The organism is Pantoea sp. Tr-811, from assembly GCF_011752535.1.
Taxonomy (GTDB): domain Bacteria; phylum Pseudomonadota; class Gammaproteobacteria; order Pseudomonadales; family Pseudomonadaceae; genus Aquipseudomonas.
Genome location: NZ_VWXJ01000019.1, coordinates 1 through 57,671 on the forward strand (window position 1 = coordinate 1; position 57,671 = coordinate 57,671).

At 64.1% G+C, this 57,671-nt stretch carries 51 protein-coding genes (1 of these 51 running past the window's edge); 9 read left to right on the forward strand and 42 right to left on the reverse strand.

Annotated features, from left to right (window positions below; genetic code table 11):
• Window positions 1-546 precede the first annotated feature (546 nt).
• The 38 genes from fliJ to F3J44_RS23785 all read right to left on the reverse strand — a co-directional run bounded on the left by fliJ (window position 547) and on the right by F3J44_RS23785 (window position 45,451).
• A complete protein-coding gene (gene fliJ, locus F3J44_RS23600; RefSeq protein ID WP_167060088.1) occupies window positions 547-999 on the reverse strand; it encodes a flagellar export protein FliJ in 453 nt (150 codons plus the stop codon).
• Between the two features lie 6 nt (window positions 1,000-1,005).
• Window positions 1,006-2,364 carry a flagellar protein export ATPase FliI gene (fliI, locus tag F3J44_RS23605; protein WP_167060086.1) on the reverse strand — a complete coding sequence of 453 codons (1,359 nt, stop codon included), beginning with the start codon at window positions 2,362-2,364 and terminating at the stop codon, window positions 1,006-1,008.
• Complete coding sequence (gene fliH, locus F3J44_RS23610; RefSeq protein WP_167276561.1) at window positions 2,354-3,118, reverse strand: flagellar assembly protein FliH; 765 nt, start codon at window positions 3,116-3,118, stop codon at window positions 2,354-2,356. The genes fliI and fliH overlap by 11 nt, the downstream gene beginning before the upstream one ends.
• A gap of 135 nt (window positions 3,119-3,253) precedes the next feature.
• Window positions 3,254-4,273 carry a flagellar motor switch protein FliG gene (gene fliG / locus F3J44_RS23615; RefSeq protein WP_167060081.1) on the reverse strand — a complete coding sequence of 340 codons (1,020 nt, stop codon included), beginning with the start codon at window positions 4,271-4,273 and terminating at the stop codon, window positions 3,254-3,256.
• Complete coding sequence (gene fliF / locus F3J44_RS23620) at window positions 4,266-6,047, reverse strand: flagellar basal-body MS-ring/collar protein FliF (protein ID WP_167060079.1); 1,782 nt, start codon at window positions 6,045-6,047, stop codon at window positions 4,266-4,268. The genes fliG and fliF overlap by 8 nt, the downstream gene beginning before the upstream one ends.
• Window positions 6,048-6,062: 15 nt before the next feature.
• Window positions 6,063-6,395: a flagellar hook-basal body complex protein FliE gene (gene fliE, locus F3J44_RS23625; protein ID WP_167060076.1), complete on the reverse strand. Its 333-nt coding sequence runs from the start codon at window positions 6,393-6,395 to the stop codon at window positions 6,063-6,065.
• Window positions 6,396-6,501: 106 nt separating this feature from the next.
• The gene (locus F3J44_RS23630) at window positions 6,502-7,878 is read right to left on the reverse strand and encodes a sigma-54 dependent transcriptional regulator (protein WP_167060074.1); all 1,377 of its coding nucleotides are present in this window, start codon (window positions 7,876-7,878) and stop codon (window positions 6,502-6,504) included.
• The gene (locus F3J44_RS23635) at window positions 7,878-9,095 is read right to left on the reverse strand and encodes a PAS domain-containing sensor histidine kinase (RefSeq protein WP_167276564.1); all 1,218 of its coding nucleotides are present in this window, start codon (window positions 9,093-9,095) and stop codon (window positions 7,878-7,880) included. Before F3J44_RS23635 ends, F3J44_RS23630 begins: the two co-directional genes overlap by 1 nt.
• Before the next feature lie 414 nt (window positions 9,096-9,509).
• A complete protein-coding gene (fleQ, locus tag F3J44_RS23640; RefSeq protein WP_167060069.1) occupies window positions 9,510-10,985 on the reverse strand; it encodes a transcriptional regulator FleQ in 1,476 nt (491 codons plus the stop codon).
• Between the two features lie 165 nt (window positions 10,986-11,150).
• Window positions 11,151-11,447: a flagellar protein FliT gene (locus F3J44_RS23645; RefSeq protein WP_167060068.1), complete on the reverse strand. Its 297-nt coding sequence runs from the start codon at window positions 11,445-11,447 to the stop codon at window positions 11,151-11,153.
• 14 nt (window positions 11,448-11,461) lie between these two features.
• On the reverse strand, window positions 11,462-11,857 hold the full coding sequence (gene fliS, locus F3J44_RS23650) for a flagellar export chaperone FliS (RefSeq protein ID WP_167060066.1): 396 nt from the start codon (window positions 11,855-11,857) through the stop codon (window positions 11,462-11,464).
• Between the two features lie 132 nt (window positions 11,858-11,989).
• Entirely contained in the window at window positions 11,990-13,402 is a 1,413-nt protein-coding gene (gene fliD, locus F3J44_RS23655) for a flagellar filament capping protein FliD (RefSeq protein WP_167060064.1), read from the reverse strand.
• A gap of 80 nt (window positions 13,403-13,482) precedes the next feature.
• The gene (locus tag F3J44_RS23660) at window positions 13,483-13,854 is read right to left on the reverse strand and encodes a flagellar protein FlaG (RefSeq protein WP_240158499.1); all 372 of its coding nucleotides are present in this window, start codon (window positions 13,852-13,854) and stop codon (window positions 13,483-13,485) included.
• Window positions 13,855-13,931: 77 nt separating this feature from the next.
• Complete coding sequence (locus F3J44_RS23665) at window positions 13,932-14,783, reverse strand: flagellin domain-containing protein (protein WP_167060058.1); 852 nt, start codon at window positions 14,781-14,783, stop codon at window positions 13,932-13,934.
• A 272-nt stretch (window positions 14,784-15,055) separates the two neighbouring features.
• Window positions 15,056-16,006, reverse strand: coding sequence for a ketoacyl-ACP synthase III (locus tag F3J44_RS23670; protein ID WP_167060055.1), 951 nt, complete (start codon window positions 16,004-16,006; stop codon window positions 15,056-15,058).
• A 207-nt stretch (window positions 16,007-16,213) separates the two neighbouring features.
• A complete protein-coding gene (gene rffA, locus F3J44_RS23675; RefSeq protein ID WP_167276567.1) occupies window positions 16,214-17,359 on the reverse strand; it encodes a dTDP-4-amino-4,6-dideoxygalactose transaminase in 1,146 nt (381 codons plus the stop codon).
• A gap of 48 nt (window positions 17,360-17,407) precedes the next feature.
• A complete protein-coding gene (locus tag F3J44_RS23680; RefSeq protein WP_167060048.1) occupies window positions 17,408-18,094 on the reverse strand; it encodes a metallophosphoesterase in 687 nt (228 codons plus the stop codon).
• Window positions 18,075-19,052, reverse strand: a complete 978-nt coding sequence (locus F3J44_RS23685; RefSeq protein ID WP_167276569.1) for an ATP-grasp domain-containing protein — start codon at window positions 19,050-19,052, stop codon at window positions 18,075-18,077. Before F3J44_RS23685 ends, F3J44_RS23680 begins: the two co-directional genes overlap by 20 nt.
• Window positions 19,049-19,897 (reverse strand): NAD(P)-dependent oxidoreductase, encoded by an 849-nt coding sequence (locus F3J44_RS23690; RefSeq protein ID WP_167276572.1) that lies wholly within the window; start codon window positions 19,895-19,897, stop codon window positions 19,049-19,051. Before F3J44_RS23690 ends, F3J44_RS23685 begins: the two co-directional genes overlap by 4 nt.
• Window positions 19,894-20,622, reverse strand: coding sequence for a class I SAM-dependent methyltransferase (locus F3J44_RS23695; protein WP_167276574.1), 729 nt, complete (start codon window positions 20,620-20,622; stop codon window positions 19,894-19,896). The genes F3J44_RS23690 and F3J44_RS23695 overlap by 4 nt, the downstream gene beginning before the upstream one ends.
• Window positions 20,623-20,690: 68 nt before the next feature.
• Window positions 20,691-24,236, reverse strand: a complete 3,546-nt coding sequence (locus F3J44_RS23700; RefSeq protein ID WP_167276577.1) for a glycosyltransferase — start codon at window positions 24,234-24,236, stop codon at window positions 20,691-20,693.
• Between the two features lie 51 nt (window positions 24,237-24,287).
• The gene (locus tag F3J44_RS23705) at window positions 24,288-24,989 is read right to left on the reverse strand and encodes a WbqC family protein (protein ID WP_167276580.1); all 702 of its coding nucleotides are present in this window, start codon (window positions 24,987-24,989) and stop codon (window positions 24,288-24,290) included.
• A gap of 116 nt (window positions 24,990-25,105) precedes the next feature.
• Window positions 25,106-27,844, reverse strand: coding sequence for a glycosyltransferase (locus F3J44_RS23710; protein ID WP_167276583.1), 2,739 nt, complete (start codon window positions 27,842-27,844; stop codon window positions 25,106-25,108).
• A gap of 52 nt (window positions 27,845-27,896) precedes the next feature.
• Complete coding sequence (locus F3J44_RS30420; RefSeq protein WP_167276585.1) at window positions 27,897-31,472, reverse strand: glycosyltransferase; 3,576 nt, start codon at window positions 31,470-31,472, stop codon at window positions 27,897-27,899.
• 145 nt (window positions 31,473-31,617) lie between these two features.
• Window positions 31,618-33,201, reverse strand: coding sequence for a flagellar hook-associated protein 3 (locus F3J44_RS23720; RefSeq protein ID WP_167276588.1), 1,584 nt, complete (start codon window positions 33,199-33,201; stop codon window positions 31,618-31,620).
• Between the two features lie 13 nt (window positions 33,202-33,214).
• Window positions 33,215-35,248 (reverse strand): flagellar hook-associated protein FlgK, encoded by a 2,034-nt coding sequence (gene flgK, locus F3J44_RS23725; protein WP_167276591.1) that lies wholly within the window; start codon window positions 35,246-35,248, stop codon window positions 33,215-33,217.
• Window positions 35,249-35,260: 12 nt separating this feature from the next.
• Window positions 35,261-36,424 carry a flagellar assembly peptidoglycan hydrolase FlgJ gene (flgJ, locus tag F3J44_RS23730; RefSeq protein ID WP_167060018.1) on the reverse strand — a complete coding sequence of 388 codons (1,164 nt, stop codon included), beginning with the start codon at window positions 36,422-36,424 and terminating at the stop codon, window positions 35,261-35,263.
• 11 nt (window positions 36,425-36,435) lie between these two features.
• A complete protein-coding gene (locus F3J44_RS23735) occupies window positions 36,436-37,545 on the reverse strand; it encodes a flagellar basal body P-ring protein FlgI (protein WP_167060015.1) in 1,110 nt (369 codons plus the stop codon).
• 12 nt (window positions 37,546-37,557) lie between these two features.
• Window positions 37,558-38,253 (reverse strand): flagellar basal body L-ring protein FlgH, encoded by a 696-nt coding sequence (gene flgH, locus F3J44_RS23740; protein ID WP_167060012.1) that lies wholly within the window; start codon window positions 38,251-38,253, stop codon window positions 37,558-37,560.
• Window positions 38,254-38,307: 54 nt separating this feature from the next.
• On the reverse strand, window positions 38,308-39,093 hold the full coding sequence (flgG, locus tag F3J44_RS23745; RefSeq protein WP_167060009.1) for a flagellar basal-body rod protein FlgG: 786 nt from the start codon (window positions 39,091-39,093) through the stop codon (window positions 38,308-38,310).
• 47 nt (window positions 39,094-39,140) lie between these two features.
• Entirely contained in the window at window positions 39,141-39,881 is a 741-nt protein-coding gene (locus F3J44_RS23750) for a flagellar basal body rod protein FlgF (protein ID WP_167060006.1), read from the reverse strand.
• A 192-nt stretch (window positions 39,882-40,073) separates the two neighbouring features.
• On the reverse strand, window positions 40,074-40,259 hold the full coding sequence (locus F3J44_RS23755) for a hypothetical protein (protein ID WP_167060003.1): 186 nt from the start codon (window positions 40,257-40,259) through the stop codon (window positions 40,074-40,076).
• 123 nt (window positions 40,260-40,382) lie between these two features.
• Window positions 40,383-41,729 carry a flagellar hook protein FlgE gene (gene flgE / locus F3J44_RS23760; RefSeq protein ID WP_167060000.1) on the reverse strand — a complete coding sequence of 449 codons (1,347 nt, stop codon included), beginning with the start codon at window positions 41,727-41,729 and terminating at the stop codon, window positions 40,383-40,385.
• Between the two features lie 27 nt (window positions 41,730-41,756).
• A complete protein-coding gene (gene flgD / locus F3J44_RS23765) occupies window positions 41,757-42,470 on the reverse strand; it encodes a flagellar hook assembly protein FlgD (protein ID WP_167276593.1) in 714 nt (237 codons plus the stop codon).
• Window positions 42,471-42,485: 15 nt separating this feature from the next.
• Window positions 42,486-42,929: a flagellar basal body rod protein FlgC gene (gene flgC, locus F3J44_RS23770; RefSeq protein WP_167059994.1), complete on the reverse strand. Its 444-nt coding sequence runs from the start codon at window positions 42,927-42,929 to the stop codon at window positions 42,486-42,488.
• A gap of 2 nt (window positions 42,930-42,931) precedes the next feature.
• Entirely contained in the window at window positions 42,932-43,339 is a 408-nt protein-coding gene (gene flgB / locus F3J44_RS23775; protein WP_167059991.1) for a flagellar basal body rod protein FlgB, read from the reverse strand.
• A gap of 315 nt (window positions 43,340-43,654) precedes the next feature.
• Window positions 43,655-44,482, reverse strand: coding sequence for a protein-glutamate O-methyltransferase CheR (gene cheR, locus F3J44_RS23780; protein WP_167276596.1), 828 nt, complete (start codon window positions 44,480-44,482; stop codon window positions 43,655-43,657).
• A 51-nt stretch (window positions 44,483-44,533) separates the two neighbouring features.
• Window positions 44,534-45,451 (reverse strand): chemotaxis protein CheV, encoded by a 918-nt coding sequence (locus F3J44_RS23785; protein WP_240158500.1) that lies wholly within the window; start codon window positions 45,449-45,451, stop codon window positions 44,534-44,536.
• Window positions 45,452-45,546: 95 nt separating this feature from the next.
• On the opposite strand from F3J44_RS23785, the gene flgA reads away from it, so the two are divergent.
• From flgA to F3J44_RS23805, 4 genes are all read left to right on the forward strand, one after another.
• On the forward strand, window positions 45,547-46,293 hold the full coding sequence (gene flgA / locus F3J44_RS23790) for a flagellar basal body P-ring formation chaperone FlgA (protein ID WP_205300120.1): 747 nt from the start codon (window positions 45,547-45,549) through the stop codon (window positions 46,291-46,293).
• Between the two features lie 149 nt (window positions 46,294-46,442).
• On the forward strand, window positions 46,443-46,757 hold the full coding sequence (gene flgM, locus F3J44_RS23795) for a flagellar biosynthesis anti-sigma factor FlgM (RefSeq protein WP_167059979.1): 315 nt from the start codon (window positions 46,443-46,445) through the stop codon (window positions 46,755-46,757).
• Window positions 46,758-46,806: 49 nt separating this feature from the next.
• A complete protein-coding gene (locus F3J44_RS23800) occupies window positions 46,807-47,274 on the forward strand; it encodes a flagella synthesis protein FlgN (RefSeq protein WP_167276602.1) in 468 nt (155 codons plus the stop codon).
• 80 nt (window positions 47,275-47,354) lie between these two features.
• Complete coding sequence (locus F3J44_RS23805; RefSeq protein WP_167276606.1) at window positions 47,355-48,098, forward strand: flagellar brake protein; 744 nt, start codon at window positions 47,355-47,357, stop codon at window positions 48,096-48,098.
• Between the two features lie 80 nt (window positions 48,099-48,178).
• Here F3J44_RS23805 and F3J44_RS23810 read toward each other — a convergent pair whose 3' ends face one another.
• Both F3J44_RS23810 and bkdR read right to left on the reverse strand, forming a co-directional pair.
• Window positions 48,179-49,522 (reverse strand): MFS transporter, encoded by a 1,344-nt coding sequence (locus F3J44_RS23810; protein WP_167276609.1) that lies wholly within the window; start codon window positions 49,520-49,522, stop codon window positions 48,179-48,181.
• A 138-nt stretch (window positions 49,523-49,660) separates the two neighbouring features.
• Window positions 49,661-50,143 (reverse strand): Bkd operon transcriptional regulator BkdR, encoded by a 483-nt coding sequence (gene bkdR, locus F3J44_RS23815; protein WP_167059967.1) that lies wholly within the window; start codon window positions 50,141-50,143, stop codon window positions 49,661-49,663.
• Window positions 50,144-50,340: 197 nt separating this feature from the next.
• Here bkdR and F3J44_RS23820 point away from each other — a divergent pair, with 197 nt between their 5' ends.
• Genes F3J44_RS23820 through lpdA form a run of 4 tightly spaced genes read left to right on the forward strand, consistent with a single transcriptional unit; the run spans window position 50,341 to window position 55,278 of the window.
• Window positions 50,341-51,573: a 3-methyl-2-oxobutanoate dehydrogenase (2-methylpropanoyl-transferring) subunit alpha gene (locus F3J44_RS23820; RefSeq protein ID WP_167059964.1), complete on the forward strand. Its 1,233-nt coding sequence runs from the start codon at window positions 50,341-50,343 to the stop codon at window positions 51,571-51,573.
• Between the two features lies 1 nt (window position 51,574).
• Entirely contained in the window at window positions 51,575-52,633 is a 1,059-nt protein-coding gene (locus tag F3J44_RS23825) for an alpha-ketoacid dehydrogenase subunit beta (RefSeq protein ID WP_167059960.1), read from the forward strand.
• Window positions 52,634-53,896 (forward strand): dihydrolipoamide acetyltransferase family protein, encoded by a 1,263-nt coding sequence (locus F3J44_RS23830; protein ID WP_167276613.1) that lies wholly within the window; start codon window positions 52,634-52,636, stop codon window positions 53,894-53,896. It begins immediately after the preceding gene.
• A gap of 2 nt (window positions 53,897-53,898) precedes the next feature.
• Window positions 53,899-55,278 carry a dihydrolipoyl dehydrogenase gene (gene lpdA, locus F3J44_RS23835; RefSeq protein ID WP_167276615.1) on the forward strand — a complete coding sequence of 460 codons (1,380 nt, stop codon included), beginning with the start codon at window positions 53,899-53,901 and terminating at the stop codon, window positions 55,276-55,278.
• Between the two features lie 94 nt (window positions 55,279-55,372).
• Here lpdA and F3J44_RS23840 read toward each other — a convergent pair whose 3' ends face one another.
• A complete protein-coding gene (locus F3J44_RS23840; protein ID WP_167276618.1) occupies window positions 55,373-56,371 on the reverse strand; it encodes a sensor domain-containing diguanylate cyclase in 999 nt (332 codons plus the stop codon).
• Window positions 56,372-56,585: 214 nt separating this feature from the next.
• Here F3J44_RS23840 and F3J44_RS23845 point away from each other — a divergent pair, with 214 nt between their 5' ends.
• A complete protein-coding gene (locus F3J44_RS23845; RefSeq protein WP_167059948.1) occupies window positions 56,586-57,158 on the forward strand; it encodes a hypothetical protein in 573 nt (190 codons plus the stop codon).
• A gap of 34 nt (window positions 57,159-57,192) precedes the next feature.
• Here F3J44_RS23845 and F3J44_RS23850 read toward each other — a convergent pair whose 3' ends face one another.
• Window positions 57,193-57,671, reverse strand: partial view of a LysR family transcriptional regulator gene (locus F3J44_RS23850; RefSeq protein ID WP_167059945.1) — the 3' portion only. The gene runs 400 nt beyond the window's last position; the window shows 479 of its 879 coding nt (coding positions 401-879); its start codon lies beyond the right edge, outside the window; the stop codon is at window positions 57,193-57,195.

Genomic DNA, 57,671 nt, shown 5'->3' on the forward strand with positions numbered 1-57,671 from the left:
GTAGGAGCGAGCGCAGCTCGCGATGGGGCGCGCAGCGGCCCCAGCGTTGCAGCTTCGCGGCACATGATGTTGGGGCTGCTTTGCAGCCCTTCGCGAGCTGCGCTCGCTCCTACCAGGTTCATCGTCCGTGCTTGAAAATGCGATCTGCAAACACCGGCGCAGCCTTGGCCCGCTGCTCAGACACCCATCTGCAGGCCGACGCCGCCCCGGTAGGAGCGAGCGCAGCTCGCGATGGGGCGCGCAGCGGCCCCTGCGTTGCAGCTTCGCAGCACATGATGACGGGGCTGCTTTGCAGCCCTTCGCGAGCTGCGCTCGCTCCTACCAGGTTCATCGTCCGTGCTTGAAAATGCGATCTGCAAACACCGGCGCAGCCTTGGCCCGCTGCTCAGACACCCATCTGCAGGCCGACGCCGCCCCGGTAGGAGCGAGCGCAGCTCGCGATGGGGCGCGCAGCGGCCCCAGCGTTGCAGCTTCGCGGCACATGATGCTGGGGCTGCTTTGCAGCCCTTCGCGAGCTGCGCTCGCTCCTACCAAGTGCACTGTCAACTAGAGATGGGTTTGCCGCGGCAAACGCTGCGACAACTCATCGAGCAAGCGCTGCTCACGCTTGTCCTCAAGGCGCCGGGCCTCTTCGATGTAGCGCTGCACCAGCTTGCGCAGGCCTTCAACTCGGGCATAGGCCTGCTGCCAGGTGCCACGGGCGTTATTGAGGTTGTTCTGGTGCCAGGTCAGGCTCTGGCGCTGCTGGGTCATGGCCGTTTCCAGCTGGGCCAGAAAGCGCTGGTAGTTCAGCAGCCAACTGCCATTGACGCCCTGCCCGCCACGGTTCAGCCACTGCGCCTGGTAACCTTCACGGAAGCTTTCCAGCTCGGCCAGCTTGGCCTGGGCCTGGGCCACCTGCTGCTGGAAATGCCCCACGCGCTGGGCGGCCTTGCGCTCGGCCTCCTCGGCCATGTCCACCACCGGCGCCAGGCGCGCAGCACGGCTGGGCATGCTCATGGCCTATCAGCCCTGGCCTGGCGGCGTGAAGATCGCCCCCAGCTCGCTGCGGCTCTGGCCCATGCCGACATTCTCATCCAATCCCTGGCGCAGGAAATCCACCAGCTTGGGCTGCAGGGCAATGGCCAGGTCGGTTTCCGGGTCGCCGCCTGCTACATAGGCGCCAACGCTGATCAGGTCGCGGCTTTGTGACAGCCGCGACCACAGCTGCTTGAACTTCTGCGCCTGGCGCAGGTGGTCCGGGTCGACCACCTGGGGCATCACCCGGCTGATCGAGGCCTCGATATCGATGGCCGGGTAATGGCCTTCCTCGGCCAGCCGGCGCGAAAGCACGAAGTGGCCGTCCAGCACGCCCCGCGCAGAGTCGGCAATCGGGTCCTGCTGGTCGTCGCCCTCGGACAGCACGGTATAGAACGCGGTAATCGAACCCCCGCCCGGCTCGCCGTTGCCGGCACGCTCCACCAGCTTGGGCAGCTTGGCGAACACCGACGGCGGATAGCCACGGGTGGCCGGCGGCTCACCAATGGCCAGGGCGATTTCCCGCTGGGCCTGGGCAAAGCGGGTAAGCGAGTCCATCAGCAACAGGACGTTCTTGCCCTTATCGCGGAAATACTCGGCGATACGTGTGCAGTACATGGCCGCACGCAGGCGCATCAGCGGCGCATCGTCAGCCGGGGACGCCACCACCACCGAACGCTTGAGGCCTTCTTCGCCCAGGATATGCTCGATGAACTCCTTCACCTCGCGGCCCCGTTCGCCAATCAGCCCCACCACGATGATCTCGGCTTCGGTAAAGCGGGTCATCATGCCCAGCAGCACCGACTTACCCACGCCGGTGCCGGCGAACAGCCCCAGGCGCTGGCCACGGCCGACCGTGAGCAGGCCGTTGATGCTGCGAATGCCCACGTCCAGCGGCTTGCTGATGGGGTCACGGTTGAGCGGGTTGATGATCGGGCCGTCCATCGGCACCCAGTCTTCGGCGCGCATGCCGCCCTTGCCATCCAGGGCGCGGCCGGCGCCATCGAGCACCCGGCCCAGCATGCTCATGCCCATGGGCAGGCGGCCACTGTCGTCCAGCGGCACCACGCGGGCGCCCGGGGCGATGCCGGCAATGCTGCCAACCGGCATCAGGAATACCTTGTTGCCGGCAAAGCCCATGACCTCGGCTTCGACCTGCACCGGGTGATAGCTGTCGTCGTTGATGACCAGGCAACGCCCACCAACCGCGGCGCGCAGGCCCTCGGCTTCAAGGGTGAGGCCGACCATGCGCAGCAGGCGGCCTTCGACCACCGGCTGCACGGGCAACGCAATGGCCTCGGCGTAACCGCCCAGGCGCTTGCCGAAGCTGGTACGTTCAAGGCGCATCTTGGCTTTCCAGTTCCACCGCCAGGTCCGGCGCCGCCGGGTGCAGGGCCTGGTCGTGCAGCTGGTCGAACAGCTGGGCGACGGCCTTCTCGATGCGCGTTTCCATGGTGGCGTCGATGCGGCTGTGCAAGGTTTCGATACGGCAGCCGCCGGGCAGCAGGGCTTCGTCTTCGAGCAGCTTCCAGTTTTCCTCATGGCGTTCGCGCAAGGCCTTGGCCAGCTCGAAGTCCTGCGGGTTGAGGTGGATGCGGATATTGTCGGCGCCCATCGGCAGCAGCTTCAGCGCCTCGCGCAGCACCTGGGTGATCTGGCTGGAGTCGCTGCGCAGTTCGCGGCCAATGACCTGGCGGGCCATGTGCGCCACCAGGTGGACCACGGTCCTTTCGATCTGCGTGTCCTGCTCGGCAATCGGGTCGAGCAGGTGCCCCATCAGCTGTTCGAGGCTGGCCAGCTTGGCCGCCAGCGCCTGCTCGGCCTCCTGGCGCACTTTCAGCTGGGTGCTGTGGAAACCCTCGCGCTCGCCGGTGGCGAAGCCTTCGTTGTAGGCCTCCTGGCGGATGGCTTCGAGTTCTTCCAGGGTCAGCGGCTGGACTTCCTCCAGCGGCACTTCCTCGACTTCTTCTTCGACGACTTCAGGCTCCGGCTCAGGTTCTGGCTCAGGCGCTGGGTCGAAGCTGGGCAGCGTCCAGATGTCGACGCCCTCGAGGTCGCGGGCACGGATCAGGTCGCTGGGGTGGGATTCTTTGGTGGGCATGTTCTCAGCTACTCATCTTCTGCCCCTGTAGGAGCGGGCTTGTCCCGCGAAGCAGGCACCGCAGTGGTTGCCACCGGCGCTGCCGATGTTCGCGGGGCAAGCCCGCTCCTACTGGAAGTTATGCCGCATGCAGGATCAGATCATTTCCTCGGCACCCTTGCCGCCGAGCACGATCTCGCCGGCCTCGGCCATGCGCCGGGCGATGGTGAGGATTTCCTTCTGCGCCGTTTCCACGTCGCTGACGCGCACCGGGCCCTTGGCCTCCAGGTCGTCGCGCAGCAGCTCGGAAGCACGCTTGGACATGTTCTTGAAGATCTTGTCCTTGACCCGCTCGTCGGCGCCCTTGAGCGACACCACCAGCACGTCGGACGACACTTCGCGCAGCAGCGCCTGGATACCACGGTCGTCGACGTCGGCCAGGTTATTGAAGACGAACATCAAGTCTTCGATCTGCTCCGACAGGTCGCTGTCGACCTCGCGGATCGCGTCCATCAGGGCGCCTTCCACCGAGCTGTCGAGGAAGTTCATGATGTCGGCGGCGCGCTTGATGCCGCCCAAGGTGGTGCGCGCGGCATTGGAGTTGCCCGAGAACTGCTTCTCGAGAATCTGGTTCAGCTCCTTGAGCGCCGCCGGTTGCACGGTGTTCAGCGACGACACGCGCAGGACGATGTCCAGGCGCACCTTGTGGTCGAAGTTGCTCAGCACCTCACCGGCCTGGTCGGGGTCCAGGTAGGCGACCACGATGGCCTGGATTTGCGGGTGCTCGTAGCGGATGACATCGGCCACGGCGCGCGGCTCCATCCACTTGAGGCTGTCCAGGCCGCTGGTGTTGCCACCGAGCAGAATGCGGTCGACCAGGCCGTTGGCCTTGTCCTCGCCCAGGGCCTGGTTGAGCATCTTGCGGATGTAGGCGTCGGACCCCACACCGAGGCTGGTCTGGTCGCCGACGATCTCGACGAACTCGCTCATCACCTGCTCGACCTGCTCGCGGTGCACGTTGCCCATCTGCGCCATGGCCACGCCAACCCGTTGCACTTCCTTCGGGCCCATGTGGCGCAGCACTTGCGCAGCATCGGTTTCACCGAGCGACAGCAGCAGGATCGCGGCTTTGTCGACACGGCTGAGCTTGGCGGTAATGGCTCGATTGTCACTCATCGGCGTTGATCCACTCTTTGACGACCTGGGCTACGCGGCCCGGGTCTTCGGCCACCAGGCCCTTGATTGCGTTGAGCTGTGCTTCGTAGCCCTCGGTGGGGCTTGGCAACAGAATGCTTGACGGGCCACCGAGGCTGACACGGTCGTTGGCCAGTTCGCCATCCAGACCGATCATCCCGCCCAGTTCCATGTCGCTATCCGCGCCGGCAGCCTGCTTGCCACCGCCGGTGATGTTGTTCAGCACCGGGCGCAGTACACCAAACACCAGCACCAGGATGAACACCACGCCCAGCACCTGCTTGACGATGTCCCAGAACCACGGCTGCTGGTAGAAGGCGATATCGCCGATCTCTTCGCCACGCTCGGCGGAGAACGGCACGTTGATCACCGTCACGCTGTCGCCACGGCTGGCATCGAAGCCGACCGCGTCCTGCACCAGGCGGGTAAAGCGCGCCAGGTCTTCGGCGCCCCACGGGGCACGGGTGGTTTCGCCCTTGGCGTCGACCTTCACCTGGTCGTCGACCACCACCGCCACCGACAGGCGGGTCAGGCGACCCTGCTGCTGGCGGGTGTGGCTGATGGAACGGTCCAGCTCGAAGTTCTTGGTGGATTGCTGACGCTTGTCGGCCGGGTATGGCGCAAGCATCGGCTGGCCGGTGGCCGGGTCCATGATCTGCTGGCCGTTGGCATCGACCAGCGGTTGCCCCGGCTGGATGGCCGCGGCAGGCGCGGCGGCGCCACCGGTGGTTTGCGGCGCGGAAGCGGCGCCCGGCGGCTGGTTGCTCAACGCACCCGGCACGCCCTGTGGGCCCGAGCTGCTGGAGCGTTGTTCATTGACCGACTGCTCGCTGCGCAGCGCCGGTTGGTCTGGGTTGAACTGCTCGGAGGTCGACTCGACTGCGCTGAAATCAAGGTCGGCGGAGACTTCGGCCTTGTAGCGGTCATTGCCCAGCACCGGCTGCAGAATGTTGTGCACGCGCTGGGTCAGCAGGCTTTCCATGCGGCGGCTATAGTCGAACTGCTTGCCGGCCATGGTCAGGGCGTTGTCTTGCAGCTGGTCGGAGAGCAGGTTGCCCTTCTGGTCGACCACGGTGACCTGCGACTTGTCCAGTTCCGGCACACTGGTGGCGACCAGGTTGACGATGGCCATCACCTGCCCGGCTTCCAGGGATCGGCCTGGGTACAGCTCGACCAACACCGAGGCGCTTGGCTTGCGCTCGTCACGCACGAATACCGAGCTTTTCGGAATGGCCAGGTGCACGCGGGCGGCCTTGACGTTGTTCAGGCTCGACACGGTGCGCGCCAGCTCGCCTTCCAGGCTGCGCCGGTAGCGGGTAGCTTCCATGAACTGGCTGGTGCCCAGGCCCTGCTCCTTGTCGAGCAGTTCGAAACCGACATTGCCATCGCTCGGCGCCACGCCGGCCGCTGCCAGTTTCAGGCGCGCACGGGAGAGGTCGTCGGCCTTGACCAGCAGAGCACCGGAATTGGGCTCGACGTTGTAGGGAATATCAGCGGCGGACAAGGTGTCCATGACCTGCTTGGTGTCCATGCCCGACAGGCTGCCGTACAGCGGCCGGTAGTCTGGCTGCTGCGACCACAGCACCACGGCAAAGCCAATCGCCACGCTCGCCGCCAGCCCGACCAGAAGGCCGATCTGGCGCAGCATGGGCATGCGCGAGATGTTTTCCAGGAAGGCCATGCCGAACAGTGGCGGCTTGGACCCCGGCGCACCGCCGCTCTTGGCGGGGGCGTTGTCGACGACTGCTTCAGCCATGACTTACTTCCGTCCTCAAACCGGCATCTGCATGATGTCCTGGTACGCCTGGACCAGCTTGTTGCGTACCTGGGTCAGTGCCTGCATGGACACGCTGGCTTTCTGCGAGGCAATCATCACGTCGGTGAGGTCGACACCGCTCTTGCCGATCTCGAAGGCATTGGCGAGCTGGTTGGACGCCTGCTGGGTCTGGTTGACCTTGCCGATGGCCTGGCCAAGCATGTCGGCAAAGCTGCTTTGGCCAGGCGCCAGTTCAGGCACGGCCGAGGCCTTGGGCAGCGACATGGCGTCGGCCTGCATGGCCCGCATGTCCAGCATCAGACGGTTGAATTCAATACCTTGGCTCATGACCTTCTCTCTCCGGCGGCCGCATTTTTTTGACACTCATGCGGCGGATAGCCCTGAACTAGCAACACATGTGCCAGCCCGCCCCGAACGCATGCAAATGGCTGTTTCAACCGAACAGGCTGGCCTCGACATCCAGCCCCGCATCGCGCATCTGCGCCAGCTTGTAACGCAGGGTACGCGGGCTGATGCCGAGTTTTTCGGCCGCTTCCTTGCGTCGGCCGCGCTCGGCGCGCAGCGTGTCGATAATCATCTGGAATTCGTGGCGACGCATGTCGTCGCCCAGGCCGCCAGAGTCCGCCGTGCTCTCAGTAAATACTGGCGATGCAATGGCAGGCTCGGCAACCGACAAGGGAATGGCGCCGGCCAGACAGAAATCCGCCGCCTCGATCACCCCGCCCTGCTGCAGAATCAGCGCCCGCTGCAGGGCGTTATCCAACTCACGCACGTTGCCCGGCCAGGCATGGGCCTGCAGGCAGGTGCGCGCCTCGGCCGACAGGCGCACCGGCGCATGCTTCATCTTCGCCACATGGCGCGCCAGCAGGCGCTCGGCCAGCGGCAGGATATCGCCACTGCGTTCGCGCAGCGGTTGCCAGGCCAGGGGGAATACCGAAAGGCGGTAGTACAGGTCTTCGCGGAAACGCCCCGCCGCCACTTCCGCCGCCATGTCACGGTTGCTGGTGGCCAGCACGCGGATGTCCAGGGCAATCGGCCTGCGCCCGCCCACCCGCTCCACTTCACGCTCCTGCAGCACGCGCAAGAGCTTGGCCTGCAGCCCCAGGGGCATTTCGGAAATTTCGTCGAGCAGCAAGGTGCCGCCTTCGGCCTGTTCGAACTTGCCAGCCTGGGCCGCGATAGCGCCGGTGAAGGCGCCCTTCTCGTGGCCGAACAGGGTGGCTTCGAGCATGTTGTCGGGAATCGCCGCGCAGTTGATCGCCACGAAGGGCTGCGCTGCCCGCGGCGACTGCTGGTGAATGTAGCGCGCCAGCACCTCCTTGCCCGTGCCCGATTCGCCGGAAATGAGCACCGTCGAGTCGCTGCGTGCCACCCGTGCGGCCAACTCCAGCAACTGCCGGCTGGCCGGCTCGCAGGCCACCGGGCCTTGCCCATCACCGGCATCCAGGCGCCCGGCGGCATGGCGTTCGACCAGGCTCAACAAGGCCCGCGGTTCGAATGGCTTGACCAGGTAATCCACCGCGCCTTGGCGCATGGCGTCCACGGCGCGCTCCACCGCCGCATGCGCGGTCATCAGCAATACCGGCAACTGCGGGTAGTGCCGGCGCAGTTGCCCAAGCAACTGGTGGCCGTCCATGCCGGGCATGTTCACGTCGCTGACCACCAGGCTGTACCCTTCGCCGGCCACGGCTTCCAGCGCCTGCTCGGCACTGCCGACGGCGTGGTAGGCGAAGCCGCCGATTTCCAGGGTATCGCCCAGCGCCTGGCGCAATACGCGGTCGTCCTCGACCAGCAGCACCTTGATTGCCATTACACGACCTCCGCTGCCGGCCCGTCGATCAACGGCAGTTCGACTTTCACACAGGTGCCGCGCCCAACCTTGGAACGCAGTTCGAGCACGCCCTGGTGCGCACGCACCACGGCCATGACCACCGCCAGGCCCAACCCGGTGCCGGTGGCCTTGGTGGTGAGGAAGGGTTCGCCCAGGCGGCCCAGCAACTCAGGGGCGATGCCGCTGCCGGCGTCGCTGATGTTCAGGTGCAGGGCATTGCCACGGCGGAACAGGTGAACCTTGAGCCGCGCAGGGCCATCGCTGGCCTGCAGGGCGTTCTCGATCAGGTTGAGCAAGGCGCCCACCAGGGTGTCGCGGTTGCACAGCAGCTCACCCAACTGGCTGTCGCATTGCCAGCGCACAGCGTGCCCTTGCACATGGGGCTGGGCTGCCTGCTGCAGGGCCTGGAACAGGCCTTTGGGGGTCAGCCGGTCACCGAGGGGCAGTTCGCCACGGGCGAAAACCAGCATGTCGCGCACCTGGTGCTCCAGCTCATGCAGGCGCTCTTTCAAGCTGCCGGCGAAACGTTGGCGGGTTTCTGGCGCAAGCGTGTGCTCGCTGTCGGCCAGGTGGCTGGCATAGAGCATGGCGGCCGACAGTGGCGTGCGGATTTGATGCGCCAGCGAGGCAACCATGCGCCCCAGCGACGACAGGCGTTCGTGGCGCGCCAGCTGGTCTTGCAGGCGGCGGGTTTCGGTCAGGTCGTTGAGCAGCACCAACTGGCCAGGTTCGGCATCCAGCGAGCGGGTGGCGATGGACAGGCGGCGCCCGTCGCGCAGCGACACTTCGTGGCCGTCATCCTTGCGCGGGGCGAAGCTGCGGGCGATCACCTGGCGCCACAGCTGGCCCACCAGCGGTTCGCCCAACAGTTCGCAGGCGGCCGGGTTGGCTTCGCGCACCAGGCCCTGGTCGTCGATCACGATCACCCCACCGGGCAGCAGGTCGAGCAGGTTCTGCAGGCGGTTGGCCAGGCGCTCCTTCTCGTTCAGCTCGGTCATGCGCTGGGCACCGACCACCGCCAGCTCGCCCTTGAGCTCGCTGACGCGGGCTTCGAGCATGCTGTAGGACTGGTTGAGCTGGGTGGACACCTGGTTGAACAGGGCGAAGGCCTGCTCCAGCCCCTGTCGACTTTCCTGTTCGACCGGGGTACGCCCCTGCGGATCAGGGACTCGGGAAGGGTGGGCGGCCTGGGGCATCGTGCTCTCTCGCGTGGCTGACCGTCATAAAAACGGTGTGGTGCCAGCGGTGTAGCAATAGCCGTGCCGGGGTTTGGGGGATGGGCGGGAATGAACCGGTTGAGGGGCGCGCGCGCGGGTGAACGGTTTTGGGGGTGCGGGGCGGCGTAGATCGAGCGCCGCCCGCGCGGCGCTTCGCGAGCTACGCTCGCTCCTACGTTTGTTTCGGGCCAGTAACGCCTGTGGCAAGCGCGCGCGACCGCCTTGTTTGTACGACGCGATATCGTGCCATGCGCCAAGGCGTACGCGCGCAATTCCCCAGGAATGACTGGCCCGAAACAAACGTAGGAGCGAGCGTAGCTCGCGAAGCGCCGCGCGGGCGGCGCTCGATCTACGCCCCAACATCAAACCCCAGGCAAACACCCAAAGGCCAAATCAATCTTCGGCCTGGTCCTCGCCCCCCTGGCGACTCATGCCGTACTTGCGCATCTTCTCGACCAAGGTGGTGCGGCGAATACGCAAGCGCTCCGCCGCACGGGCCACGATGCCGTTGGCATCGTCCAACGCCTGCTGGATCAGGCCCTGCTCCAGGCTACCGAGGTAGTCCTTGAGGTCCAGCCCCTCCGGCGGCAGCATCGCGTGGCTACCAAGGTTCGGCGCATGGCCGTTGATCGCCACGCGCTCTTCCAGGTCGCTGCGCAAGCTGTCGACCAGCTGCTCGTCCTCGTCGTCGACATAGCGGAATTTCTTCGGCAACTCCGACACACCGATCACCCCGTACGGGTGCATGATCGCCATGCGCTCGACCAGGTTGGCCAGCTCGCGAACGTTGCCCGGCCAGCCATGGCGGCACAGCGACATGATCGCGGCCGAGTTGAAGCGGATCGAACCGCGCTTCTCGTGCTCCATGCGCGAAATCAGCTCGTTCATCAGCAGCGGGATATCTTCCACACGCTCACGCAGCGGCGCCATTTCGATGGGGAACACGTTCAGGCGGTAGTACAGGTCTTCGCGGAAGGTGCCGTCCTCGATCATGCTTTCGAGGTTCTTGTGGGTTGCCGCGATGATGCGCACATCGATGCTCTGGGTCTTGTTGCTGCCCACCCGCTCGAAGGTACGCTCCTGCAGCACGCGCAGCAGCTTGACCTGCATCGGCAGCGGCATGTCGCCGATTTCGTCGAGGAACAAGGTGCCGCCGTTGGCCAGCTCGAAACGCCCGGCACGGCTGGTGATGGCCCCGGTGAAGGCGCCCTTCTCGTGGCCGAACAGCTCGCTTTCCAGCAACTCGGCCGGAATCGCCCCGCAGTTGACCGGCACGAACGGCGCTTCGCGGCGCTTGGAGTGGTAGTGCAGGTTACGCGCCACCACTTCCTTGCCGGTGCCCGACTCACCAAGAATCAGCACGCTGGCGTCGGTATCGGCCACCTGCTGCATCATCTGCCGCACATGCTGGATGGCTCGGCTGGTGCCGACCAGGCTGCGGAACAGGTTTGGCTCGCGCTGGCGACCGCGCTCACGGGCCTGGTCGTACATCTCGCGGTAGACCTGGGCACGGTGCAGCGAATCGAGCAGCTGGCTGTAGCTGGGCGGCATCTCGAGGTTGGACAGCACGCGACGGCGCAATTCCTCCGGGTATTCCGCAGAAGAAATTTCACCAATCAGCAATACCGGAAGGAACTCATCCCACCCGGCTACTGTCTTAAGCAACCCGAGCACACTGCCCGGCGCTTTTACGGAACCGATCAGCACACAGAGCACTTCGCGACTGGAAGACAAGCCTTCTACCGCCTGCTGCCAGTCCTGGCTGGAGCATGACAGGTTGTCTTCGCCGAGAAAGTTCAGAACCACCGCCAGATCGCGGCGGCGGGCGCTGTCGTCATCGATCAGGAGAATCTTGGTTTCACGCCACATGCAATAGCAACTTCCCTAGTCATATCGGCGCCCGAAGGCGTGCTCGACATCATTCTGACTGAATGGTCAGTGGTCGGACGTCTGAAATTCGAAAACAGCCACTAGTAAAGTCAAAAAAACGCATACAGTCAAATTAATGGCGCAGGACGTTTAGGACATCTGTGGTCAACTGAACAGATGGTATACCTTGGCGGCATTTTTCGCCTGACGGATTTGCGTCATCTCGTCGACTATCGATTGACGCTCGCCACTTGCAACGTCGATTAATTGCCGGTAAACGTCGAGCAACTGCTCCAGGCTGTCGCGAACATCCGCCTCCTGGCCCTGAGCCTCGCCCAACACGTCGTTGATGCGCAGGCGGCACTCCAGGTCCAGCTCCCCTACCGCATCCCAGTCGCGCTTCTCCAGCGCTGTCAGCAGCAGCTGACGGGTGTGTTCGATACGGGCAATCACGTCGCTCATGGCATCCTCCTTGATCAGGGAGCCGACGACTGGTCGGCGATGGCGTCCCAACCTTCCTTCACGGTAATCAGCAGGCGCGCCACTTCATCGATGATGGCCGGGTCGCTTTTCATGTTGGCTTCGATCAGGCGACGGCTCATGTAGGTGTACAGGCTGTCCAGTTCGGCCAGGCTGTCGGCGTGGTTTTCCAGGTCCAGCCCTTCGCGCAGGCCGCCAATGATGTCGATGGCCTTGCCGATCAGGATGCCGCGCTGGGCAACATCCTTGCGTGCGATGGCACCTTTGGCCTGGGCCATGCGGTCAAGACCGCCCTGCATGAGCATTTGTACCAGACGGTGAGGGCTGGCTTCGGACGTTTGTGCCACACCGTTGACTTTCTGGTACTGCCGAAGGGCCAACATCGGGTTCATGGATCTACCTCGTTGCTGCGAAAAAGGTTGCTTGTACCCTGTGTATCGCCGGGACGTCAAAAAACTTTAGGGAGAAAACAAAAAGCCCGGCGCGTCCTTCGACGCTGCCGGGCTTTTGTCACTGCCAATCGATCAGGAGTTCTTGGCCTGGGCGTTCAGCGCATCGAACACCGACTTGATCTGCGTGGCCTGGGCGTTGAGCTTGGCAACCGCCGTGTCCATCGCCACATACTTCTTGGTCAGCGATTCGGTCAATGCCTCGGTGCGACGGTCCAGCGCGGTTTGCTGGTCGGCCAGGTTCTTGGCCACCTTGTTCAGGGCGTTGGTGCGCGTAACCAGGCTGCCATCGGTGGAATTGTACGGGTCGATGGCCTTGTTCATGCGCTCGATCAGGCCATTGCTACCGGTAAACAGCTCCTGCACCTGCGAACCCAGCTTCTTGTCGTCCATCGCCGAGGTGAACTTGGTGGCGTTGAACTCCAGGGTGCCGTCCTTGGTGGTGTTGATACCCAGCTGGCTGAGGGTCGTCAGTTGGTCGCCCGCGCCCACTTCCGACAGCACCTTGCGGATATCGTTGACCAGCGAACGGGTGGTCGGGTCGTTGGTCAGCGGGCCCAGCGAAAGGTTGTCATCGTCGTCACGGGTACTGGCCGTGAGCGCAGTGATGGTCTTCGTCAGCGTGTTGTAGGCATCGACGAAAGACTGCACCGACTTCTTCAAGCCGTCGTTGTCCTGGGCCACTGTGATCGAGGTAGGAACGCCGGTGGTGCCCGACTTGGCACTGACACCCGTCAGCTCCAGGGTAATGCCGCTGATGGCATCGGTGATGCTGTTCTTGGTGCTGGTGACCGCCAGCCCATCGACGGTCAGCTCGGCGCTTTGCGCCAACCCGGTGATGAACCCGGCGCCAGTGCCGCTCATCTGCTGGGTGCCATCAATTTCCAGCGAAGCAATGCCGCCGACCTTGAGGTCCGAGCCCTTGCCGGTGGTGGTCGAGCTGAGCACCAGGCGCGCACCACCCTCACCGTTGACGATGTTGGCGGAGATGCCTTGCACGCTCAACTGCTTGTTGATCTGATCACGAACGGTCTGCAAGGTGGCACCGGAAGCCACATCGATATTGTACGAATTACCGTTTTGCTCAATCGTCAGGGTGCCGGCATCGATCGAAGAGGTTGCACCCCCTGCGAACGCAGCACTGGCAACCTTCGAACCGGTCGCCAACTGGTTGACCACGATATCGTAGCTGCCGGCCACGGCGGTGTTGCCCGCAGTGACCTTGACCACCGACTCGTTCGCCGATTTTGCAGAGAAGGCGTTGAAGGCTGGCGCCGTGGTGTCATTGAGCTTCTTCATGGCGTCCTGGAACGCCGTGAGGGCACTGCGCAGCGAGCCCACACCGGAAATCATCGCACTGTTGTTACTGGTTTGCCGGGTGATCTGTGCCTTCTTGGCAGCAGTGTCGGCATTCACCAGCGCGGTGACCATTTCGGTGATGTTAAGACCTGTACCTTGACCGATACTAGAGACTATTGTGCTCGCCATAGAGTTATCCCTCTTGCTGATACGTCAGGCCACGCTCCTGCACGGCCGACTACAATTCTGCGTCATGTGCTCGCCTGCCATCATACCTTGGCGTCGAACAGCAGACTGTTTACATCATGCAGGTTATGGGCAATGCGCAGCGCCTCTTCGGAGGGCAGCTGACGAATCACCTCACCCGTTGCACTGGCGATGACCTTGACCACCACCTGCCCGGACTCTTCATCTGTCGAAAACTGCAGGTTGCGACGGGTCGAACTCAGAAACTTTTCAATCTCCGAAACGGCGCTTTTTACCTTTTCGACGTGATTGCTGTCTTCGGCAGCGCTGACTGCCTTCGGTTCCAGCGTATCGCTATTGCCACGGGGCGTATCTGCCGACCGTTGTACCGGTTTCTCGCCTACCTGCTCGGTAGCCCGAGCGGCCGGGTAGGACAGATTCAGCTTGACGCTCATGTCCATATCTACCACCTCGTAACGAAAAGGCGGGGAAGCGCCTCATTGTGCACTCCCCCGCCGGTTACCATCAGCGATTACTGAAGCAGCTTCAGTACAGCGGATGGCAGCTGGTTGGCCTGGGCCAGAACCGAAGTCGAGGCTTGCTGCAGGGTCTGCTGCTTGGTCAGCTGGGCAGTTTCAGCGGCGAAGTCGGTGTCCTGTACACGGCCACGGGCGGCTTCGGCGTTTTCGTTGATGTTCTGCAGGTTGTTGATGGTGCTGGTCAGACGGTTCTGCACGGCACCCAGGTCGGCACGGGTGCTGTTGATCGAGTTCAGAGCGTCGTCGATTGCGCTCATGGCGGCGGTGAAGGTCGCCTCGGCGGACGAGCTGTCAGCACCGGTGATGTTCATGCCAGACAGGCCGCTCAGGGCGCCAGCAGTGCTCAGGGCGTCGCTCAGGCTGATGGTGATCTGGTTGTCGCTACCGGTGTTCGAACCCACCTGGAAGGTCATGTCGCCAGCGGTGCCGTCCAGCAGGTTCTTGCCGTTGAGCTGGGTGGAACCGGCGATACGGTCGATCTCTTTGAGCATCGACTGGAATTCTTTGTCCAGTGCGTCACGGTCGGCTTCGCTGTTGTTGTCGTTTCGCGACTGAACAGCCAGTTCACGCATACGCTGCAGGATGTTGGTCTGCTCTTGCATCGCGCCTTCAGCGGTCTGGGCGATGGAGATAGCGTCGTTGGCGTTTTTGATGGCCATGGTCTGACCACGGATCTGCGAGGTCATGCGGGTAGCGATCTGCAGGCCGGCGGCGTCGTCTTTGGCGCTGTTGATTTTCAGGCCGGAGGACAGACGAGTCATCGAGGTGCTCAGAGCATCGGAAGCACGGTTCAGGTTCTTCTGAACGCCCAGAGAGGTGGTGTTGGTGTTAACAGTCAAAGCCATGACGAATTCCTCGTAAGTTGGGTACTACGGCTTCCGGCCTTGGCAATTCGCCGGGGGTGGCACAGAGAACCTTCGTAATAGTTATCTTCGTCAGGGCGGGTTTCTTTAGCGGATTTTCGAAAAAAATTGCTGGCATCCGGCCAGCCCAATAAAATCAAGGAGTTGACGCCAGAATAAAGGCGCCAGCCCCATGCAGAATAGAAAAGAAAACGCCGCCAGGTGCTGGCGGCGTGTGAATCAGCGACAAACGGTAGCTAAAGCCGTGTACAGGCTCAGCCCGGCTCGCCAGGTTCGCGGCGCTCGATGATCGCCGAACCCCACGAAAGCCCGACCCCAAAGCCGCTGAGCGCCACGCGCTTGTGCTGCGAGCCCAGCACATGCTTTTCCAGCAGCAGCGGAATGCTCGAGGAGACGGTGTTGCCGGTTTCGATCATGTCCTTGACGAACTTGTGCTTGTGCTCGCCCTCTTCAAAGCGCGCCGATACCGCGTCGACGATTGCCGCGCTGCCCTGGTGCAGGCAGTAGAGGTCGATGTCCTCGGCCTTCAGTTGGCTGGCATCGAGCAACTGTTGAAGGTGCGCAGGCACCTTGACCAGGGCGAAGTTGTACACCTGGCGGCCATTCATGAAGAACTTGCCGTCGGTGGTGCGCAGGTGTTCGGCACCGGCGCCATCGCTGCCGAACAGCGACTTGCCCAACTGCCAGTTCGCGCCTTCGCCCAGCCACGAGGCGGTGGCGGCATCGCCGAACAGCATGGTGGTGTTGCGATCTTCCGGGTCGACGATCTTCGAATAAGGGTCAGCGGTGATCAGCAGGCCATTCTTCAGGCCCGCCGCTTCCATGAAGCCCTTCATCGCATACAGGCCATACACATAGCCCGAGCAGCCCAGGGAGATATCGAAGGCCGCAACGGCGGTCGACAAGCCGAGCTTGTGCTGAACGATCGCTGCGGTGTGTGGCAAGCCTTCGGCATCGCCGTTCTGGGTGACCACGATTACCGCGTCGATGGCAGCCGGATCCAGCGACGGGTTGGCGGCGAAGAGGTTTTGCGCAGCGGCTACACAGAGGTCGGAGGTTTCCTGGGCAGCTTCCTTGCGCGGCAAGAAGGTCGAACCGATCTTGCCGAAGATGAAATCCTGGTCCTTGCCGAATTTCGCGCCCTGGGCGTAGTTGTCCACGCCCTGAGCAGGCACGTAACTGGCGATGCTTTTAAGGCCAATCATATGGCTTCCCAATTCAGTAACAGCGAAGTACCCACTGCCTGCGCAACGGCAAAACGCCAGATGATACGGTGGCAACCGATCCCTGACGGTATTCCAGGTGCGACGCAGCGGCTCCCGGTTTTCGACAATATACAGTGAAGATGCGCGTTCTGACTGCCAGGTCACGCTCTTTTTGTCGAATACCCCGCCGCAACCTCAGGGGCCCTCTCAGAAGCGCGCCAGAATATCGCCAAGAACCTGCACCACGCGCTCCTGGGCCGCCTTGGGCATGCCCCACCACAGGGGCAGGCGCAGCAGTCGCTCGGAACTGTAGTTGGTGACTTCCATGGAACCCTGGCTACGCCCGTAGCGCTCGCCAGCCGGCGAGGAATGCAGCGGCACATAATGGAACACCGCGTAGATCTCGTGGCGTTTCAACGCCTCCAGCACGGCCTGGCGGTCGATACCTGGCGCCAGCAGCACGTAGTACATGTGCGCATTGTGCTGGCAGTGCTCCGGCACGATGGGCCGGCGTAGCAGGCCTTGGCGCTCCAACCCTGCCAGGGCTGCATGGTAGGCATTCCAGGTCGCCAGGCGGTTATCGGTGATCGCCTGCGCCTCCTCCAGCTGGGCCCAGAGGAACGCCGCAATCAGCTCGCCCGGCAGGAACGACGAACCCACTTCCTGCCAGGTGTACTTGTCCACTTCACCGCGGAAGAAGCGGCTGCGGTCGGTGCCCTTCTCGCGAATCACCTCGGCCCGCAGCACCTGCTCGCGGGCGTTGACCAACAGCGCGCCACCTTCGCCGGAAATCACATTCTTGGTTTCATGGAAGCTGTAGGCCCCGAGGTCACCGATACTGCCCAGTGCCCGGCCCTTGTAGCTCGACATCACGCCCTGGGCCGCGTCCTCGACCACGTGCAGCCCATGCTTGCGGGCAATGGCCATGATGCTGTCCATCTCGCAGGCCACCCCTGCGTAGTGCACCGGCACGATGGCCTTGGTACGCGGGGTGATGGCCGCCTCGATCAGGCGCTCGTCGAGGTTCAGGGTATCGGGCCGGATATCGACGAACACCGGCACTGCGCCGCGCAAGACGAAGGCGTTGGCGGTGGATACGAAGGTATAGGAAGGCAGGATGACTTCGTCACCCGGCTGGATGTCGAGCATCAGCGCACACATTTCCAGTGCCGCCGTGCAGGAGTGGGTCAGCAGCACCTTCTCGCTGCCACTGTAGGCTTCGAGCCACTGGTGGCAGCGCTTGGTGAATGGCCCGTCGCCGGCAAGCATGTTGCCGAACTTGGCTTCGGCAATGTAGTACAGCTCTTTGCCGGTCATGTGCGGGCGATTGAAGAAAATCTTGTCAGTGCTCATTGCTCGGTTTCCGCAGAGGCGACAGAAGAAAATACCCGGGCTGGCGGATCAAAGCGCCTGGATCGAACTGATCCTTCCACCTATCTGGGTGCCATTTTCAAGGTTTTGGTAAAAGTACGGTGTAAAGCCGGCCTCGGCCATGGCCTGCTGGACCTCGGCAATGTCGTATTCCAGGCGGTGCAGGTCAAAGCGCTCCCCGTCCCAGGTCGCGAACGCTGCTCGCCGGTCGCCATCGCGCGGCTGGCCGACGGAGCCTGGGTTGCAGTAGACCTTGCCCTGCCCTTGCCACAGGTATTGCACATGGGTATGGCCCGAGACGAAGAGGCGCCCGGGCAGCGCCTCGAAGTAAGCCTGGGCCGGCTGCAGGTACTCATCCAGCGGGTCATTCCAGCCACCGTGGACCAGGCTCATCCCGTGTACCTGCGCCTGCAGGGGCAGGCCATCGAGCCAGGCGAGGTTCTGCTCGCTGATGACCTTGGCCTGGTAATCCAGGCAGGCGTTGGCACTGTTGGAGCGCGGGCAACGCTGCTGCCGGGCCAGGTACCAGTCATGATTGCCCATCACCGACAGCACCCCACGCTCGCGCAGTGCGTCACAGCAGGCGTTGACCTGGCAGTAATAGCCGGCCGTGTCACCCAGGCAGATGATCTGCTCGACACCCAGGGCGTCGAGCCGTTGCAGCACGCTTCGCAGCGCACTGTAGTTGCCATGGACGTCAGAAATGATCCCGATCATGGACGATGTAGTCCTCTATGTAGCGAACGGCGAAGCCCGACTTGACGGTGGGCGCACTGGGCATCCGGTGGTCCAGGTAGAAGGCCAGGCACATGGCCGCCTCGTTGTAGCCAAACGCCCGGCGGATCGAACTGGTTGACGAAATGCGCGGGTTGATTTCCAGCAGGCGCCAACCGCCATCGTCATCTTGGCGAAACTGCAGGTTGGTCGGCCCTAGCGGCTTGAACGCACGGCACAACCTGGCCACGGTTTCGTCCAGGCCGGCATCGTGGAATACCCGCGCCTTGGCGGTTGAACCGTCCGAGGCCAGGCTGCGCTGGAAGGCGATGGACGGCCCGGCGCCGCCCTGGCCATCGGCGAACACCGCCACGGTGTACTCACGCGCCGCGCTGCCAATGATCGGTTGTGCCATCAATACCGTTCCAAGCAACGGCGCATTGGCGCTGAAGTCCTGCTCCTGCCGAACCCAGACCAGCCCCTTGGACGCCGAGCCTTTGCGCGGCTTGAGCAGGAACGGCAAGCCGAAGGCAGCCTGCAGCGATTGGAAGTCGCCCTCCAGGGCGCTGGGGATTCGACTGGGGTCCCCCAGTGCAGCCAGCGCCTGGTCCATCGCCCACTTGTCGCGGGACAGGTCAATCAGGTGCGGGGTGTTCAGCGCCACTTCACAGCGCGCCTGGCGAAGCAACGCGCGGTGGTCCGAAAGCCAGTGAACATCCTGCTCGATGCCGGGAATCAGCAAGTCGACTTCATAGCGTGCCAGCACATCCAGCAACCATTGCGCATATTCGCCGCTGGCGGTCAGCGGCGCCTGCTCGAACGCATCGCACCAGGCCCGGCCAACGGCGTCGTCATAGATGTCGGTGCCCAGCAGGCGGATCGAAGGGTCGGCCTCACGCAGCGATTTCAACAGGCCATAGCCCATGATCGCGCCAACGCCGGTGACCATGACGGTTTTCATGGCTGCGCCTCCCGGTGTGCCTTCATCAATTCGAACCCTTGGCGCAAGTCGATGCGCGGGGCGTAGTCAATGCGCGTGAATAGCTCGCTGGCACAGGCGAAGGGTGGCAGGTCTGGGATATCGCTTTTTTGTGGCAAGAACTGCACCTCTTCAGGTGTGCCGAATGCCTCGAATGCCGCGCGGGCGATTTCAGACAAGCGTGGTGCTTGCGGATGCGCGCAGTTGTGCAACCCCTCGACCCCCTGCGCGGCCACACGGGTGCAGATCTCGGCAAGGTCCTGCACATGCAGGTAGCTGCGCCGGGCATCGTTGTTGCCGAAAATCTGCACAGCCCTGCCCGCTGCGGCGTTGTCGGCAATGGTGTACAACAACGGCTGCTGGGGCCGGCAATGCCCTTCGCTGTCGTAAACCTGGCCGATACGCAGGATGGTCAAGGCCATGCCGCGGGTGCTGCAGTACAGGCTGGCGACCTCTTCGGCATGGCGCTTGGAGAGTGCATAGATACCGTAGTAGGGGTCACCCGGTTGATGGGCCGCCCAGCGCGAAGACAGCAAAATGAAGTGCCTCGCCCCGTAGCGTTCGGCCAACTGGCACGCTGCCAGGGTGCCGACGCTGTTGGCCTGTTCGGCACGCAGCAGGTCATCCGGCTCGTGCCCACCAAAGTCGGCAGCGGCATGCACGACCAGGTCAAAGCGATCATCGCCGGTTGGCAGCACAGGGTGGGCCAGGTCGAAGGCGATATCGGCGTCACGCCGCCCCGCCCGTTTCACCGGGCCCAAGCGCTCCAGGGACCGGGCAATGGCCTTGCCCAGGGTCGAAGTACTGCCGATGACCAGGCTGTTCATGCGTCGCCAACCGTCGCCTCAAGCATCAGCGCACAGCTGAGCTCGGGGTAGTCGATCGCAACGGTGCACATGGCGGTGGTGATCGCCTCACTGAGGTCCAACGCCTTCATCTGCGAGGTCATGAAAGGCTTGAGGAACAACCCCTCCTTGCGCACCACCTGCAGCCCCGCCTGCTCCAGTTCCTCGGTCAGCGTCTGCAGGGAGTAGGCTCGCAGGTGGCCAAGCTCATGGTCACCCTTGCCCAGCACCATCATGTCATCGAGCAGGCCGGCCGCATGACCGAAACGCCGATGCAGGGACTGCGCGTTCGGCACCAGTACGAAGCAACGGCCACCTGGCGCAAGGTACTGCTTGTACTTGCGCAATACCACCTGAGGGTCCTCGACGTGCTCCAGGACGAACCCCATGACGATCAGGTCGAAACGTTGTTCGGTGTCGAACGTCTCGAAGTAACCTTCGACGATGTTCGCCGGGCTGTCAGGGTACTGCGCCCGAAACTGCGCGATCACCGACGGCGAGCCATCGATCACGGTATGCGCGTTGAAGTAGCGGGAAAAGCGGTTGGTCGAGAAACCGTGGCCAATGCCCAGCTCAAGCAACGTGTTCTGCGGGCCACACAGTTCCATGATCCGCCGCGGGTACCAGTTGAGCATGATGTTGTTGTCATAGGCGTAACCGAAGCTATCGCTGTACGCGCCGATGAAAGTATCCAGAGTGTTCGTCATGTGTGCCCCGTTCGAGCTTGGGATCGGAATCGAAGTCCGTCCAGGTCAAAAAACCATGCCTGCGGCGCCTAGTCGGCCAGCCAGGCACGCCGCCATGTTTGTAAACGCTCGCCATCGAGCAACCAGTTCTCGCGGACCCTGGCCTGGAGTGCATCACCCAGGCATGCCGAGGCCTGACGATCGTCCAGGTGCAGGCGAATCGCGCGGATCCAGTCGGCCGGGTCGTTGTGTACCTGCGTCAGCGGCAGCGCCTGGCTACCGGTGAAACCGGGCACACGGCTGCAGATGACCGGATGCCCACAGGCTGCGTGCTGCAGCACACGCATGTCGCCCGAGCAGGCATTGCCCAAGGTGTCGGCCATGGGCACCAGGGCCAGGTCCAGGTCCAGCGCCAACAGGTGCAAGGCCAGCTGGTCCTGCCCAACGGCCGGCTGGCAGCTACTCAGCAATGGCCGCAGCTCGGCCGGGCAGTCACCCAGCACGACCCACTCGACTTCATCCGCCAGTGCTGGCACCACTTCGGCCAACAGGCCCACATCCTTGCAGCCCTGCCAGCCCACACGCGGCTTGGCGCCTTTGCCCCGTTGACCACGCAGGGCGCCCCAGCTAACCGGCAGCGCCCCTTCCAGCAGGCGCACATCCTCATGCTCATCTTGCAGCAACTCCAGCAGTGCCTGGCTGGGCACCAGGACCCGGTCGGCCTGCATCATGCCCTGGCGCAAACGCAGCAGCAGCTCGTCGGCGCTCCAGTTTTCGCCCAGTTCCATCTCTGGCAAATAGCCATCGAGGTCATACACCTTGAACGCCGTGGAGAATGCGCTGAGACGGCGCAAGGCCAACAGCTGGCTATCGGCAAGTGGCCGCTGGAAGACCACGCTGGCCGGGTTTACGCGCTCGATCTCTACCGGGTTCGGCAAACCGTTGGTCAGCGCACCCTCCAGGCAGCCTTCATCGCGCAGCGCCCTGAATGGCTCGATCAACCGCGACCGGCCAATGCCCTGCCGATCAGCCACGCAGGCGAGTACATTTGGCACGCAGTGTTTCAAAGGCCGCCAGGTCAGGCCGTTGTTTTCCAGGGTGAAACTGGCGCCGCCGCGCAGCGAGAAATTGCCGTTGTAGGCCGGGTCATGGGCCAGACGCGGGAGCCAGCGTGCGTACAGGGCATCCTCCTGCTCGGCGCTATGCAGCGGCGCCGGCTCGTCATCGAGCAGCACCCGCACATACGGGGTCCATACGTTCAGGTAGCCACCCTGGGCCAGCCTCAGGCACAGGTCCAGGTCGCTCCAGGGCGCCAGCAGTTGGTCTGCGTCGAAGCCACCGGCCTCGAAAAACAGCGCACGTCGAATCATCAGGCATTGAGCGCCGACCGCCGAACAGTTGCGCGCCAGCCACAGTTGGCCCAGGTAGCCGCTGGCAGAGGCCGCCATCCCCTCGAAGGCAGGCCCGGCCGTGCCGCCCAACCCCAGCACCAGCCCTGCCTGGCGAACTTCGCCGGCGCTGCCCAGCAACTTGCCACCCACGGCGCCCACTTCCGGGCGCTGGGCATGGTTGAGCAGCGCCTGCAACCAGCCACGATCCATCACACTGGCACGGGCATCGAGCCACACCAGGTAATCGCCCCTCGCTTCCTGAGCAGCCGCATTGCACATCGCCGCGCGTGCCTGGCCGGGTTCGAAGCGCAGCACCTGCAGTGCCACCTCATCCAGTTGCCCAAGCATGTCCAACCAGGCCAGCAATGCCGGGTCGTCGTTGCCAGGCTCGATCAGCAGCAATTCGTAATCGCCGTGGGCAGTATTGGCCAGCACACTTTCCAGGCACCGCTGGTACTGGGCCAGCTGCCCGTCCAGGTAGATGAGGATGCTGACCCCGGCCTTGGCCGGCCGGCTGTATTCGATACGGTAGCCGCCGTTGGCCACCTCGACAGGGTGAACCTGGGCGTCGGCGTAGCCGCGCCCGCGCAAGTGCGCGAGGATGACGGCTTGTTCGTCTTCGCCCTGGGGGCGGGCAGGCGTGTCGACAATCAGCAGGGGCTCGCTCACATGGGCTACACGGTCAAGGCCCTGCTCACTGAGCACGCGCAGTTGGTATTCGAATTCGAACGCGCTGCCAACGCCAGCAGCGAAGCCTCCCTGCCCGAGCAGGGACTCGCGCCGGTACCACCAGTGTGCCGACAAACCGGCCGGGTAGCCGAGCAGCAAGTCCAGGTTCAAGCCTGGGCGAAGCAGCAATTCGACCGTGCCATCTTCCCGGCGCAGGGCTTCATCCGCGAATGCCGCCAGGCAGTGCGTGGGGGCATCGAGCAACTCGACCGCCGTCACCAGCAGGCCGCTGGGAATGAAACACGCCCCCGCATCAACCAGCATGAACCAGTCACAGGTGGTCGATGCCAGCCAACCATTGAGCGCGGCAACCGGCTGCTGCGGGTCGCAGGGCAACCACTGCACGGTATCGGCGGCGCGCTCCGGGCCGCCCAGTACCGTCACCTGCACGCGGCGGTGCAAGCCACGCGCCAGGCTGTGCAGGGTATCGGCCAGCGCCAGGGGATTACCGTTATCCTTCACCAGCACCGCAAGGCTGGGCGCTGTCGGGCTGGCCAGGCGTTCTTCGAGCACGCGCCCTTGCCCCGGTCGCGGGTAGCGCTGGCGCAGCCAGTCGAGCATGCCCAGGCGGTTGCCCTGTTCCTCGCGCCGGGCTGCCTGTTGAGTCTTGGCAATGAAGGTATCGAGCTGCTGCCAAAAGGGCGCAGTGCGCTCGACGTAGCGCGGCAAGGCTTGGTCGAGGCTGGACCTGGCCAGTTCCAGCGCGTCGGGCTCATCGAACAGGGCAAAGCCGACACACCCGAAAAAGCTGTTTTCCAGGAAGGTTCGGTCGATCCCCACGCCCGGCATGAAGATCACCGGGCATCCACACAACACGGCCATGACGCAGGTCATCGACCATTCATAGGTATACAGCACCTCAGCCTTGCGCAGCACGGCGGCCAGCTCAGGCAGCGTCAGCGCCTTGGCAATGCTCAGCAGCTCGATGCCGGCGGGCAGCAGGCTGTAGTCGATTTGCTCCAGCGGGTGACGGTTCTGATACAGGTAACAGCCTTGGCGCGGACCTTGGGTGCTGCCGGCACAGAACCGCTCGATGTCGATGGTTGGCAGGCACAGCAGATCAGCACCTGGGTTGCCATGGTGTTCGGCAAGGCGCGGGGCGTAGTAGAAGAACAGGTCGTCCACCCGCGCATCCATGGGCTTGCCGGAGATGAACCCTTCAAAATTCAGCAGGAAACGGGCAACGACCGCCAGGTTCAGCGGGTTGCCCGGGGTCACTTCCGGGTACACCGCAATCGGCACCTTGCCTGCTTGCTTGTGACGCTCGGCCGTGGCAGCGTCGAGCCGCGGCGTCTTGAGCTCCGGGTTGAACACCTGCGCACCCTGGACGTAGGCCTCACGCCCGTTGAGGTTCAACAGGTGACACAGGTAATGCATCGAGACGATACCGGAGGAGGTTTCGCGGTAATCCGGCGCATAGATGTAGTACGGATGCTCCGGTTTGGCAAACATCAACCGCAGGCGCGCCAGCGCGTGTTCGTGCGAAGGGGCATCCGGCAGCGCGGCATTCGACATCGTTGAACTCCTGGTTCCAATCACAAAAAGGCCATCAGCAAAGCCCGCCCTTCAGGCAGCCCGACGCTCCAGGAAGGTGACGGCGTCGGTTCCGGTGTTGAACAGCAGGTCAATCACGCTCACCGTATGCTGGAACTCACCGTGCACTTGCGGGTACTCGGGGTAACCGGCATAACTCATGTACGACACCTCAAGCCCGGCGGTGGCAAAGGCCGCTTCATCGAGGTAGCAACTGGCTGCGGGGCCCGACAGGTAATGGCTGCCCTGCACTGCTTGGCACAGGTGAATCAAGCGCTCGTTGCGCCCGTCTGCCTTGCCCAGTTCCTCGGAGCGGTACAACGGGGTGTGGATACCCAGCAAGGGGCACAGGCCGGCAATGAACAACTGGTTGATGGCCGACAGGTGATCGAGCCGGCCCGCCTGCTCATACAACGCGCGGATGCGGCCTTCCATCATGTCGAAGCAGGCCGCGCGACGGTAACTCATGGCAATCGTCTTCCAGTGCTGCTCGGCCCAGTGGGGGTCGCTGATCTCGACCTCGTTGATCAGTTGCTCGAAGCGCCCTTTGTTCTTCACCGGCACCGTCAACCAATGCTCACCCTGGGCGGTCTTGATCTTGTTGCGGTTGCGCCAGTCACGACGGGTGTATTGCACATCGTCGTAGAACACGAACGCATCGACACTGCGGATCAGGTCAAAGTACCCCTTCCAGGGAATGTAGTTGGACTGCAGCACAGCCACTTTCTTTTGCATCACTCATCCCATCCAGCACGCTTCTCACGCCCCGGGCCTGTCAATAAGTTGCCACCGGACATGAAAAAGCCGGGTCATTAACCCGGCTTTTGCAATTCCCGCGCCAGCTGCAACGGCTACGCCAACTGGCCCAACCATGCCAGCCGGTCAGCGCTGAATGCGCGGCCATCGAACGGCATCTGGTCGCTGAAGGCGGCCGGCCAGCGTGCGGCTACCGCCGCCCCGGTATTGGCATGTTCGGCGCCTGGGCGCGAATGAACCAACAGCTGCGAACGCGGTGTCCACACCACCATCAGGCCGGCATCGCGAACACCCAGACACAGGTCGATGTCGGCACCGGGCTGCGCCTGCAGCCCTGCACAGTGTTCAAAGACCGACTTGCGCACCATCAGGCAGTCTCCGGACACCGCCGCGCAGCTGCGCACCGAGGACAACCAGCGCTGCCTGGCCACTTGCTCGGCCGGCAACCCCTCCCAGGGCTGAAGCACCTGCGGCCCGGCGAGCAGTTGATAACCGGCATGGGCCAAGGTGCCGTCGGTGGCGAACAGGCGCGCACCGACAACCCCGACTTCCGGCCGCTGAGCTTCATTGAGCAGGCCTTCGATCCAGGCCGGGGTGATCACGTTGCAACGTGCCGACAACAGCACCAGGTATTCGCCACGCGCCTGGCTGGCCGCCAGGTTCAACAGGGCTTCACGCGAGGCCCCCGCCTCCCCCGCCAACAGGCGCACGCGCCCTGCCAGGGCCTTGGCGGCATCGCTTTCGATGTCGAATTGATCGCTGGCGCACGCCAGCAGCACTTCGTAGCGCGGGTAACGGGTACGCTGCAGCACCGACGTCAGGCAAGCCTGCAACTGCGCCACGTCGCCCTCGTAGGCCAGCAGGATGCTGACCAGCGGCGTGCCGTCATGGCGGAAATCCACCACCAGGCCGGAGGTGCCCTGGTCGCTGACCTGGCTGCGGTAGCCCAGCTGCGTCAGGTGCCGGCCGAGCACGGTCTGCGCCGCCAGGGGCAGCGCCGGCGAGGCCTGCCGGCCAATGACCAGCAGATCATCCATGTGTGCCAGGCTGGCGAGCCCGTGCGCTTCTACCAGGCGCAGCAGCAGGTCGAGCTCCAGCGCGTTACGGTGGGTTTCGCTGTAACCGCCCAGCTCCACAACCGCCTCACGACGCACCAGCCAGTGCCGCGACATCAAGCCTGGTTGGCTGCGCAGCAGGTCCAGGTCGGCGCCTGGGCGCACCACGTCGAGCAGGCGCCCGTCGGCATCGCGATGCACTTCGTTGGCAGCGATGGCCAGGCAACCAGGCGCCTCGCTGATTTCGGCGCACAGACGCAGCAGGCCGCCACTGAGCAGGACATCCCCGGCCTCCAGCAACAGCAGCCAGTCGCTTGGCAATTGGCGCAGCGCCTGGTTCAAGTGGGTCACCCAATTGCTTTCGCTGACCTGGATGAAATGCAGGGTATCGCGCGCGGTGGTGATGGCGGGCGGCTTGCCAGCCTTGAGCACCAGCAACTTGAAATTGCGCAGGCCGCTTGCCAGCAGGCTGTCGAAGGTCGCCTGCAGGCTTGCGTCATCGTTTTCCAGGTCAAGCACGACGAAGGCAATCTGCGTAGCCGGGTGCTTGGCAAGGTGCGCAAGCACACGCCGGCGGCCGACTTCATCCGGGGTAGCGGCGGCAATCGCCTCGATCAGTTGGCCCGATACGGTGCCTTGCAGACGCTGGGCAAGGTCACTGCCCGGCACTTGCTCAAGGCGCCCCAGCCAGTCGTTCATCTCCCGCACGCGGGCATCATCGCTGAGCGTCGACAACAGGCGCCGGCCGACGTCGGCGCTGAACAGCCCCAAGGCCAGCGCTTGCCAGTAACGATGCTGCAGGCTCTCGGTGGTATCGTTGGGGTGTTCCTGCAGCAGTTCGCGCTGGCGTACCCACACGCCTTCTAGCGCATGCACATGCTGGCGGCTGGTCGGCCAGGCGTGGCAAAGGAACTCCAGTGCCGTCAGTTGGGCAAACAGCTCGCCGTTGTAATACGGCAGGCGAACGTCCTGGCGCGGCTCGAACTCGCGCTCCGGGTCGTCGATGACGCTGCTCCAGCGCGAGCTGAAAATCAGCGGCGCCTCGGCGTCGCTGGTGTTGCGCACAAAGGCATTGAGCACGGCAAAACCGGCTTCGTCGTCACATACCGCCAACTGCTCGCCGTCCCACTGGCGCAGCGTGCGCACCAACTGGGTCAGGCGTTCGTCACGGGCTACCGGGCTGTCGCTCGCAACCCCATGCTCCAGCACCACGTCGACCTGGGGCAATTGCACGAACGCGCCCTGGGCCAGCAGCGCGAACGACAAGCCTATGCGCCATGCACTTGCATCCAGGCCCTCAGGCAAGGTGGCCAGGGCAGCCTTGAGGTTCGCTACCCGCACCACGGCACGCCAGGCTTGCTGGCCGGCTTCGGCATACTGGGCCAGCCTGGCGCGGGCATTGTCCTGTGCCAGCGGCGCAAAGGCCGAACCGACCCGGTGATAGGCCACCAGGCCATTACCTGGCGCGTACCCCAGGGCATAGCCTTGCGCTGCCACCGCCTGGGCCTGCTCACCCAGGCATGCCGCTGCGTTGTCCAGGGCGCTGGCCAATACGAAGTCGGCGTCGGCGGCGAGCATCACGAACGGGGTCGTCAGCTGATCCAGCAGATGCGCCAGGCGCTGGGAAAGGTCACCGGCCTCAGGCTGCACTGCCAGCCCCGTGCAAGGCACGCCGGCCTGGCGATGGTAATGCTGTGCCCGGGCAAGGTTATCCGCCTGATCCTGCCCCAGCAGAACCACGGTCACATCGTTGCGCGAGCCGATTGCTGTTTCGATCATAAAGCACCTGTTCAATTGTCATTACGACACAAGCTCGCGCCTGCGCCTCGTATCAGTCCGCCAGCCAGGCGTTGGCCCAATGCTGCAAATGGTGCGGCATCAGCATGTAGTCCTGCAGCACCGCCTCGCGCAGGGCATCGCCCTGGCGATAGCTGGCTTGCGGGTCGGCCAGGTGCATGCGGATCGCATCCAGCCAGTGTTCGGTGGTGTTGCCTTTCACCCGGGTGCACGGCAGGTAGCCTGCGTAGGCCTTGGAATCACTGCAGATCACCGGGAAGCCGCAGGCGCCGTACTCAAGCAGGCGCAGGTTGCTCTTGCAGTCGTTGAACAGGTTCTGCTCCAACGGTGCCAGCGCCAGGTCGAGGTTCAGGCTGGCCAGCTTGCGCGGGTAGTCGGCCATGGAGATCGCCGGGTGAAATTCCTTCACATAAGGCCGAAGCGGTTCCGGGCACATGCCGAAGAACACCCAGTCGACCTCGCTGGCGAGGGTCCTGACCACCTCCAGCAACAGCTCCAGGTCACCCCGGTGGCTGGTGCCGCCGGCCCAGCCCACGCGCGGGCGAATGCTGGTCTGGCGCTGGCTGGTCAAGCCCGCCCACAGCTCGGCGCAAAGCATGTTGGGCACCACGCGGATATCGTCGTGCAGGTTCGACAAGGCATCGGCCAGTGGCTCGGTGGAACACACCACGCGATCACACAGGGCGATCCCTTGGGCGACCAGCTCACCGATGTTGCCCGGCAGGTTGCGGGCGTGATCGTTCTTTTTCGGCGGCGCGATGATGTAGTCATCCAACTCGTAGATTCGCCGGGCATTGGAGAAGCGCTTGAAACGCGCCATCTCCCTGATATTGGCCGGCGTGTAGCGGCACTGCAGCACCAGGACATCGGGCTTTTCGCGCTCCAGTTCGATCAACCCCGGCGTGGTATGGTTGATACGGCCCTGGATCCAGCCAGCGCGCTCCAGCTCCGTGAAGGGCTGGATGACCCGATAGTGGCCAATGGCGGTGGTGTTGGTCGGCAACGCCAGCACACTGGGCATCGCCCGTGCGATGAACGGGTCCCAGCCGCTGCGCAAGCCTGGCTCAAGGTTGAAATTGGCAATCTTCAGGCTCAGGTTGTCGTTGTACGCAGGGTCATGGGCGACGCGGGCCAGCCAGCGATCGTGGAACACATCCCTGGCCTCTACAGCCGCCTCATGGCCAATGGCAAGCGGCCGGTGCGCCGACAACTTGGCCACCTTGGCAAAAGGCGTCCACACGACCAGGTAACCCATTTCCCGCGCGCGAAGGCACAGGTCGGCTTCCACCAGGCCTGACTGAAGGCCCGTGGCATCCAGGCCAGCCAAGGCCTCGAACAGCTCACGCCGAACCGCCAGGCAGTCGATGCTCACGGCACTCCAGTTCTGTACCAGGCGCTGGCGCCCCATGTAGCCATCGGCGCCCAGGGTGCTGCCGGTGAACGGCGTGCCGACGGTGCCATTGTTCAGCCCCAGCACCAGGCCAGCACTGATCACCTTGCCATCGGCGGCGCACAGCATCGGCCCGACCACGCCTACTTCGGGGCGCTGGGCCTGCGCCATCAGGGTATCGAGCCACTGGCTGTCGATGAATGCACAATCCGGGTCGAGCAACACCAGGTAATCGCCACGCGCCTGCAGGCTGGCCTGGTTGAAGGCAACCGCCCTGCCCTGCGCCTGGCTATCGATGACCCGCAGCGCGCCGCCGAGGCTGCGCATTGCCGACAGCCAGGCAACGACATCAGCGGGCTCGTTACCCTCGGCAATCAGCAACACTTCGAAATTGCCGTAGCCGGTGTGCTCGAACAGCGACTCCACGCAGCGCCTGAGGCTGTGCAGGTGCTCCCCGGCCGGAATCAGGATCGACACACTGGCCGGCGCCTCGTGCTGATAGGTGATGCGCGCGACCATGCTGGCACCGGCGCCTTCCACTGCAGCCGGCACACCCAATCGGCGAAGGTGGGCCTCGACCACCGGCACGGCCTGCTGCTGGCCGCCAGTTTCGGTGAGCCAACTGGCATACCCCCCCTGGCAGTGCACCAGCAATTCGGCCACATGCTCGACCACATGCAGGCCATGGGCCTCGACCATGCGCCAGAGCAGGTCGTGCGGCGCCAGGCTCCCGAACTGTGGGTCGAAACCGCCCAACGCCTGCAACTGCGCGCACTGGAACGCCAGCACTCGCCCCACATAGGGCACGCTGCGCATCAGGTCGAGGTTGAAGTCGGGCTTGAAGATCGGGTTCCCGGGGGCAAGGCCGTCGAAGGTGTCCTCATCGACATACAGGCATTGGCTTTCGCTGCGCAGCGCCATGCGTTCGGCCATGATTACCAGCGCGTGAGGGTGCAGGCGGTCGCCGGCGCGCAGCAGCAACACCCAATCGGCACGGGCCGGCGCGGCCAGCCATGGGTTGAGGTGTTCGAAGCCGCTGCCGTGAAGCGGCAGGTACTGCACCTGGGCAGCGTCCACCCTGGCAAAGCCTTCCGGAGCCAGGACCACAACCGAGGCCGCGGCGTAGGATTGCACCGCCAGGCTGTCGAGGGTAGCGCGCAGCGCCGGCTCATCGCCCGGCTCGCACCACACCACCGGTACGATGCGCGGCCGGGACGGCCACTGTTCGATGCGCTTGGGCAATAACCGCAGCTGCCCAGGGGAAAGGTCGCGGCACTCCAACCAGTCGCTGTAGAGTTCGGCAAAGCTCAGTGCATGGCTGCCGACCTGCTGAATGATGTTGGCCACCTGCCCGGCGTAGAAGCGCCGGATATCGAACTCTTCCCAGCCTTGGCTAAGATCGCCCGCGTAGGCGTCCAGCGGCAGGTAGCGTACCCAGCCATTGGCAGGTGCTGCCTCGCCGGTGCTGGCCGCCAGCATCTGTGCCAACCACTGTGTTTCGACCTTGTAGGCCTCGGTCATGCTGGAGTGATGGCTGAGGCGCCCGGCATGCAGCCGCTCGATGCTGAGGATCTGCTCCAGGCTCGCCAGGTGCCCGCGCCGCAACAGGCAGGCGTACAGGGCCAGGTCAAGGCGCGCCGCGAAGCCTTCGCCAGCCATCACCAACTGGGCCAGGTACGCCTCCACCTGGTCGCGGCGGAACAGGGCATGGCTGAGCCCGCCAAACAGGTTGGGCACATTGTCGGTGATGCTTGCCAGCAGGTCGGTACCCACCAGCACCGCACTTTGCGGGGCGATCACGCTATTGAGTGTGCGCGATGGCAGCAGGATGTCATCGGCCGAACAGATCAGCCGCTGGGCAATCACCATGCTGACCTGCGGCCAACGGCTGATGACCTCGGCCTGGCGGCTGATGCAACTGTCGAGCAACAGGTCGTCATCGCACAGGAACTTGATCAGTTCGCCATTGGCCTGCTCCAGGCAGGCCTGCAGGTTGCGGGCAAAGCCCAACCGGGACGGGTTGCGGACATGGCGCAGCGGCACGCTCGCCCGCGCTGCCATTTCCACGCAGATGGCTTCGATCTGGCCGTCGGCGCTGTCATCGCAAACGATGATTTCCAGGTTCGGGTAATTCTGGGCAAGGGCGCTGGCCAGGGTGCCACGGAAGAATTCGGCACTGAATGCCGGGATGGCGATGCTGACAAGTGGCTGCTCAGTCACGATGACGACCTTGATGGGAAACTGTGTTGCGCTGAAGAATTCGGCAGGCCCTCGCGCCCCAAACGACACGAGGGTACCGCTGCAGGGCCGTTCGGCCGTTGCCGGGGTACCCTCGTGTGATGCGCAGGCGAACGCCCAGGCTCAATCAGATGTAGTTGACCAGCGACAGGCCCGCGACCTTGGCATAAGCCTGCAGCGAGGCCTGGAGCATGTTGGTCTGCATCTGCAGGCGCACCATCACTTCGGCCGGGTCGCTTTCGCGGATCGAGCTTTGCGTCTTGGTGTTCTCGGTGCCGATGGCTTCGTTGGTTTCGGCCTGGACATCCAGCGCCTGGCCACGACCACCAATGGCACTGACCGACGACGACACCTGGTTGATGCCGCTGGCAATGTTGCCAATGGCCGAATCCAGCGACGCCAGGAAGTTCTGCCGGGCTGCCGGGTCGCTGTCCTGTGGGGTGCTCAGGGCGGTGCGCAGCTTGCCAATGGTGTCCAGAATGTTCTGGGTCTGGTGGGTGTCGACCTTGACCCCGAACGAGTCACCGGCTGCCGGCGCACCGGACAACTCGAAGCTGACACCTGCTGCAGTGGCGGTGGTGCCGTTCGGGCCACCCAGGGTGCCCGAAGCCACCGGCCGGCTGTCGGCACTGACCGGCGATGCGTACAACTCGAAGGTGTTGGTGCCGGTGAACTTGAGCACGGCTCCGCCGGCCGGGAAAGCGGCCTTGTAGGCAGCCTGGTCGGTGATGGTTGCGCTGGTGATCTGCTCGGTGGACGTGTTACCTGGGCTACGGGTGCCAGACACCTCGTCGGCCTTGGAACTCAAGGTGAAGGTATGCCCGGCAATGACCGCGTCCTCGTTGCCCTTGTCGCCGTCCTTGTAGGTGATGTCCAGGCGCAGGTCGACACCGCGGAAGCTCACGGTGGTGTTGCTGCCATTGGGGTCGAACTTGCCGCCCTGGCTGGCTTCGAGGGTGACGTCATTGTTGTTGGCGTCGGTGATCTTGAATTCGGTGCTGCTGATGAACTCGATGGTGTACGGCTCGCCGCTGCGGAAGCGGTCGTTGTAGGTCGAGCTGCCCGAAACCTGGCCATTGGACAGGCTGACGCGGCCATCGTCGGGGGACGGTGCGGTCTGGGTGGTCTGGCTACGGCTGGTGTTGAGTGCCTGCTCGAACGCATCGTAGCCGGTCTCGTTGGCCGCCAGGGTGAGCATATCGCCCACCTGCAGGTTCAGCTTGCCCTGGTCGCCCTGGTAGCTGTAGGTGCCGTCGGAATTACGCACGTAAGGTGGCGTATCGCCTTTGGAACCCGAGAACAGGTACTTGCCGTTCTCATCCTTGCTGTTCATCAGCGAAAACAGCTGGTCTTCCAGCGACGCCAGTTCGTCGGCGTTGGACTTGCGGTCGGAGTCGGTGAACGAGGCGTTGCCGGAGCTGATCGCCAGTTCATTGACCCGTTGCAGAATCTTGCCGATCGAGTCCAACGTGCTCTCGGCGGTGCCCAGGGCATTACGCACGCTGGTGATGTTGCTGTTGTACTGCTTGAGCATGTTCTGCTGCTGTTCCAGCTGCAGCAACCGCGCCGCCCCCACCGGGTCATCCTTGGCCGAGCGCACGCGGATGCCATCGCTGGCTTCCTGCTGGGTCTGCACCGTCTTGGCGAAGTTGCTCTGGTAGTTGGCCTGGTTGGTGTTATAGAACTGCGAAGTAGAGATGCGTACGCTCACGATCTACGGCTCCTTAAAGACTGTTGATCAGGGTGGCGAAGGTTTCCTGGGCCGCCTTGATGATCTGCGACGACGCGGTGTAGTACTGCTGGAACTTGATCAGGTTGCCGGTCTCTTCGTCGATCGACACGCCAGACACGCCATTGCGCGCCTCCACTGCAGACTTCTGCAGCGCCGTGGTGGCGTCGCTGTCCATCTGCGCCTGGCCGGCCTTGCCGCCGACGTTGGACACCAGCTTGGCGTAGGCATCGGTAAAGCTGATGCCCTTGCCGTCGGCGCCCACCTCGACGGTGGACTTGGTCTGCAGGTCGATCACCGACTGGCTGTTGCGGTTGTCCGCAGAGCCCGCCGCGGTCAGCGACACGGTGTAGCTGTCGCCATTTTTCGGCGCGCCCGACACGCTCATGTCGAAGGTGAAGCTGCTGCCCAGCGAGTTGCCGTTGGCATCGACCATCGGCACCGACAGCGACAGCTTGTTTTCCTGGCCCGGAATGATCGTGCCGCTGCCGATGTTGTTGCCCTGGGCGTCGTACATCGTGTACGCCTGGGGCGAGGCGGTGTCATCGCCGAACACCAACTTGACCGGGGTCGAATTCTTCAGGCCGGTTTGCAGTTGCGCACGCTGGGCGGCGTCGTAGATGTCCAGTTGCGAGGTCAGGGTCGGCTGGCTGATCACGCCGGTGCCCTTGTTGCCCGAGCCGCTGGCGGCGGTCAGCGGTGCAGCCAGCGCCAGGCGCTTGGGGTCGGTCAGCACGGTGTCGATAGCGCCCGCGGCATTGCGCGTCGGGGTGATCTTGAAGCTGTCACCGGCACTCAGGCCGCCACCATTGAGCGACAGGCTGAAGCCGTCGATCACCGGCGCCGGGTCGTCATCGAGGCTGTAGGTGCCCATGTCGGTGCCGTCGGGCAGCTTGCGCACGGTGTATTCTTTGGCGCTGTTGAAGGTCACCTGGTAGTCGCTGGTGGTCAGCTTGCCAGTGTCCTTGATGGTCACGTCCAGGTTGCCCGAGCCTGCGCTGTTGCCGCTCTTGGCAATGCTGCGCTGGCTGATGGCCGCCGCACTGTTGATATCGGCGAACAGCGTCGAGCCGAAGTCACCGTTCTTGTCGATGCCCTGGGCCAGCTGGCTGTTGATGGCATCGGCCACCACCAGGGCCACGCGACCGAGCTCGTTGAGCGCAGGGTCGAGGGTTTCCTTGCGGTAGCGGATCAGCCCACCGAGCTCACCGCCGGTGGTGCTGTTGGTGATGTCCATCTTGGTCGAGCCGCGGTTGAGGATCAGGCTCATGCGGGTCGGGTCGGTGGCGCTCGGTTCTACACCGATGGTCTGGGTGGTGTTGCCCAGCACCAGGGCCTGGCCGTTCTTCAGGTAGATGTCGTAGTTGCCGTTCTTCTGCTCCACCACGTCGGCGCCGATCAGCGACGACAGCTCGCGCACCGCGCCATCGCGCTGGTCGAGCAGGTCGTTGGGCTGGCCGTTGACGGCGGTCATCTTGGAGATCTGGCCGTTGAGGTCGGCAATCGACTTGGTCAGCGCGTTGACCTTGTCGGCGATCGACGCCATGTTGGCGTTGATCGTGCTGTTCTGCTGGTTCAGCTGCGACGACAGGGTGTTGAAGCGCTTGGCCAAGGACTGCGCGCTGGTCAGCAGCAGCTGGCGCGAGGCGTCCTCGGTGGGCTTGGCGGCGGCGTCCTGCATGGCGCTGAAAAAGCTTTGCAGGGCGGCGGTGATGCCGGTGTCACTGCTCGACAGGGCGGTGTCCAGCGGGTCGATCTGGCTCAGGTAGGAACTGGCGTCGCTGCTCAGCGAGGTGGTGGTACGCAGCTGGTTCTCAAGGAATGCGTTGTACACCCGACGCACGTCGGCCAGGGTGGTGCCGGTGCCGATGAACACCTGGCCAACCTGCTGCGCGCCCTTGGTGGTCTGCACGTTCTGCTGGCGCGAGTAGCTTTCGACGTCGGCGTTGGCGATGTTGTTACCGAGGGTGTACATCCCCGATTGCGCGGCGCCAAGCCCCGACATGCCAATATTGATCAGACTCGCCATGGTTCCATACCCTTAAAGTTTCGTTGCGGTCCCGAGTGCTGCGTAGCTCTCGTACGACTTCATCTGCTTTGCGATCTGCGAGATCTTGCTGGCATAGCTCGGGTCGGTGGCGTACCCGGCCTTTTGCAGTTCTCGCACGAATTGTTCTGGGTTATCGGCCGACTTCACGGCATCTTGATAGCGCGAATTGTTCTGCAACAGGTTCACCAGGTCGTGGAAACTGTCCTGGTAGGAGTCGTAGGAACGGAACGACGCCGTTTCCTTGACGAACTGGCCATCGCGGAATTCGCTGGTGATCGCACGCGCCGAATCGCCTTCCCAGTTGCCGCTGGCCTTGATGCCGAACAGGTTGTGGCTGCTGCTGCCGTCGCTGTTGCGCATCACCGATTTGCCCCAGCCGGTTTCCAGGGCGGCCTGGGCCACCAGGTAACGGGGGTCGATGCCGATGCGCTTGGCGGCCTGCTCGGCCATTGGCAGCATGGTGGCGACGAAGTCGTCGCTGTCGCTGAAGGCTTTCTTCGGCGCCAGCGGCGGCTGCGCCACGGCGCGGCCGGTGATGCGCAGGCCGTTGTCCGGGATGGCGATGGCCCGGGCCACCTGCTGCCCGTCACGGGCCGGCACGGCGGCGGTATTGGTGGTGGCATCGGCGCCAGTGGCCGACGGCACGATGCCCGCCAGCAGGCGGTCGGTGAGCCGGCTGGGCAGTGCCAGGCGCCGCGAATTGAGCGCCGCAACGTCGTTGCGGGTGGCACTGGCCTGGGCCCGCACCGGCTCGGCCACCTTGTTGCCCCACAGCGCCGGCGCATTGCCTTCGATGCGCGGGAACGGGCTGGTGTTGGCGGGCGTAGCCTTGTTCTTCGACAGCTGGCGCACCAGCACATCCTGCAAGCCAATACCGCCGCCTTCGCGGGACATGCTCACGGCCAGCTGCTGGTCGTACATGTCGCGGTACTGCTTGACCGTCTCGGTGTTCATCGGGTTGTCGTCGGCCAGCACGTCACTGGCCTTGCGCGAGGCCTTGAGCATTTCGCTGACGAACAGCGACTCGAACTCCTGGGCCACCTTGCGCACGTTGGCGTCGCTGTCGCGGTCGCCATGCTTGAGCGAGCTCAGGCGGTTGAGGTCGGTGTAGGCGCCGCTGTCGGCGTGGCTGGACACCAGGCTTTTCGAATTCATCGGCCGCGTCCTCAGATCACGATCAGGTCGGCCTGCAACGCGCCGGCCTGCTTCAGGGCTTCGAGGATCGCCATCAGGTCGCCCGGTGCTGCGCCGACCTGGTTCACCGCCCGGACGATCTCATCCAGCGTGGTGCCCGGGCCGAACTTGAACATCGGCTTGGCTTCCTGTTGCGCGTTGACCCGCGAGCGCGGCACCACGGCGGTCTGGCCGTTGGAGAACGGCCCCGGCTGACTGACGATCGGGTCTTCGGTGATGGTCACGGTCAGGCTGCCGTGGGTGACCGCCGCCGGCGACACCTTGACGTTCTGGCCAATGACGATGGTGCCGGTACGCGAGTTGATGATGACCTTGGCCACGGCCTGGCCCGGGTCGACCTCGAGGTTTTCCAGGATCGACAGGTAATCCACGCGCTGGCTCGGGTCCATCGGCGCGGTAACGCGCACCGAACCGCCGTCCACGGCCTGGGCCACGCCTGGGCCGAGCAGGTCGTTGACCTTGTCGACGATGCGCTTGGCCGTGGTGAAGTCCGGGCGGTTGAGGTTCAGGGTCAGGGTATTGCCCTGGTTGAAGCCGCTCGGCACCGCACGCTCGACCGAAGCGCCGCCGGGAATGCGCCCGGCCGACGGAACGTTGACGGTGATCTTCGAGCCGTCGCGGCCTTCGGCGTCGAAGCCGCCGACCACCAGGTTGCCCTGGGCGATGGCGTAGACGTTGCCGTCGATGCCCTTGAGCGGGGTCATCAGCAGGCTGCCGCCACGCAGGCTCTTGGAGTTACCGATCGACGACACGGTGATGTCGATCACCTGCCCCGGCTTGGCGAACGCCGGCAGGTCGGCGTGCACCGACACCGCAGCGACGTTCTTGAGCTGCACGTTGCCCGAACCTGCCGGCACCTTGATGCCGAACTGCGACAGCATGTTGTTGAAGGTTTGCAGGGTGAACGGCGTCTGGGTGGTCTGGTCACCCGTGCCGTTGAGCCCCACCACCAGGCCATAGCCGATCAACTGGTTGGAACGCACGCCAGAAATGCTGGCGATGTCCTTCAGGCGCTCGGCATGGGCACCGAAGGCACAGGACAGGAGCAGGGTCGCGGCAATCAGCTGCCTTACGTTGAACATGTTCATCCGTACTCAGAAGGGCCAAAGCGGGCTCAGGAAGAAGCGGTCCAGCCAACCGGGCTGGCTGGCATCGGCGAACGAGCCGGTGCCCGAATAGGTGATGCGCGCGTCGGCCACACGGGTGGACGGCACGGTGTTGTCGGTGGCGATGTCGTCGGCGCGCACCAGGCCGGCAATGCGCACCAGTTCTTCACCGGTGTTCAGGGTCATCCACTTCTCGCCGCGCACGGCGATGATGCCGTTGGGCAGCACTTCGGCCACGGTGACGGTGATGGAACCGGTCAGGGTGTTGCCCTGGGTGGCCTTGCTGTCGCCCTTGGTGGCGCGGTCGCCGCTGTAGCCGGCTTCCAGCGACAGGTCACCGCCGCCGAACGGGTTGTTGGTGTTGGGCGATGCGCCGAACAGCGAGGTCAGTCCGATGTCGGTCTTGCTGGTCTTGGCGACCTGGGACCCGGCGTTCTTGCTCGCCGAAGTCTTCTCGTTCAGGGTGATGGTGATGATGTCACCCACGCGGAACGCCTTGCGGTCGGTGTACAGGTTCTGGTCGAAACCGGCCTGGTAGATCGAACCGTTGTTGGCGGCCGCCGGCAGCGGGGTGCGCGGCAGAACCGGCGCGTAATACGGGTCGTTCGGCTTGGGCGTCGGGGCGACGCAACCTGCCAGGACAACCGCCCCCCCCAGGGCGAACACGGACAACAAACGCTTCATGACACATACCTCACGGTGTAACGGGAGTAGAACCAGAACCTGGGCTACCAGGCTTCAGAGCTGCTGGGTAACGAACGACAGCATCTGGTCGGCGGTGGAGATGACCTTGGAGTTCATCTCGTAGGCGCGCTGGGTGGTGATCATGTTCACCAGCTCTTCCACGGTGCTGACGTTGGAGTTTTCCAGGGTTTGCTGCAGGGTGGTGCCGAAGCCGTTCAGGCCCGGGGTGCCGACCTGCGGCGCGCCGCTGGAGGCGGTTTCCAGGAACAGGTTGTCACCGATGGCCTGCAGGCCGGCCGGGTTGATGAAGTCGGCGGTTTGCAGGTTGCCGATGACCTGGGCGGCGGCGTTGCCGGCGGTGGTGATCGACACGGTGCCGTCCTGGCCGACGGTGAAGGTCTGGGCGTTGTTCGGCACGACGATGGCAGGCTCCAGGGCAAAGCCCTGGGCGGTGACGACCTGGCCGTCGGAGTTCAGGTGGAAGGTGCCGTCACGGGTGTACGAAACCGTGCCGTCCGGCTGCAGCACCTGGAAGAAACCACGGCCGTTGACCGCCAGGTCCAGCGGGTTCTCGGTGGTTTGCAGGCTGCCGGTCTGGAAGTTCTTCTGGGTGCCGACGATGCGCACACCGGTACCGACCTGCAGGCCCGATGGCAGCTCGCTGTCCTGGGTGGACTGCGCGCCTGGCTGGCGCTTGATCTGGTAGAGCAGGTCCTGGAACTCGGCGCGATCGCGTTTGAAGCCGGTGGTCGAAACGTTGGCCAGGTTGTTGGAAATGACGGTCAGGTTGGTGTCCTGGGCGGACAGGCCGGTTTTAGCGACCCAAAGAGCCGGAAGCATCAGTATTCTCCTCGTGCGCCTGTTTTACGGCACCCGTTCAAGTGTGGTTAGCCGATTTGCAAAACACGCGCCATGGCTTCATCGCCTTCCTTGGCCGCGTTCATCATTTTCACGTGCAGTTCGAATTGGCGGGACAGCGCCAGCACCGAGGTCATTTCTTCCACCGCGTTGACATTGCTGCCTTCGAGGAAGCCCGACACCACCCGCACGTTGACGTCGGCGGCGGCCGGCTGGCCGTTCTGGGTGTGGATCAAACCGTCCAGGCCCTTGGTCATGCCCTTGGTGTCGGGGTTGACCAGTTTGATGCGGTCAACCTCGGCCATTACCCGCGGGCCTTCGCCCATGGAGCGGATGCTCAGGGTGCCGTCGGCGCCCACTTCAACCTTCTGCTCAGGCGGAATGGCGATCGGGCCGCCATTGCCGATCACCGGCATGCCGTTGCCGGCACGCAGCACGCCCAGGGCATCGATGTTCAGGCTGCCAGTGCGCACATAGGCTTCGCTGCCATCGGGTGCCTGCACGGCGATGAAGCCCTGCCCGGCCACGGCCACGTCCAGGTCACGGCCGGTTTCAACCATCGGCCCTTCGCTGAAGTCAGTGGCTGGGCGTTCGGTCATGGCAAACGCCCGCGACGGAAAGCTGTCACCGAACACCGGCATCGAGCGCGCCTGCTCCAGGTCGCGCTGAAAACCGTTGGTGGAAATGTTCGCCAGGTTGTTGGCGTGGGCCTTCTGCGCCAGCGCGTTCTGGCTGGCGCCGGTCATGGCCACGTAAAGCATCTTGTCCACAGTCATCCTCCGCTGCACTGGCCGGCGTTTGCCGCCTGCCGTTGCTGTGCAAGCACTAAAGCAAGTTCCGAACCAACTTTTCGAATTCATGAAAAAGCCCGTAAATACGGGCCTTTTCGGGGTTTTGCGGATGGGGTGACGCCGGTTATCCGGCGCCGGGTTGCCGATGGCGGCAAACCTGTACCGACCCACTCAAGGTTCGCGACAGCCACCGTTGGTGAAGGGCCCGGCAAACTTCTTCCAGCCCTCCCCTGGCGGCCACTGCGAGCACACCAACCGCCCGTCCACCTGGCTTTCCCAGCGCCACCAGGGCGCAGTGCCGGCCTGGGCCTGGTACAGGCAAAAGGCAGCGAGCAGCGTGACGATCAGTTTTTTCATGCAACCTCCGAAACGCAGGGGCCGCTGCGCAGCCCATCGCGACCTACGGTCGCTCCTACAGACGCCGGTAGGAGCGACCGCAGGTCGCGATGGGCCGCATAGCGGCCCCTCATTCAGCCATCATCAGGTCATCTGAATGATGGTCTGCATGACGGTGCTTTCGGTGGAGATGGTCTTGGCGTTGGCCTGGTAGTTGCTCTGCGCCTTGATCAGCTCGACCAGCTCCTGGGTCAGGTTGACGTTGGAACCTTCCAGCGAGTTGGACTCCACGCTACCCAGGGTACCGGTCTTCGGCGCATCGATGCCCGGAATGCCCGAGGAGTAGGTTTCGGTCCAGCGGGTGCCGCCGATCTGCTGCAGGCCCTGCTCGTTGGCGAAGCTAGCCAGCGCCACCTGGCCGATGGCACGCGACTGCTGGTTGCTGAAGCTTGCGAACATCACGCCGGTGGCGTCGATGCTCAGGCTCGACAGGATGCCAGTGGCATAGCCGTCCTGGGACTGGGACAGGCGCGCGCTCTCGGTGTTGAACGAAGTGGTGCTGTTCATCGCCAGGCGCATGCCGGCGCTGCTTTCCACCGAGCCGTTGGCCGCCCAGTTGCCATTGGCATCCTGCGCCGCCGGAATCCAGCCCTTGAGGGTGAAGGTGTTGTTGGTCACGCTCCACTCGGAACCGGTCGGCAGGCCGGTGGTGTCGGTGGCCATCGACGCCACGCTGCCATCGCTGTTGAAGCTGATGGTGCTGGTCAGCGGATCGGTGCTGGCCGGGTTCATCGGGTTGCGACCGTCGATCAACGTGTACATGGTCCACTCGTTGGTGTCGGTCTTGCGGTAGTACTGCTCCATGGTGTGCTCGTTACCCTGGCTGTCGTAGACCTTGGTCGGGAACGACTTGGTGTACGAGGTATCGTCGCTTGGGTCGAACACGATTTCACCGGCAACCGGTGGGGTCGATGGCAGCGGAATCGACTTGGACGACGAGTCCAGGTTGATGCCCTGGTCGATCAGGGTGGTGGCTTTTGGCTGCAGGGCCGAGGTGTCGATCTGCAGGTCGGTCAGCACGCCCTTCTTGATGTTGCCGGCGGAGTCGGCGGCGTAGCCCTGCAGGCGCAGGCCATCGGAGGTGACGACGTAGTTGTCCTTGCTGTTCTGGAAGGCACCGGCACGGGTGTAGACCATCGAGCCGTTGTCGGACAGCACGAAGTAGCCCTGGCCCTGGATGCCCATGTCCAGCACGTTGCCGGTGTTGTTGATGTCGCCCTGGGTGAACTGCTGGGAAACCGCAGCCAGGCGCACGCCGTTGCCGACCTGGTTCTTGCCCACGCCCAGGCGGTTGGCACCGGCGTACACATCAGCGAACTCGGCACGCGAGGACTTGAAACCAGTGGTGTTGACGTTGGCGATGTTGTGACCGGTAACGTCCAGTTGTTTGTTGGCCGCGTACAGACCGCTCAGGCCTACATTGAAAGACATGGTGAAACTCCTTTTGCCGTTCTGGCCTTAGATACCGATGGTTTGTACGTCGGACAGGGAAACCTTGCCGACCCCGGCGAGGTTGAGCACCATCTCGCCCGTGGTGTTGAAGCTGACGCTGGTGACCTTGGCCGGCAGCAGGGTGTTCATCTGCACCGACTTGCCGTCCACCGTGGCAGTGGCCGTGAAGGTGTAGGTGCCCGGGTCGACCTTCTCGCCCTTGGAGTTGGTGCCGTCCCAGATGAAGTCGGCATAGCCGGCTTTCTGCTCGTCCACCTCGATGGTCTTGATGGTGTTGCCGTCCTTGTCCTTGACGGTGACCTTCGCCCCGTCGATGGCCTGCGGCACGACGAACTGGGCATTGAAGCTGTCGGCGGTGTCGACCACAGCCTTGTCGTTCTGCACGACCACCGAGCGGCCGACCAGCGACGAGGCCTGCAGCGCCTGGGAAGAAGCCATGGCACTGGTGATGTTGGTGACCGACTCGTTCAGCGAGGTGATGCCTTCCAGGCTGCTGAACTGCGCCAGCTGGGCCACGAACTCGCCGTTGTCCTGCGGGTCGAGCGGGTTCTGGTGCTGCATCTGGGTGACCAGCAACTGCAGGAACGCATCCTTGCCCAGGGTGCTGTTGCCCGTCTGCGAGGCCGTGTCGGTGGTGCTTTTCTTGGTGCTGGTGGTGGTGACACCGGACGCCGCGAGGACGTCATTGAGGTTCACACCGCCGGAGGTATCGATGGCCATGGTCCGGATTCCTTATCACTGACCCAGGGTCAGCACTTTCTGCATCATGTTCTTGGCGGTGTTCATCAGCTCGGCGTTGGTCTGGAACGCGCGGCTGGCGGAGATCATGTCGGCCATCTCCTCGACCACGTTGACGTTCGGGTAGTAGACGTAGCCGTCCTTGTTCGCCGCCGGATGGTTGGGCTCGTAGCGCGCTTCGAGGTTGCTCTGGTCCTCGACGATGCCCTTGACCTGCACACCCTGCCCCGCCTGGCCCTGGTCTTCGAACAGCGACTGGCTGACGCCGCCCTGGGCGTCCTGGAAGGTGGTGGCGAAGACCGGGTGGCGCGCGCGGTAGGTCTGGTCGATGCTCGACGACACGGTTTCGGCGTTGGCAATGTTGGAGGCAACGGTGTTGAGGCGGGTGTTCTGCGCGCTCATGCCGCTACCGGCAATATTGAAAACACTGGAAAGGGACATGATTATTCTCCGCGCAGGGCCGAAACCAGCCCTTTGAACTTGCTGTTGAGCAGGGTGAAGCTGGCCTGGAAGCCAATGGCGTTTTCCGTGTAGTTCGATTGCTCGATCTGCGCGTCCACGGTGTTCTGGTCGATCGAAGGCTGGGTCGGCACCCGGTACTGCAGGCCGTCGTCGTTCATGGCCAGGCCTTCGGCTTCGATATGGCGGCTGTTGGTGCGCTCCATGGCGAAGCGGCCGCTTTGCTGCTTCTGGCTCTCGGCGGCGAGCACCGACGAGAAGTCCATGTCGCGCGCCTTGTAGTTGGGCGTGTCGGCGTTGGCGATGTTGTTGGCCAGCACTTCAGCGCGCTGGGCGCGGAAGCCCAGGGCCTTTTCGTGAATGCCAAGCGCCTTGTCGAAACTGATGCTCATGTCGGGAAAACCTTCGAAGGTTGGCCGGAATTTCGTTGAGCAAGCTTTAGCAAGGGCTGTGCCAGGTTTCCCAAAGCCCGGAAATGCTGGGCTGTGGCGCAGGTAGGGGATGGCACCCTGCCAGAAAAGCGGCAAAGTGCTTCCGCCTGGAAAAGGCAAAGCGGCAATTGCCGGGCGGCAAAAGCGGCAAATCAAAAAATTGACGTCGGCTTTACCTGTGCCGACCTCTTCGCATGTAGGAGCGGGCTTGCCCCGCGAAGGGGACGGCACAGGCCAACAAAAAAGGCCGGCTGCTTTCGCTGCCGGCCTTCTGGCTCACTTGGCCTGGTAGATGATGCCCGGGCTGCACTGGACCATCTGGTAATGCTCCGGCAACCCGTTCAGCGCCTCGGAAGCCCCAAGGAACAGGTAGCCCCCAGGCTTGAGGGTGCTGTGGATGCGCAGCAGGATGTCCTTCTTCACCTGCGCCGAGAAGTAGATCAGCACGTTGCGGCAGAACACGATGTCGAACTTGCCCAGGCTTGCGTAACTGTCGAGCAGGTTGAACGAACGAAACTCGACGCGGCTACGGATGGCCGGCTTGACCGCCCAGCGCCCCGGCCCCTTGGGGTCGAAATAGCGCTGCAGGCGCTCCTGGGACAGGCCACGGGCAATGGCCAGGCTGTCGTACTCGCCGGTCTTGCAGTTGTTCAGCATGGACCCGGACAGGTCGGTGGCGACGATTTGCGCGCCCATCTTCAGCTGGCCCAGGTTGCTGCGCTCGAACTCGTCGATGGCCATCGAGATCGAGTACGGCTCCTGGCCCGACGAACAGGCCGCCGACCACATGCGCAGGCGCTGGCCGGGGTTGTTGCGGATGAACTCGGGAATGACCTTGTTCTTCAGTACCTCGAACGGGTAGGTGTCGCGAAACCACAGGGTTTCGTTGGTGGTCATGGCATCTACCACCAGCTCGCGCAGGCCGCCGCGCGGCTGGGTCTGGATGCGCTGCACCAGCTCACCCAGACTCTTGATGCCGTGCTGCTCCATCAGCTTGTTGAGGCGGCTGGATACCAGGTACTGCTTATTCTCGCCCAGCAGGATGCCACAGGCTTTTTCCAGGAAGACCCTGAACTGTTCGAACTCCAAATTACCCGTAGACACTACTGCGGCCTCTGTTAAATCACGGTTGCCGGGGGCCTGCCCCCGGCTGCTTCAATGCGTTGCCTTGATCCGGTCGACCACCCGCTGGGCCAGGTCGTCCGGCTTGAACTTGGCCAGGAAGTCATCGGCCCCAACCTTCTTCACCATCGCCTGGTTGAACACCCCGGACAGCGAAGTATGCAGGCAGATGTGCAGTTTCTGCATGCGCGGATCACTGCGAATCTCCGCTGTAAGCGTATAGCCGTCCATCTCCGGCATTTCAATGTCGGAGATCATCATCAGGAACTCTTCTTCCGGCTTCTTGCCCTCGTCCACCAGCTTGCACAGGTATTCCAGGGCCTGGCGGCCGTCATTGAGCGCCACCACCTCGACACCGACGGTTTGCAGGCAACGGCTGACCTGCTTGCGCGCCACCGACGAATCGTCGACGGTCAGCACCCGCAGCAGCACGGCCTTGTCCTGCACCTCGGCATCCACCACGCCGGCCGATACCGACTCGGACGATGGCGCCACTTCGGCCAGCACCTTCTCCACGTCGATGATCTCGACCATGCGGTTGTCCACCCGGGTGACCGCGGTCAGGTAGTGATCGCGCCCGGTGCCCTTGGGTGGCGGGTGGATCTCTTCCCAGTTCATGTTGACGATGCGCTCCACCGAATGCACCAGGAAACCCTGGGTCTTGGTGTTGTACTCGGTGATGATCACGAAGCTGTTGCGGGTTTCTTCCGTCAACCCCGGCAGCCCCGTCGCCATCGACAGGTCGAGGATCGGGATGGTCGCCCCGCGAATGTTGGCCACGCCACGCACCACCGGGTGCGAGCGGGGCAGCAAGGTCAGCTCCGGGCACTGCAGCACCTCGCGAACCTTGAATACGTTGATGCCGTAGAGCTGCGCGCCATTAAGGCGAAACAGCAGCAACTCCAGGCGATTCTGCCCCACCAGCTGTGTACGCTGGTTGACTGAATCCATTACCCCCGCCATGCCTGACTCCTCTTGTTTCAGCCATTCGTTGCAACTCAAAAGTTAGAGTCGGCACGGGCTTTGCTTTTTTGAGCGCCATGTACATGAAAACGACAAATTTCCGACGACTGACGCAGCTGCTGAACGGCGCGCTGGCCGTACTTTGCCTGCTGGCACCCGGCGCACGCACCCTGGCGGACGCGGTTACCTTGCCTGAACAGCTTATCGGTGTCACCCAAGGGTTTCTTGAATTCACCGTTGAGGACTACCTGGCCACCACCCAGACAGCGGGCCGCTACGAGATCCAGGTCAACCCACTGGACCCACGCCTGCGCATGCCGCTGTGCAGCCAGCAACTGGACGCCTCGCTGGAAAGCCCGGCCACGCCGTTGGGCCGGGTGACCGTGCGGGTGCGCTGCGACGGCGCAGCGCCGTGGACCGTGTTCGTGCCGGCGACGGTGCGGCTGTTCCGCGACGTGGTGGTGGTGACGCGCCCACTCAAGCGCGACAACCTGGTAAGCGAGGGCGACGTGGCCCTGCGCGAGCGCGACGTGGGCACCCTGACCCAGGGCTTTCTCACCGAACTGGACCAGGCGGTGGGCATGAAGATGCTGCGCCCCACGGTGATCGACCAGGTACTCACGCCCCAGCACCTGGAACAGGCCGAGGTGGTGCGCAAGGGCGACCAGGTGGTAATCACCGCGCGCACCGGCAGCTTGAGCGTGCGCATGCCCGGCGAGGCCCTGAGCAAAGGCGGCCAGGGCGAGCAGATTCGCGTGCGCAACCTCAATTCCCAGCGCGTGGTGAAGGCCCGGGTCACTGGCCCGGGGCAAGTCGAGGTGGCCATGTAGATTGCGCTGGCGGTGTGCAGGCGCATTTCCTAAACTGTGCCGGAACGGGTTCGCGAGCTTGCTGACAGGCGGCTATGCATTTGTGCCTAAAGTTTCTTTCGGGGTGGCCGAAAACAAGGCAAGCGTCCAAATACCCAGAGGTTCTGATCATGGTTATCGACTTCAGTCGTTTGAATAATTCTCCGTCCATCACGGGCGGCGTGCGTGGCAATACCACGCCCAGCAGCGCCGAAAAGGCCGGCGAAAGCGCCGAAACGCCGAAAAAGGCCAGCGCCAGCGGAGAAACCGTACACCTGAGCCAGGAGGCCCAGCAGTTGCAGAAGATCAGCGACAAGCTGCGCGACCAGCCCGTGGTCAACAGTGACCGTGTGGCACAGTTGAAGCAGGCGATCGCAGATGGCAGCTACCAGGTCGATGCCGGCCGGGTCGCCAGCAAACTGCTCGATTTCGAAGCCCAGCGCTGACCGTTCGTCGCGCTGACTTCACGGACGCTTAAAAACCCAAGAGTTAGCCATGCACGACACCACCTTGCTGCAACTGATCGAAGACGACATCGCCCCGACCCAGGAACTGCTCGACCTGCTCCAGCAGGAGGCCGTGGCCCTGCACGCGCGGGACATGGCGCCGCTGGAGGGCATCCTGGCCCGCAAGCAGTCGTTGATCGTGTTGCTCGAACAGCAAGGCGTGCGCCGCAACAACCTGCTCATCAGCCTGGGCCTGACGCCCAACCGCGCCGGCGTGCAAGCCCTGGCCGCGCAGTCGGACAACGGCGAACTGATCATGCAGCAGCTCAATGTGCTCACCCAACTGATGGAAGCCTGCCAGAAGGTCAACGAGACCAACGGCCGGATCATCCAGGTGCAGCAACACGTCACGGCCAACCAGATCAGAATCCTGCAGGGCGGTGAAGCGCCGTCCCTGTACGACAGCCGTGGCACAACTTCCCCGCTGGCCAAGCCCCGGGCGCTCAGCCAGGTGTGATTACAGCTATCAAGGCACGGAACATACTGGCAAAATGCCGTTACTTGCGTGTGTCGTTTTTGCCTGGAGATTGATAACCCGTGTTCAATGAAACCGATGCCCCGCAGCCGCCGAAGGTGTTGAACACGCCTTTGGAGATCGCGGCCAACCTGCGCCAGCTGCAAGAGAGCCATGATCCCCTGATCATCACCTTCCACGAGCGCAGCCAGCGGTTCCAGAGCTACGTGGTGCACGTGGACCGTGACAACGACGTGCTGGCGCTGGACGAAATGATCCCGCGTGATGGCGAGAAGTTCATCGAGAACGGCGAGCCGTTCCGCGTCGAAGGCTTCCACGATGGCGTGCGCATCGCCTGGGAATGCGACCATGAGCTGAAGATCACCGAAATCGACGGCCACCGTTGCTACCGCGGCGCCCTGCCGGTGGAGATGACCTACCACCAGCGCCGCAACGCCTTCCGCGCCGCGCTGAAGCTTTCGCAACTGGTCGATATCATCCTCGACGGCAGTTTCCTCAAGGGCAACGGTGCGTTGCGTGGCAAGTTGCTGGACATCTCCGCCACGGGCTGCAAGCTGCGCTTCGACGGCAATGTCGAAGACCGCCTGCAACTGGGCCAGGTGTACGAGCGCTTCAAGGCCAGCAACCCGCTGGGCCTGGTCGACACCATGGTCGAGCTGCGCCACCTGCACTTTGAAGAACGCATCAACACCACCTTTGCCGGCGTGCGCTTCCATAACCTCAATGGCCAGGCGCAGCGCAAGATCGAGAGTTTTGTCTACCAGCTGCAGCGTGAAGCGCGGCGGTTCGACAAGGACGACTACTGATCTTCTGTTCGGGCCCTATCGCGAGCTGCGCTCGCTCCTACCGCGGGAGCGAGCAGAGCTCGCGATAGGGCCGAACCGGCTTAAACCGACTTGCTGACCTCATCCTCCGCCTGCGCCTTGGCTGCAGGCTCCGCCTTGCCTTCATCCTCGGTATCCTCAGCCGCCACCGGCGCCTGCATCACCTCTTGCACGGTCTGCTCATCCACCCGTGGGTCGAGCGCCGCCGACAACGGCGAGCCGGCCGCTGGCATGGCCACGTGGCCCAGTGGCGCGTCCTGCACCTGGTGCAGCCCGGTAACCGCCTTGGGCCGAATGCGCCACACCAGCACCAGCGCGAAGAACACAAAGAACGCATACAGCATCTGCGCGCCCAGCACCTTCATCAGCACCCCGGCGGCCAGCGGCCCGATACAGGCCCCTACGCCGTAGGTGACCAGCAGCATGGCGGTCAGCGACACACGCCGTTCGCTCTCCACGTGGTCGTTGGAAAACGCCACCGCCAGCGGGTACAGGCAGAACTGCAACAGTGAAATGACGAAGGCGATGCCGAACAGCGCCTCCAGCGGCACGCTGGGCAAAAACGCCAGCGGCGCCGACGCCAGCGCCAGGCCCACCGCCACGCTGCGAATCAGCACGGCCCGGTCATAGCGGTCGGACAACCAGCCCAGCGGCCATTGCACCAGCAACCCGGCAAAGATGCAGCACCCCATGAACAGGCCGATCTGCTCGGTGGACAGCCCCTGGCTGGACGCATACAACGGCGCCAGGCCGTAGAACGAACCCACGATCAACCCCGAGCCGAGCACCGTGCTGAGCGACTGCGGCACGCGCTTGATGAAGAATTTCGGCTCCATCGGCGCCGGGCGCAAGGGGGCGGGGTGAATGCGCCGGGTCATCGCCACCGGCACCAGGCACAGGGCGAAGCACATGGCCACCAGCATCAGCAATTCCGGGCCGAGCTGCGGGTGCACCACCAGAATCAGCTGGCCGAGCACCAGCCCCAGGTACGATGCGATCATGTAGCCGCTGAACACCGCGCCACGGTGCTTGGCCTCGGCCTGCTCGTTGAGCCAGCTCTCGATGACCATGTACTGGCACATCATGCCCAGGCCAACGATCATCCGCAGCCCCACCCACACGGGTAGCCAATTGGTCAGGCCATGGCCGAGCACCGCGGCGCCCACGATCCCGGCGCAGGTGGCATAGGCACGAATATGCCCCACCCGGCCGATCAACCGGTGGCCGACCTTGCCGCCCACCGCCAGGCCGAAATAGTTGGCCGCCATCAGCGCACCCACCCACAGGCTGTCGACGTGGTCGGCCGCCAGGCGCAGGGCCAGGTAGGTACTGAGCAGGCCCGAGCCGATCAGCATCATCAAGGCAGCGAAATACAACGACTGAAAAGGCTTCCAGATATTACGCATACGTCCCTCGAAGCTCCCTGGTGAGGTGGCGGTGGGTGCTAGCAGCATAAGGGTAATCACCGCCCCGCGCAGGCCCCGTCATGAAATATCGAGCGGCCAAGGCGGGTTCGCTGTCGGTCGTGTCGCGATCAGACGCGCCTACGGCAAGGTCATGCCATTGGCGGGCAACGGCAAGGCCGTCTTGTAGCGCACCTGCTTCAAGGCAAAGCTGGAGCGGATATTGGCCACCCCGGGCAGCCGCGTCAGGTAATCCAGAAACCGCTCCAGCGCCTGGATGCTCGGCAGCAATACCCGCAACAGGTAGTCCGGGTCCCCGGTCATCAGGTAGCACTCCATCACCTCGGGCCGCTCGGCAATCTCTTCCTCGAAGCGGTGCAAGGCCTGCTCGACCTGTTTCTCCAGGCTGACATGGATGAACACGTTGACATCCAGCCCCAGCACCTCGGGCGAGAGCAAGGTCACCTGCTGGCGGATGACGCCCAGTTCTTCCATGGCCTTGACCCGGTTGAAGCAGGGCGTCGGCGACAGGTTCACCGAACGCGCAAGCTCGGCGTTGGTGATGCGGGCGTTGTCCTGAAGGCTGTTGAGAATGCCGATATCGGTACGATCGAGCTTGCGCATGAGACAAATTCACCGGTTTCTTGTGTTTATACGGAATGTTTATCTTCCCAGCCCGGCAAAGGCAATCAACTAGAGAGAAAAATTCTCCCGCCCTGCCACTAAGATGTAGGTGACGCTGACCTGCCAGTCACAAGCCGGTGGCCAGCGGCGGCCGCTTCAGAGCTCACAAAAACAACATCCGAGCGAGCGTAAAAAGCATGAACGAGTACGCCCCCCTGCGTTTGCATGTGCCCGAGCCCACCGGCCGGCCAGGCTGCCAGACCGATTTTTCCTACCTGCGCCTGAACGACGCAGGGCAAGTCCGTAAACCGCCCATCGATGTAGACGCCGCCGACACCGCCGACCTGTCCAACAGCCTGGTCCGGGTGCTCGACGCCCACGGTAATGCCCTTGGCCCGTGGGCCGAGGACATCGACCCGCAGGTGCTGCGCCAGGGCATGCGCGCCATGCTCAAGACGCGCATTTTCGACAGCCGCATGGTGGTTGCCCAGCGCCAGAAGAAGATGTCGTTCTACATGCAGAGCCTGGGCGAGGAAGCCATCGGCAGCGCCCAGGCGCTGGCGCTGAACCGCACCGACATGTGCTTCCCCACCTACCGCCAGCAGAGCATCCTGATGGCCCGCGAGGTATCGCTGGTGGAGATGATCTGCCAGTTGCTGTCCAACGAACGCGACCCGCTCAAGGGGCGCCAGCTGCCGATCATGTACTCGGTACGCGAGGCCGGCTTCTTCACCATCAGCGGCAACCTGGCAACTCAGTTCGTGCAGGCCGTAGGCTGGGCCATGGCCTCGGCGATCAAGGGCGATACCAAGATCGCCTCGGCCTGGATCGGCGACGGCGCCACGGCCGAATCGGACTTCCACACCGCCCTCACCTTTGCCCACGTGTACCGCGCCCCGGTGATTCTCAACGTGGTCAACAACCAGTGGGCGATCTCCACCTTCCAGGCCATCGCTGGCGGCGAGCAAACCACCTTCGCCGGGCGCGGCGTGGGTTGCGGCATCGCTTCGCTGCGGGTGGACGGCAACGACTTCGTCGCCGTGTACGCCGCCTCGCGCTGGGCCGCCGAACGTGCCCGCCGTGGCCTTGGCCCGTCGCTGATCGAATGGGTCACCTACCGCGCTGGCCCCCACTCCACCTCCGACGACCCGTCCAAGTACCGCCCGGCCGACGACTGGAGCCACTTCCCGCTGGGCGACCCGATCGCCCGCCTGAAGCAGCACCTGATCGCCATCGGCCAGTGGTCCGAGGACGAACACCAGGCCACCACCGCCGAGTTCGAGGCCGCCGTGATCGCCGCGCAGAAGGAGGCCGAGCAGTACGGCACCCTGGCCAACGGCCATATCCCAAGCGCCGCGTCGATGTTCGAGGACGTGTACAAGGACATGCCCGACCACCTGCGCCGCCAGCGCCAGGAACTGGGGGTTTGAAATGAACGACCACAACAGCAGCATCAACCCGGAAACCGCCATGGCCACCAGCACCCTGACCATGATCCAGGCCCTGCGCTCGGCCATGGATGTCATGCTAGAGCGCGATGACAATGTGGTGATCTACGGCCAGGACGTCGGCTACTTCGGCGGCGTGTTCCGTTGCACCGAGGGCCTGCAGGCCAAGTACGGCAAGTCGCGTGTGTTCGACGCGCCCATCTCGGAAAGCGGCATCGTCGGCACCGCCGTGGGCATGGGCGCCTACGGCTTGCGCCCGGTGGTGGAAATTCAGTTCGCCGACTACTTCTACCCGGCCTCCGACCAGATCGTCTCGGAGATGGCGCGCCTGCGCTACCGCTCCGCCGGCGAGTTCATTTCCCCGCTGACCCTGCGCATGCCCTGCGGCGGCGGCATCTACGGCGGCCAAACCCACAGCCAGAGCCCGGAGGCGATGTTCACCCAGGTTTGTGGCCTGCGCACGGTGATGCCTTCCAACCCCTATGACGCCAAGGGCCTACTGATTGCCTCGATCGAGTGCGACGACCCGGTGATCTTCCTGGAGCCCAAGCGCCTGTACAACGGCCCGTTCGACGGCCACCACGACCGCCCGGTTACGCCCTGGTCGAAACACCCGCAAAGCGCCGTGCCGGATGGCTACTACACGGTGCCGCTGGACAAGGCCGCCATCACCCGCCCCGGCAACGATGTCACCGTGCTGACCTACGGCACCACGGTGTACGTGGCCCAGGTGGCCGCCGAGGAAACCGGCGTGGACGCCGAAGTGATCGACCTGCGCAGCCTCTGGCCGCTGGACCTGGACACCATCGTCGAGTCGGTGAAGAAGACCGGCCGCTGCGTGGTGGTGCATGAAGCCACCCGCACCTGCGGCTTCGGTGCCGAACTGGTGGCACTGGTGCAGGAGCATTGCTTCCATCACCTCGAAGCGCCGATCGAGCGCGTCACCGGCTGGGACACCCCCTACCCCCACGCACAGGAATGGGCCTATTTCCCCGGCCCTTCGCGGGTAGGCGCGGCATTGAAACGGGTCATGGAGGTCTGAATGGGCACGCACGTCATCAAGATGCCGGACATTGGCGAAGGCATCGCGCAGGTCGAGTTGGTGGAATGGTTCGTCAAGGTCGGCGATGTGATCGCCGAGGACCAGGTAGTGGCCGATGTCATGACCGACAAGGCCACCGTGGAAATCCCCTCGCCGGTCAGCGGCAAGGTGTTGGCCCTGGGCGGCCAGCCAGGTGAAGTGATGGCGGTGGGCAGCGAGCTGATCCGCATCGAGGTGGAAGGCGGCGGCAACCAGGTGGACGTGCCGCAGCCAAAGGCCGTTGAAGCCCCCGTGGCAGCCAAGCCAGTGCCGCCAGCCGAACCGCAGCCCACGGCCTACACGGCGCCGGTGGTGCATGAGGCCGCGCCAATCGTGCCGCGCCAGCCGGGCGACAAGCCGCTGGCCTCGCCGGCCGTGCGCAAACGCGCCCTGGATGCCGGCATCGAGCTGCGCTACGTGCACGGCAGCGGCCCGGCCGGGCGCATCCTGCACGAAGACCTCGACGCCTTCATCAGCAAGCCCCACAGCGCGGCCGGCCAGGCCCCAGGCGGCTATGGCAAGCGCACCGACAGCGAGCAGGTGCCGGTGATCGGCCTGCGCCGCAAGATCGCCCAGCGCATGCAGGACGCCAAGCGCCGCGTCGCCCACTTCAGTTACGTGGAAGAAATCGACGTCACTGCCCTGGAGGCCCTGCGCCAGCAGTTGAACGCCAAGCATGGCGACAGCCGCGGCAAGCTGACCCTGCTGCCGTTCCTGGTACGCGCCCTGGTCGTGGCCCTGCGCGATTTCCCGCAAATCAACGCCACCTACGATGACGAGGCCCAGGTCATTACCCGCCATGGCGCGGTACACGTGGGCATCGCCACCCAAGGTGACAATGGCCTGATGGTGCCGGTGCTGCGCCACGCCGAGGCCGGCAGCCTGTGGGCCAACGCCGGCGAGATCTCGCGCCTGGCCAACGCCGCGCGCAGCAACAAAGCCAGCCGCGAGGAACTGAGCGGCTCGACCATCACCCTGACCAGCCTCGGCGCGTTGGGCGGTATCGTCAGCACTCCGGTGGTCAATACCCCGGAAGTGGCGATCGTGGGGGTGAACCGCATGGTCGAGCGGCCGGTGGTGATCGACGGCCAGATCGTCGTGCGCAAGATGATGAACCTGTCCAGCTCGTTCGACCACCGGGTGGTCGATGGCATGGATGCCGCACTGTTCATTCAGGCCGTGCGCGGCCTGCTTGAACAACCTGCCTGTCTGTTCGTGGAGTGAGCATGGCCCAGATCATCGATACAACCCTGCTGATCATCGGCGGCGGCCCCGGCGGCTACGTGGCCGCCATCCGCGCCGGGCAACTGGGCATTCCCACCGTGCTGGTCGAGGGCCAGGCCCTGGGCGGCACCTGCCTGAACATCGGCTGCATCCCGTCCAAGGCACTGATCCACGTGGCCGAGCAGTTTCACCAGGCCTCGGGCTTTGCGGGCCAGTCGGCGCTGGGCATCAAGGTCGACGCCCCGCGCCTGGAGATTGGCCAGAGCGTGGCCTGGAAGGACGGCATCGTCGACCGGCTGACCACCGGGGTTGCCGCCCTGTTGAAGAAACATGGGGTCAAGGTGATCCACGGCTGGGCGCAGATCGTCGACGGCAAGCATGTGGATGTCGACGGCCAGCGCATCCGCTGCGAGCACCTGCTGCTGGCCACCGGCTCAAGCAGCGTGGAGCTGCCAATGCTGCCATTCGGCGGGCCGATCATTTCCTCCACCGAAGCGCTGGCGCCAAGCACCCTGCCCAAGCACCTGGTGGTGGTCGGCGGCGGCTATATCGGCCTGGAGCTGGGCATCGCCTACCGCAAGCTGGGCGCGCAGGTCAGCGTGGTGGAAGCGCGCGAGCGCATCCTGCCGACCTACGACAGCGAACTGACCGCGCCAGTGGCCGAGGCGCTGAAGAAGCTGGGCATCGCCCTGCACCTGGGCCACAGCGTGGAAGGCTTTGAGCATGGCTGCCTGCTGGCCGGCGACGGCAAGGGCGGGCAACTGCGCCTTGAGGCCGACCGAGTGCTGGTGGCCGTGGGCCGGCGCCCGCGCAGCCAGGGCTTCAACCTGCAATGCCTGGACTTGAAGATGAACGGCGCGGCCATCGCCATCGACGAGCGCTGCCAGACCAGCATGCGCAACGTCTGGGCCATCGGCGACGTGGCGGGCGAACCGATGCTCGCCCACCGGGCCATGGCGCAGGGCGAGATGGTGGCTGAAATCATCGCGGGCAAGGCTCGGCGCTTCGAGCCTGCGGCGATTGCCGCGGTGTGCTTTACCGACCCGGAAGTGGTGGTGGCCGGCAAAACGCCGGAACAAGCCAGCCAGCAAGGGCTGGACTGCATCGTCGCGCAGTTCCCCTTTGCGGCCAACGGCCGGGCCATGAGCCTGGAGTCCAAGAGCGGCTTCGTGCGCGTGGTGGCAAGGCGTGACAACCACCTGATCGTCGGCTGGCAGGCGGTGGGGGTGGCGGTTTCCGAGCTGTCCACGGCGTTTGCCCAGTCGCTGGAGATGGGCGCACGGCTGGAGGATGTGGCGGGCACCATTCATGCCCACCCGACCTTGGGCGAGGCAGTGCAGGAAGCGGCACTGCGGGCGCTGGGGCATGCGTTGCATATCTGATAAGGCCTGCGGCGTATCGCGAGCTGCGCTCGCTCCTACGGGACCGTCACCGGCCTGGTAGGAGCGAGCGTAGCTCGCGATGGGCCCTGCGGGCCTACTCGGAAATGGCGTTCTTGCCGCAATCCTTGGCCCGGTACAGGGCCTTGTCGGCCCGGGCCAACAGCGCCTGGGCATCCTCTGCGTCCTGGCGCTGGACCACGCCATAGCTCATGGTCAACCGGCAATCTCCCTCCGGCGCGACCTGCGCCATCAAGTGACGCAACCGCCCCGCCACCTCCAGCGCCTCGCCCAGGGCCGTGTGCGGCAGCACCATCACGAACTCATCGCCGCCCCAGCGCGCCAGCAGGTCCTGCTCGCGCAGGCTGGCGCGCAGGGTGTCCACCACCCGCAGCAGCGCCGCATCGCCACGGGTATGGCCATAGCGGTCGTTGATCGGCTTGAAGTCGTCCAGGTCCATAGCGATCACCGCCAGCGGCTGGCGGAAGCGCTGGGCGCGCTCGCACTCCTCGCGCAAGGTTTTTTCCAGCCGGTAGCGGTTGGCGATGCGCGTCAACGTATCACGCTCGGCCAGTTCGCGGTTCTCGTCCAGCTGGCGCTGCAACTGCTGGTTGACCCACGACAGCTCGCGGGTACGCTCGGCCACCAGGGTTTCCAACGACTGGGTTTTCTGCTCCAGCTGCGCCACCAGGCGCTTGCCGGCATCGATGTTGCGGTGGGCACCAAGCATCCGTGCCACCGAGCCGTCGTCGTTGCGGGCGATGACATGGCCGCTGTCCTCGACCCACAGGTAGCTGCCATCGGCGCAGCGGCAGCGGTATTCGACACGGTAGCGCTCATTGCGCTGGTTGATATAGGCCTCGAAGTGCGCCATTACCCGCGGGTAGTCCTCCGGGTGAATCACGCTCTCCCAGGTGAGCACGCTGTTGGCCAGGGAATGGCTGGCATAGCCGAGCATGGCGTACCAGCCGGGGTTGCGATAGACGTAGCCGCTATTGGCGTTCCAGTCCCAGATGCCATCACTGATAAGCTCGAACAACAGCTGCAACTGCTGCTCGCTGAAGCCGGCGGGGACTGGCCGTGGTTCATGACTCATTGACGCTCCCTCTGCTGGCCAGCAACTGCGCCCGGGTTCAGGGCTGCCGACAACGGTCGTTTTGCCGAAGGCGGCAACATGCTGCCTCCAGCGGGCAAGCATATGCCTGCACAACGGCCACCGGAATAGTCGCCATGCCCTATTTTCGCGGCCCGCACCGCTGGCATGGGTTTTGCCCTTCTACCCAGGCTTTGCAACGCCCATGGAGGAGCATATGGCAATTACCCTCAACGGCCTCGGTTGGCAGGCCTCCGTGCAACAACAGCAACGCATCAACCACGAACAGGCCCAGGCCGCGCTAGTGCCGGTGCGCGCGCCCCTGGCCACCAGCAACACCGCCAGCCAGCAGAACAGCCAGGGCAGCACATCCCAGCAGAAGGCCGACGACGCCCGCGAAGAGGCCTTCGCCAAACTCAAGGTGCTGCTGCAAAACCCGGATGCCGCGGCTCGCCTGCAGGCCAGCGCCAGCGACAGCACTGCGGAAAGCGGCAATGCGACCCAGCAATTCAAGGACTACATGGCCAAGTCGCCCGAGGAGAAGATCAAGGAGAAGTTCCTGCAGGAACTGGGCATGACCGAGGACGAGTACAACGCCCTGCCGCCAGAGCAGCAGGCCAAGGTCGATGAACAGATTGCCAAGCGCATGCAGGAAGACGTCCAGATGAAAACCCAGGCGAAGGTCGCCGAGCAGCAATTGCGCGCCGAACAGGCCCGCAATGGCACCGACATCGCCGCTTCGCAAGGCACGGACGAGCGCGAGAAAGCGCTGCAAGCCGGCCAGGTCTGAGCCCAGGGGGTGGCCGGTGCAGTGCCGGCTTCCCTTACGCCAGCTGGCTGAGCGCCTCTTCCACCGCCACCACCCGCGGGTTGCTGCCTGCGCTGGGCAGCCGCCAGGCGGCAATGGTCAGCCCCAGGGGCACCGAGCGGCCCATGGGGGCGACCAGTTCGCCGCTGTCCAGGAAGGGCCGTACCAGGGTTCGGCGCCCGATCAGCACCCCGGCGCCGAGCAAGGCCTGCTGCACGGCAATCGAATACAGCGAAAACCCTGGCCCCCGGGCGGCGAAAGGCGCGTCGGGCATGGCCGCCGCCGACCAGACGTCCCAGTCCTGCCACCCCACATCCTGGATGCAGCACGCGCCGGCCAGGTCCTGCGGGCTGCTGACCTGCGCCGCCAGCGCCGGGCTGCACACCGGCAATATGTCCTCATCGGCCAGCTTGCGCTGGCCGCGTTCAAGCCTGTCGACATAGAACAGGCACAGGTCGAAGGGGCTGCGCTTGAGGTTGGGCGGCTCGTCCATGG

Bases quoted from the DNA above. Each gene is read 5' to 3' on its own strand.
- F3J44_RS23845 (WP_167059948.1), top strand. From the start codon at position 56,586: ATGGCAATTACCCTCAACGGCCTCGGTTGGCAGGCCTCCGTGCAACAA.
- flgB (WP_167059991.1), bottom strand. From the start codon at position 43,339: ATGAGCATCAGTTTCGACAAGGCGCTTGGCATTCACGAAAAGGCCCTG.
- fliH (WP_167276561.1), bottom strand. From the start codon at position 3,118: ATGCCCACCAAAGAATCCCACCCCAGCGACCTGATCCGTGCCCGCGAC.
- F3J44_RS23755 (WP_167060003.1), bottom strand. From the start codon at position 40,259: ATGAAAAAACTGATCGTCACGCTGCTCGCTGCCTTTTGCCTGTACCAG.
- F3J44_RS23710 (WP_167276583.1), bottom strand. From the start codon at position 27,844: ATGATCGAAACAGCAATCGGCTCGCGCAACGATGTGACCGTGGTTCTG.
- F3J44_RS23660 (WP_240158499.1), bottom strand. From the start codon at position 13,854: ATGAGCGTCAAGCTGAATCTGTCCTACCCGGCCGCTCGGGCTACCGAG.
- F3J44_RS23705 (WP_167276580.1), bottom strand. From the start codon at position 24,989: ATGCAAAAGAAAGTGGCTGTGCTGCAGTCCAACTACATTCCCTGGAAG.
- F3J44_RS23645 (WP_167060068.1), bottom strand. From the start codon at position 11,447: ATGAGCGACGTGATTGCCCGTATCGAACACACCCGTCAGCTGCTGCTG.
- flgM (WP_167059979.1), top strand. From the start codon at position 46,443: ATGGTTATCGACTTCAGTCGTTTGAATAATTCTCCGTCCATCACGGGC.
- lpdA (WP_167276615.1), top strand. From the start codon at position 53,899: ATGGCCCAGATCATCGATACAACCCTGCTGATCATCGGCGGCGGCCCC.
- flgE (WP_167060000.1), bottom strand. From the start codon at position 41,729: ATGTCTTTCAATGTAGGCCTGAGCGGTCTGTACGCGGCCAACAAACAA.
- F3J44_RS23695 (WP_167276574.1), bottom strand. From the start codon at position 20,622: ATGACGAACACTCTGGATACTTTCATCGGCGCGTACAGCGATAGCTTC.
- F3J44_RS23685 (WP_167276569.1), bottom strand. From the start codon at position 19,052: ATGAAAACCGTCATGGTCACCGGCGTTGGCGCGATCATGGGCTATGGC.
- fliS (WP_167060066.1), bottom strand. From the start codon at position 11,857: ATGAACCCGATGTTGGCCCTTCGGCAGTACCAGAAAGTCAACGGTGTG.
- fliD (WP_167060064.1), bottom strand. From the start codon at position 13,402: ATGGCGAGCACAATAGTCTCTAGTATCGGTCAAGGTACAGGTCTTAAC.
- fleQ (WP_167060069.1), bottom strand. From the start codon at position 10,985: ATGTGGCGTGAAACCAAGATTCTCCTGATCGATGACGACAGCGCCCGC.
- flgD (WP_167276593.1), bottom strand. From the start codon at position 42,470: ATGGCCATCGATACCTCCGGCGGTGTGAACCTCAATGACGTCCTCGCG.
- F3J44_RS23700 (WP_167276577.1), bottom strand. From the start codon at position 24,236: ATGTCGAATGCCGCGCTGCCGGATGCCCCTTCGCACGAACACGCGCTG.
- rffA (WP_167276567.1), bottom strand. From the start codon at position 17,359: ATGAGCACTGACAAGATTTTCTTCAATCGCCCGCACATGACCGGCAAA.
- flgG (WP_167060009.1), bottom strand. From the start codon at position 39,093: ATGCTTCCGGCTCTTTGGGTCGCTAAAACCGGCCTGTCCGCCCAGGAC.
- flgH (WP_167060012.1), bottom strand. From the start codon at position 38,253: ATGAAGCGTTTGTTGTCCGTGTTCGCCCTGGGGGGGGCGGTTGTCCTG.
- flgC (WP_167059994.1), bottom strand. From the start codon at position 42,929: ATGTCCCTTTCCAGTGTTTTCAATATTGCCGGTAGCGGCATGAGCGCG.
- F3J44_RS23800 (WP_167276602.1), top strand. From the start codon at position 46,807: ATGCACGACACCACCTTGCTGCAACTGATCGAAGACGACATCGCCCCG.
- fliJ (WP_167060088.1), bottom strand. From the start codon at position 999: ATGAGCATGCCCAGCCGTGCTGCGCGCCTGGCGCCGGTGGTGGACATG.
- F3J44_RS23810 (WP_167276609.1), bottom strand. From the start codon at position 49,522: ATGCGTAATATCTGGAAGCCTTTTCAGTCGTTGTATTTCGCTGCCTTG.
- flgJ (WP_167060018.1), bottom strand. From the start codon at position 36,424: ATGAATTCGAAAAGCCTGGTGTCCAGCCACGCCGACAGCGGCGCCTAC.
- F3J44_RS23630 (WP_167060074.1), bottom strand. From the start codon at position 7,878: ATGGCAATCAAGGTGCTGCTGGTCGAGGACGACCGCGTATTGCGCCAG.
- F3J44_RS23735 (WP_167060015.1), bottom strand. From the start codon at position 37,545: ATGTTCAACGTAAGGCAGCTGATTGCCGCGACCCTGCTCCTGTCCTGT.
- fliF (WP_167060079.1), bottom strand. From the start codon at position 6,047: ATGGCTGAAGCAGTCGTCGACAACGCCCCCGCCAAGAGCGGCGGTGCG.
- F3J44_RS23825 (WP_167059960.1), top strand. From the start codon at position 51,575: ATGAACGACCACAACAGCAGCATCAACCCGGAAACCGCCATGGCCACC.
- F3J44_RS23670 (WP_167060055.1), bottom strand. From the start codon at position 16,006: ATGATTGGCCTTAAAAGCATCGCCAGTTACGTGCCTGCTCAGGGCGTG.
- F3J44_RS23785 (WP_240158500.1), bottom strand. From the start codon at position 45,451: ATGGATTCAGTCAACCAGCGTACACAGCTGGTGGGGCAGAATCGCCTG.
- F3J44_RS23665 (WP_167060058.1), bottom strand. From the start codon at position 14,783: ATGGCTTTGACTGTTAACACCAACACCACCTCTCTGGGCGTTCAGAAG.
- F3J44_RS23635 (WP_167276564.1), bottom strand. From the start codon at position 9,095: ATGCCCCAGGCCGCCCACCCTTCCCGAGTCCCTGATCCGCAGGGGCGT.
- fliE (WP_167060076.1), bottom strand. From the start codon at position 6,395: ATGAGCCAAGGTATTGAATTCAACCGTCTGATGCTGGACATGCGGGCC.
- F3J44_RS23830 (WP_167276613.1), top strand. From the start codon at position 52,634: ATGGGCACGCACGTCATCAAGATGCCGGACATTGGCGAAGGCATCGCG.
- F3J44_RS23840 (WP_167276618.1), bottom strand. From the start codon at position 56,371: ATGAGTCATGAACCACGGCCAGTCCCCGCCGGCTTCAGCGAGCAGCAG.
- F3J44_RS23690 (WP_167276572.1), bottom strand. From the start codon at position 19,897: ATGAACAGCCTGGTCATCGGCAGTACTTCGACCCTGGGCAAGGCCATT.
- fliG (WP_167060081.1), bottom strand. From the start codon at position 4,273: ATGAGTGACAATCGAGCCATTACCGCCAAGCTCAGCCGTGTCGACAAA.
- fliI (WP_167060086.1), bottom strand. From the start codon at position 2,364: ATGCGCCTTGAACGTACCAGCTTCGGCAAGCGCCTGGGCGGTTACGCC.
- flgA (WP_205300120.1), top strand. From the start codon at position 45,547: ATGAAAACGACAAATTTCCGACGACTGACGCAGCTGCTGAACGGCGCG.
- F3J44_RS23680 (WP_167060048.1), bottom strand. From the start codon at position 18,094: ATGATCGGGATCATTTCTGACGTCCATGGCAACTACAGTGCGCTGCGA.
- flgK (WP_167276591.1), bottom strand. From the start codon at position 35,248: ATGGCGAGTCTGATCAATATTGGCATGTCGGGGCTTGGCGCCGCGCAA.
- bkdR (WP_167059967.1), bottom strand. From the start codon at position 50,143: ATGCGCAAGCTCGATCGTACCGATATCGGCATTCTCAACAGCCTTCAG.
- F3J44_RS23820 (WP_167059964.1), top strand. From the start codon at position 50,341: ATGAACGAGTACGCCCCCCTGCGTTTGCATGTGCCCGAGCCCACCGGC.